The organism is Actinosynnema sp. NPDC023658 (assembly GCF_040639995.1).
Taxonomy (GTDB): Bacteria; Actinomycetota; Actinomycetes; order Mycobacteriales; family Pseudonocardiaceae; genus Actinosynnema.
The window spans coordinates 1-42,548 of the sequence record NZ_JBFAAX010000012.1 but is presented as its reverse complement, the minus strand read 5'-3'; the positions used below and the strand labels follow the sequence as shown (position 1 = coordinate 42,548).

General features: G+C 72.8%; 49 protein-coding genes. 36 read left to right on the top strand and 13 right to left on the bottom strand.

Features of this window, described 5'->3' with window-relative positions; all coding sequences use genetic code 11:
• The first annotated feature begins 240 nt into the window (after positions 1 to 240).
• The 16 genes from AB0G02_RS03270 (at position 241) to AB0G02_RS03195 (ending at position 12,996) form a co-directional block, all read left to right on the top strand.
• On the top strand, positions 241 to 978 hold the full coding sequence (locus tag AB0G02_RS03270; RefSeq protein ID WP_360788588.1) for a redox-sensing transcriptional repressor Rex: 738 nt from the start codon (positions 241 to 243) through the stop codon (positions 976 to 978).
• A 37-nt stretch (positions 979 to 1,015) separates the two neighbouring features.
• Positions 1,016 to 2,338 carry a glutamyl-tRNA reductase gene (locus tag AB0G02_RS03265; protein ID WP_360788576.1) on the top strand — a complete coding sequence of 441 codons (1,323 nt, stop codon included), beginning with the start codon at positions 1,016 to 1,018 and terminating at the stop codon, positions 2,336 to 2,338.
• A complete protein-coding gene (gene hemC / locus AB0G02_RS03260) occupies positions 2,335 to 3,288 on the top strand; it encodes a hydroxymethylbilane synthase (RefSeq protein ID WP_360788573.1) in 954 nt (317 codons plus the stop codon). Before AB0G02_RS03265 ends, hemC begins: the two co-directional genes overlap by 4 nt.
• Positions 3,289 to 3,302: 14 nt before the next feature.
• Positions 3,303 to 4,835 carry a bifunctional uroporphyrinogen-III C-methyltransferase/uroporphyrinogen-III synthase gene (locus AB0G02_RS03255; protein WP_360788571.1) on the top strand — a complete coding sequence of 511 codons (1,533 nt, stop codon included), beginning with the start codon at positions 3,303 to 3,305 and terminating at the stop codon, positions 4,833 to 4,835.
• A gap of 393 nt (positions 4,836 to 5,228) precedes the next feature.
• Positions 5,229 to 6,206 (top strand): porphobilinogen synthase, encoded by a 978-nt coding sequence (gene hemB / locus AB0G02_RS03250; RefSeq protein ID WP_360788568.1) that lies wholly within the window; start codon positions 5,229 to 5,231, stop codon positions 6,204 to 6,206.
• On the top strand, positions 6,203 to 6,754 hold the full coding sequence (locus tag AB0G02_RS03245) for a hypothetical protein (protein WP_360788565.1): 552 nt from the start codon (positions 6,203 to 6,205) through the stop codon (positions 6,752 to 6,754). Before hemB ends, AB0G02_RS03245 begins: the two co-directional genes overlap by 4 nt.
• Positions 6,755 to 6,797: 43 nt before the next feature.
• Complete coding sequence (locus tag AB0G02_RS03240; RefSeq protein ID WP_360788562.1) at positions 6,798 to 7,328, top strand: hypothetical protein; 531 nt, start codon at positions 6,798 to 6,800, stop codon at positions 7,326 to 7,328.
• A 77-nt stretch (positions 7,329 to 7,405) separates the two neighbouring features.
• A complete protein-coding gene (locus tag AB0G02_RS03235) occupies positions 7,406 to 7,945 on the top strand; it encodes a hypothetical protein (RefSeq protein WP_360788559.1) in 540 nt (179 codons plus the stop codon).
• Complete coding sequence (locus tag AB0G02_RS03230) at positions 7,942 to 8,367, top strand: hypothetical protein (protein ID WP_360788556.1); 426 nt, start codon at positions 7,942 to 7,944, stop codon at positions 8,365 to 8,367. The genes AB0G02_RS03235 and AB0G02_RS03230 overlap by 4 nt, the downstream gene beginning before the upstream one ends.
• A gap of 16 nt (positions 8,368 to 8,383) precedes the next feature.
• Positions 8,384 to 8,992, top strand: coding sequence for a hypothetical protein (locus AB0G02_RS03225; RefSeq protein WP_360788553.1), 609 nt, complete (start codon positions 8,384 to 8,386; stop codon positions 8,990 to 8,992).
• Positions 8,989 to 9,642: a hypothetical protein gene (locus AB0G02_RS03220; protein ID WP_360788551.1), complete on the top strand. Its 654-nt coding sequence runs from the start codon at positions 8,989 to 8,991 to the stop codon at positions 9,640 to 9,642. Before AB0G02_RS03225 ends, AB0G02_RS03220 begins: the two co-directional genes overlap by 4 nt.
• Positions 9,643 to 9,644: 2 nt before the next feature.
• Entirely contained in the window at positions 9,645 to 10,097 is a 453-nt protein-coding gene (locus AB0G02_RS03215) for a hypothetical protein (protein WP_360788548.1), read from the top strand.
• Complete coding sequence (locus AB0G02_RS03210; RefSeq protein ID WP_360788546.1) at positions 10,090 to 10,482, top strand: hypothetical protein; 393 nt, start codon at positions 10,090 to 10,092, stop codon at positions 10,480 to 10,482. Before AB0G02_RS03215 ends, AB0G02_RS03210 begins: the two co-directional genes overlap by 8 nt.
• Positions 10,483 to 10,493: 11 nt before the next feature.
• Complete coding sequence (hemL, locus tag AB0G02_RS03205; RefSeq protein WP_360788544.1) at positions 10,494 to 11,783, top strand: glutamate-1-semialdehyde 2,1-aminomutase; 1,290 nt, start codon at positions 10,494 to 10,496, stop codon at positions 11,781 to 11,783.
• Positions 11,784 to 11,800: 17 nt separating this feature from the next.
• Positions 11,801 to 12,409, top strand: coding sequence for a histidine phosphatase family protein (locus AB0G02_RS03200; RefSeq protein WP_360788585.1), 609 nt, complete (start codon positions 11,801 to 11,803; stop codon positions 12,407 to 12,409).
• Entirely contained in the window at positions 12,406 to 12,996 is a 591-nt protein-coding gene (locus AB0G02_RS03195; RefSeq protein WP_360788541.1) for a TlpA disulfide reductase family protein, read from the top strand. The genes AB0G02_RS03200 and AB0G02_RS03195 overlap by 4 nt, the downstream gene beginning before the upstream one ends.
• 91 nt (positions 12,997 to 13,087) lie before the next feature.
• Here the strand turns inward: AB0G02_RS03195 and AB0G02_RS03190 are convergent, their stop codons facing one another.
• Positions 13,088 to 14,098, bottom strand: a complete 1,011-nt coding sequence (locus AB0G02_RS03190) for a M64 family metallopeptidase (protein ID WP_360788538.1) — start codon at positions 14,096 to 14,098, stop codon at positions 13,088 to 13,090.
• Positions 14,099 to 14,302: 204 nt separating this feature from the next.
• Here AB0G02_RS03190 and AB0G02_RS03185 point away from each other — a divergent pair, with 204 nt between their 5' ends.
• The 4 genes from AB0G02_RS03185 to AB0G02_RS03170 all read left to right on the top strand — a co-directional run bounded on the left by AB0G02_RS03185 (position 14,303) and on the right by AB0G02_RS03170 (position 19,285).
• Positions 14,303 to 15,079 (top strand): cytochrome c biogenesis CcdA family protein, encoded by a 777-nt coding sequence (locus tag AB0G02_RS03185; RefSeq protein ID WP_360788535.1) that lies wholly within the window; start codon positions 14,303 to 14,305, stop codon positions 15,077 to 15,079.
• A 50-nt stretch (positions 15,080 to 15,129) separates the two neighbouring features.
• Positions 15,130 to 16,659 (top strand): cytochrome c biogenesis protein ResB, encoded by a 1,530-nt coding sequence (locus tag AB0G02_RS03180; RefSeq protein ID WP_360788582.1) that lies wholly within the window; start codon positions 15,130 to 15,132, stop codon positions 16,657 to 16,659.
• Positions 16,659 to 17,609 (top strand): c-type cytochrome biogenesis protein CcsB, encoded by a 951-nt coding sequence (ccsB, locus tag AB0G02_RS03175; RefSeq protein WP_360788532.1) that lies wholly within the window; start codon positions 16,659 to 16,661, stop codon positions 17,607 to 17,609. The genes AB0G02_RS03180 and ccsB overlap by 1 nt, the downstream gene beginning before the upstream one ends.
• A gap of 155 nt (positions 17,610 to 17,764) precedes the next feature.
• Positions 17,765 to 19,285: an AAA family ATPase gene (locus tag AB0G02_RS03170; protein ID WP_360788529.1), complete on the top strand. Its 1,521-nt coding sequence runs from the start codon at positions 17,765 to 17,767 to the stop codon at positions 19,283 to 19,285.
• Between the two features lie 111 nt (positions 19,286 to 19,396).
• Here AB0G02_RS03170 and AB0G02_RS03165 read toward each other — a convergent pair whose 3' ends face one another.
• Positions 19,397 to 19,576 carry a hypothetical protein gene (locus tag AB0G02_RS03165; RefSeq protein ID WP_360788526.1) on the bottom strand — a complete coding sequence of 60 codons (180 nt, stop codon included), beginning with the start codon at positions 19,574 to 19,576 and terminating at the stop codon, positions 19,397 to 19,399.
• Between the two features lie 52 nt (positions 19,577 to 19,628).
• Positions 19,629 to 19,886: a BldC family transcriptional regulator gene (locus AB0G02_RS03160; RefSeq protein WP_245950114.1), complete on the bottom strand. Its 258-nt coding sequence runs from the start codon at positions 19,884 to 19,886 to the stop codon at positions 19,629 to 19,631.
• Between the two features lie 128 nt (positions 19,887 to 20,014).
• On the opposite strand from AB0G02_RS03160, the gene AB0G02_RS03155 reads away from it, so the two are divergent.
• Both AB0G02_RS03155 and AB0G02_RS03150 read left to right on the top strand, forming a co-directional pair.
• Positions 20,015 to 20,482 (top strand): Lrp/AsnC family transcriptional regulator, encoded by a 468-nt coding sequence (locus AB0G02_RS03155; RefSeq protein WP_360788522.1) that lies wholly within the window; start codon positions 20,015 to 20,017, stop codon positions 20,480 to 20,482.
• A gap of 29 nt (positions 20,483 to 20,511) precedes the next feature.
• Entirely contained in the window at positions 20,512 to 20,751 is a 240-nt protein-coding gene (locus AB0G02_RS03150) for a DUF4229 domain-containing protein (protein ID WP_360788579.1), read from the top strand.
• Here the strand turns inward: AB0G02_RS03150 and AB0G02_RS03145 are convergent.
• From AB0G02_RS03145 to AB0G02_RS03135, 3 genes are read right to left on the bottom strand one after another with little or no spacing between them, the layout of a single operon-like run.
• Entirely contained in the window at positions 20,645 to 21,058 is a 414-nt protein-coding gene (locus AB0G02_RS03145) for a hypothetical protein (protein ID WP_360788520.1), read from the bottom strand. The two genes, AB0G02_RS03150 and AB0G02_RS03145, sit on opposite strands and share 107 nt — an antisense overlap.
• Complete coding sequence (locus AB0G02_RS03140) at positions 21,055 to 21,363, bottom strand: PadR family transcriptional regulator (protein WP_360788518.1); 309 nt, start codon at positions 21,361 to 21,363, stop codon at positions 21,055 to 21,057. Before AB0G02_RS03140 ends, AB0G02_RS03145 begins: the two co-directional genes overlap by 4 nt.
• A 54-nt stretch (positions 21,364 to 21,417) precedes the next feature.
• Complete coding sequence (locus AB0G02_RS03135) at positions 21,418 to 22,410, bottom strand: ADP-ribosylglycohydrolase family protein (protein WP_360788515.1); 993 nt, start codon at positions 22,408 to 22,410, stop codon at positions 21,418 to 21,420.
• Between the two features lie 23 nt (positions 22,411 to 22,433).
• Here AB0G02_RS03135 and AB0G02_RS03130 point away from each other — a divergent pair, with 23 nt between their 5' ends.
• Entirely contained in the window at positions 22,434 to 23,528 is a 1,095-nt protein-coding gene (locus AB0G02_RS03130; protein WP_360788512.1) for a PLP-dependent cysteine synthase family protein, read from the top strand.
• 75 nt (positions 23,529 to 23,603) lie between these two features.
• The gene (locus tag AB0G02_RS03125) at positions 23,604 to 24,002 is read left to right on the top strand and encodes a hypothetical protein (RefSeq protein WP_360788509.1); all 399 of its coding nucleotides are present in this window, start codon (positions 23,604 to 23,606) and stop codon (positions 24,000 to 24,002) included.
• Positions 24,003 to 24,050: 48 nt separating this feature from the next.
• On the opposite strand, the gene AB0G02_RS03120 is transcribed toward AB0G02_RS03125, so the two are convergent.
• Positions 24,051 to 24,506, bottom strand: a complete 456-nt coding sequence (locus AB0G02_RS03120) for a MarR family transcriptional regulator (protein WP_360788506.1) — start codon at positions 24,504 to 24,506, stop codon at positions 24,051 to 24,053.
• A 70-nt stretch (positions 24,507 to 24,576) separates the two neighbouring features.
• Here AB0G02_RS03120 and AB0G02_RS03115 point away from each other — a divergent pair, with 70 nt between their 5' ends.
• A complete protein-coding gene (locus AB0G02_RS03115; RefSeq protein WP_360788503.1) occupies positions 24,577 to 25,524 on the top strand; it encodes an NAD(P)-dependent oxidoreductase in 948 nt (315 codons plus the stop codon).
• A 15-nt stretch (positions 25,525 to 25,539) separates the two neighbouring features.
• On the opposite strand, the gene AB0G02_RS03110 is transcribed toward AB0G02_RS03115, so the two are convergent.
• The 4 genes from AB0G02_RS03110 to AB0G02_RS03095 form a co-directional block, all read right to left on the bottom strand.
• Positions 25,540 to 26,412, bottom strand: a complete 873-nt coding sequence (locus AB0G02_RS03110; protein ID WP_360788500.1) for a 1,4-dihydroxy-2-naphthoate polyprenyltransferase — start codon at positions 26,410 to 26,412, stop codon at positions 25,540 to 25,542.
• A gap of 53 nt (positions 26,413 to 26,465) precedes the next feature.
• Entirely contained in the window at positions 26,466 to 27,662 is a 1,197-nt protein-coding gene (locus AB0G02_RS03105; protein WP_360788497.1) for a hypothetical protein, read from the bottom strand.
• 128 nt (positions 27,663 to 27,790) lie between these two features.
• Complete coding sequence (gene menE, locus AB0G02_RS03100; RefSeq protein WP_360788494.1) at positions 27,791 to 28,861, bottom strand: o-succinylbenzoate--CoA ligase; 1,071 nt, start codon at positions 28,859 to 28,861, stop codon at positions 27,791 to 27,793.
• Positions 28,861 to 29,772 carry a 1,4-dihydroxy-2-naphthoyl-CoA synthase gene (locus tag AB0G02_RS03095; protein ID WP_360788492.1) on the bottom strand — a complete coding sequence of 304 codons (912 nt, stop codon included), beginning with the start codon at positions 29,770 to 29,772 and terminating at the stop codon, positions 28,861 to 28,863. The genes menE and AB0G02_RS03095 overlap by 1 nt, the downstream gene beginning before the upstream one ends.
• A 93-nt stretch (positions 29,773 to 29,865) precedes the next feature.
• Between AB0G02_RS03095 and menD the strand changes: the two genes are divergently transcribed.
• Positions 29,866 to 31,488 carry a 2-succinyl-5-enolpyruvyl-6-hydroxy-3-cyclohexene-1-carboxylic-acid synthase gene (gene menD / locus AB0G02_RS03090; RefSeq protein WP_360788489.1) on the top strand — a complete coding sequence of 541 codons (1,623 nt, stop codon included), beginning with the start codon at positions 29,866 to 29,868 and terminating at the stop codon, positions 31,486 to 31,488.
• A 56-nt stretch (positions 31,489 to 31,544) separates the two neighbouring features.
• A complete protein-coding gene (locus AB0G02_RS03085) occupies positions 31,545 to 33,041 on the top strand; it encodes a M1 family metallopeptidase (protein WP_360788486.1) in 1,497 nt (498 codons plus the stop codon).
• Positions 33,042 to 33,122: 81 nt separating this feature from the next.
• Here AB0G02_RS03085 and AB0G02_RS03080 read toward each other — a convergent pair whose 3' ends face one another.
• Positions 33,123 to 34,352 carry a chorismate-binding protein gene (locus AB0G02_RS03080; protein ID WP_360788483.1) on the bottom strand — a complete coding sequence of 410 codons (1,230 nt, stop codon included), beginning with the start codon at positions 34,350 to 34,352 and terminating at the stop codon, positions 33,123 to 33,125.
• A gap of 12 nt (positions 34,353 to 34,364) precedes the next feature.
• Here AB0G02_RS03080 and AB0G02_RS03075 point away from each other — a divergent pair, with 12 nt between their 5' ends.
• From AB0G02_RS03075 to AB0G02_RS03045, 7 genes are read left to right on the top strand one after another with little or no spacing between them, the layout of a single operon-like run.
• Positions 34,365 to 34,865, top strand: coding sequence for a DUF3592 domain-containing protein (locus tag AB0G02_RS03075; protein WP_360788480.1), 501 nt, complete (start codon positions 34,365 to 34,367; stop codon positions 34,863 to 34,865).
• Between the two features lie 42 nt (positions 34,866 to 34,907).
• On the top strand, positions 34,908 to 35,843 hold the full coding sequence (gene paaA / locus AB0G02_RS03070; protein ID WP_360788478.1) for a 1,2-phenylacetyl-CoA epoxidase subunit PaaA: 936 nt from the start codon (positions 34,908 to 34,910) through the stop codon (positions 35,841 to 35,843).
• The gene (paaB, locus tag AB0G02_RS03065; protein ID WP_360788476.1) at positions 35,840 to 36,124 is read left to right on the top strand and encodes a 1,2-phenylacetyl-CoA epoxidase subunit PaaB; all 285 of its coding nucleotides are present in this window, start codon (positions 35,840 to 35,842) and stop codon (positions 36,122 to 36,124) included. The genes paaA and paaB overlap by 4 nt, the downstream gene beginning before the upstream one ends.
• On the top strand, positions 36,121 to 37,011 hold the full coding sequence (paaC, locus tag AB0G02_RS03060; RefSeq protein WP_360788472.1) for a 1,2-phenylacetyl-CoA epoxidase subunit PaaC: 891 nt from the start codon (positions 36,121 to 36,123) through the stop codon (positions 37,009 to 37,011). The genes paaB and paaC overlap by 4 nt, the downstream gene beginning before the upstream one ends.
• 2 nt (positions 37,012 to 37,013) lie before the next feature.
• Complete coding sequence (gene paaD / locus AB0G02_RS03055) at positions 37,014 to 37,514, top strand: 1,2-phenylacetyl-CoA epoxidase subunit PaaD (protein ID WP_360788469.1); 501 nt, start codon at positions 37,014 to 37,016, stop codon at positions 37,512 to 37,514.
• Entirely contained in the window at positions 37,514 to 38,548 is a 1,035-nt protein-coding gene (gene paaE, locus AB0G02_RS03050) for a 1,2-phenylacetyl-CoA epoxidase subunit PaaE (protein ID WP_360788466.1), read from the top strand. The genes paaD and paaE overlap by 1 nt, the downstream gene beginning before the upstream one ends.
• Before the next feature lie 18 nt (positions 38,549 to 38,566).
• Positions 38,567 to 39,190: a hypothetical protein gene (locus AB0G02_RS03045; RefSeq protein ID WP_360788463.1), complete on the top strand. Its 624-nt coding sequence runs from the start codon at positions 38,567 to 38,569 to the stop codon at positions 39,188 to 39,190.
• A gap of 108 nt (positions 39,191 to 39,298) precedes the next feature.
• On the opposite strand, the gene AB0G02_RS03040 is transcribed toward AB0G02_RS03045, so the two are convergent.
• On the bottom strand, positions 39,299 to 40,123 hold the full coding sequence (locus AB0G02_RS03040) for an inositol monophosphatase (protein ID WP_360788460.1): 825 nt from the start codon (positions 40,121 to 40,123) through the stop codon (positions 39,299 to 39,301).
• A 144-nt stretch (positions 40,124 to 40,267) separates the two neighbouring features.
• On the opposite strand from AB0G02_RS03040, the gene AB0G02_RS03035 reads away from it, so the two are divergent.
• Together AB0G02_RS03035 and AB0G02_RS03030 are read left to right on the top strand one after the other, a co-directional pair.
• On the top strand, positions 40,268 to 41,371 hold the full coding sequence (locus AB0G02_RS03035; RefSeq protein ID WP_360788457.1) for a glycosyltransferase family 1 protein: 1,104 nt from the start codon (positions 40,268 to 40,270) through the stop codon (positions 41,369 to 41,371).
• A complete protein-coding gene (locus AB0G02_RS03030) occupies positions 41,368 to 42,477 on the top strand; it encodes a glycosyltransferase (RefSeq protein ID WP_360788454.1) in 1,110 nt (369 codons plus the stop codon). Before AB0G02_RS03035 ends, AB0G02_RS03030 begins: the two co-directional genes overlap by 4 nt.
• The last annotated feature ends 71 nt before the right edge of the window (positions 42,478 to 42,548 follow it).

Below are 42,548 nucleotides of genomic sequence, written 5' to 3'. Positions count from 1 at the left end.
GGGGGGCGGCGGATCGCGCACCCCCCCCCGCTTTTCCCCCGTTCGTGTGCCGCGCCCGCTTATCCACGGGTGGTCGCGGCTCACTTGTCCGGGTAGGGCCTCCGTCACCGACTTTGTGCAAGCGTTCACAAGCGGTACGGTGGGTGCATCACTCCGCTGGTGGCGATACCCGGCGGGTCAGTGCGACGGACGTCGAGGAGTTCCAGCGTGGCGGCTCAGCGGGGCGAGGGTGACGGTGTCGTGACCCGCCCGGGGGAGACCCGTGCCGACGCGCCCGCCGACGTCCGGGAGCGGGCACGCGCGATCCCCGAGGCGGCGGTGGCGCGGCTCGCGGTCTACCTCCGGGTCCTCTCGGGCATGGTCGAGCAGGGCGTGACGACCATTTCCAGCGAGGAGCTCGCGGGCGCGGCCGGGGTCAACTCGGCGAAGCTCCGCAAGGACCTGTCCTACATCGGCTCGTACGGCACCCGCGGCGTCGGCTACGACGTCGAGGTGCTCGTGAGCCACATCGAGCGGATCCTCGGGCTGACCCGCAAGCACTCCGTCGCGGTCGTCGGGATCGGTAATCTTGGTCACGCGCTGGCCAACTACGGCGGCTTCCCCAGCCGCGGCTTCCCGGTCGCCGCGCTGTTCGACATCGACCCGGACCTCACGGGAGTGCCGGTAGGTGGCATACCTGTCAACCACATCGACGACATCACGTCCGTCTGCAGCGAGCGCGAGGTCTCGATCGGGGTCATCGCGACGCCGCCGCAGGCAGCTCAGGCCGTCTGCGACCGTTTGGTATCCGCCGGAGTCCAGTGCATCCTGAACTTCGCACCCGTCGTGCTCCAAGTGCCGGACTACGTCGAAGTGCGCAAGGTCGACCTGGCGGTCGAGATGCAGATCCTGTCGTTCCACGTCGCGCGGCGGGCTGACGAGGCCGCCGGTGACGTGGTCAACGGCATCGGTGTGGACGGGGTGGTGATTCGCCCGTGATCGTGCGGGTTGTGAGCCGGTCGGTGGTGACGGCGGCATGAGCGTGCTCGTCGTCGGTCTGTCCCACCGGACCACCCCGGTCCCCGTGCTGGAGCGCGTCGCGGTGGCCGACACCGACCGCGGCAAGGTCCTCGACCAGCTGCTGCAGGCGCCGAGCGTGTCCGAGGCCGTGCTGCTGTCGACCTGCAACCGGGTCGAGGTGTACGCGGTCGTCGAGACCTTCCACGGCGGCATGAACGAGGTCGTCGAGGTGCTGGCCCGGCAGGCGGGCGCCGAACCCGCCGACCTGTTCGAGCACCTCTACGTGCACTACTCCGCCGCCGCCGTCGAACACCTGTTCTCGGTCGCGGGCGGCCTGGACTCGATGGTCGTCGGCGAGGCCCAGATCCTCGGCCAGCTGCGCACCGCCTACAACGCCGCCGACGAGCAGGGCGTGGTCGGCCGCACGCTGCACGAGCTGGTCCAGCAGGCGCTGCGGGTCGGCAAGCGCGTGCACACCGACACCGACATCGACCACGCCGGCGCGTCCGTCGTCTCCGAGGCCCTGGCCGACGCCGCGACCGCCCTCGGCGGCCTCGACGGCCGCAGGGCGCTGATCGTGGGCGCCGGCTCGATGGGCGGCCTGGCCGCCGCCCACCTGCGCCGCGCCGGCATCGGTGAGGTCGTCATCGCCAACCGCACGGCCGCCAACGGCGAACGCCTGGCCGCGGCCCTGCGCGCGGACGGCGTGCGCGCCACCTCGACCGGCCTGGCCACCCTGGCCGACGAGATCGCCCGCGCCGACGTGCTGTTCGCCTGCACCGGCTCCGTCGGCACGGTCGTCGGCGCCGAGCACATCGGGGACCGCGCCCCCGACCGGCCGCTGGTCGTCTGCGACCTCGGCCTGCCCAAGGACGTCGACCCCGCCGCGACGCTGCTCGACGGCGTCCGCGTGGTCGACCTGGAGACCCTCCAGCGCAGGCTGTCCGACGCCCCGACCGGGCAGGGCACGCTGCGCGCGGCGGAGATCGTGGCCGAGGAGGTCCGCGCCTACCTGGCCGGGCAGCGCTCGGCCGGGGTCACGCCCACCGTGACGGCACTGCGCAAGCGCGCCGCCGAGGTCGTCGACGCCGAGCTGCTGCGACTGGACTCGCGGCTGCCAGAGCTCGACGGCGCGGTGCGCGACGAGCTGGCCAAGACCGTGCGCCGGGTGGTGGACAAGCTCCTGCACACCCCCACCGTGCGGGTGAAGGAGCTGGCCGCGGCCCCCGGTGGCGCCGGCTACGCCGAGGCGCTGCGCGAGCTGTTCGGGCTCGACCCGCAGGCGCCGTCCGCCGTCAGCACCCCCCATTCGACGCAACCCAAAGGTGAGAAGCGGTGAACCGCACCCTGAGGATCGGCACCCGCGGCAGCGCCCTCGCGCTCGCGCAGACCGGCCACGTGGCCGACGCGCTGCGCGAAGCGGGCGCTGACGTGGAGATCGTCACGATCTCCACCCCCGGAGACCGCTCGTCCGCACCCATCGCCGAGATCGGCATCGGGGTGTTCACCTCGGCGCTGCGCGACGCGCTCGCGAACGGCGAGATCGACGTCGCCGTGCACTCCTACAAGGACCTGCCCACGGCGCGCGACCCGCGCCTGTCGCTGGCCGCCGTCCCGCCCCGCGAGGACCCGCGCGACGCGCTGGTCGCCCGCGACGGCCTGACCCTGGGCGAGCTGCCCGCCGGCTCGAAGGTGGGCACCGGCTCGCCGCGCCGCGCCGCGCAGCTCAACGCGCTCGGACTGGGCATCGAGGTGGTCGCCCTGCGCGGCAACGTCGACACCCGGATCCGCAAGGTCGCGGACGGCGAACTGGACGCCGTCGTGCTCGCCCGCGCCGGCATCGCCCGCCTCGGCCGAGCGGCCGAGATCACCGAGACCTTGGAGCCCATCCAGATGCTCCCCGCGCCCGCACAGGGCGCCCTCGCAGTGGAGTGCAGGGTCGACGACGTCGACACCGAGCACCTCCTCCAGTCCACTCTGGACGATTCGGCCAGCAGGGCCGCTGTGACTGCCGAGCGGGCCCTCCTGGCCGCGCTCGAAGCAGGCTGCAGCGCGCCGGTCGGCGCGCTGGCCGATGTGGTGGAAGACCTCGCCGAGGACGCGGACGGGGCGACCCGAGTCGTCCTCCGCCTGTCCTTGCGCGGGGTCATGGCGACGGAGGACGGCGACCTCCTCCGTGCGTCCGCCACCGGTGACTTGACCGCAGCAGAGGAACTCGGCCGCGCGCTGGCCGCCGAGTTGCTCGACCTCTCCGGCCACGCCACCGCGTCGCCGGCGGGGCGTAGTTGATGGGGAGTGCCCTGATGACCCGCGCACGCAAGACCCCCGGCCGAGTCGCGTTCGTCGGCTCAGGTCCGGGCGACACCGGGCTGCTCACGGTCCGGGCCCGCGACCTGCTCCACAAGGCGGAGCTCGTGGTCACGGACCCGGACGTCCCGGCCGAGGTGGTGGCGCTGGTACCCGACGGCGTCGAGGTGCGACCCGCCGTGGGCGATCCCGCCGACGTCGCGAAGGACCTGGTCGCCGAGGCGAAGAACGGCCACGCCGTCGTCCGCCTGGTAGCCGGCGACCCGCTGACCCTGGACTCCGTGGTGAAGGAGGCCCAGGCCGTCTCCAAGACCACGATCGCCTTCGACGTGGTGCCCGGCGTCCCCGCCGGCACCGCCGTGCCCGCCTACGCGGGTGTCGCGCTGGGCGCCGTCCACACCGAGGCCGACGTCCGCGGTGCGGTGGACTGGTCCGGTCTGGCCTCGGCACCCGGCACGCTGGTGCTGCACGCCACCGGCGGCCACCTGGCGGAAGCCGCCTCCTCCCTCGTGGAGAACGGCCTCGCCCCGCAGACCCCGGTGGCCGTGACCTGCGACGGCACCGGCTTCGGCCAGCGCACCGTCGACACGACCCTGGCCTCCCTCGCCGCCGACGCGGGCGACCTGGGCGGACCTCTGGTCGTCACCGTCGGCGCCGCCGTCGCCGGCCGCCCGAAGCTCTCCTGGTGGGAGTCGCGGGCCCTCTACGGCTGGCGCGTCCTCGTCCCGCGCACCAAGGAGCAGGCGGGCGCGATGAGCGACCGGCTGCACTCCCACGGCGCGATCCCGGTCGAGGTCCCGACCATCTCCGTCGAGCCGCCGCGCAGCCCGGCCCAGATGGAGCGCTCGGTGAAGGGCCTGGTCGACGGCCGCTACCAGTGGGTCGTCTTCACCTCGACCAACGCCGTCCGCGCGGTCTGGGAGAAGTTCCGCGAGTTCGGCCTGGACGCCCGCGCGTTCTCCGGCGTGAAGATCGCCTGCGTCGGTGAGTCGACCGCGGCCAAGGTCCGCAGCTTCGGCATCATCCCCGAGCTGGTCCCGTCCGGTGAGCAGTCCTCCGAGGGCCTCCTCGCGGACTTCCCGCCGTACGACGACATCCTGGACCCGGTCGACCGGGTCCTCCTGCCGCGCGCCGACATCGCCACCGAAACCCTGGCGGCCGGCCTGCGCGACCGGGGCTGGGAGATCGACGACGTGACGGCCTACCGCACCGTCCGCGCCGCCCCGCCGCCCGCGGACACCCGCGAGATGATCAAGTCGGGCGGCTTCGACGCCGTCTGCTTCACCTCGTCCTCCACGGTCCGCAACCTGGTCGGCATCGCGGGCAAGCCCCACGCCCGCACCCTGGTCGCCTGCATCGGTCCGCAGACGGCGGAAACGGCGAGGGAGTTCGGCCTGCGCGTCGACGTCCAGCCGGAGGACGCCAACGTCCCCGCGCTGGTGGACGCCCTGGCCCAGCACGCCGCCCGCCTGCGAGCGGAAGGCGCCCTCCCACCCCCGCGCAAGACCAAGCGCCTCCGTAGGTCCTGACGAACCACTCGCCGCTGCGGCCCCCGGACTTCGACGGACCCACGTCCTCGAACCCGACGGGCCCGCAACGGCCCCACCGAGGCCCGATTTGACATGGGTTCGAGTGCCATAGGCTGGTCGGAGCCGGCAGGCTTGGCGGGACGCTCTTCCCCGCCGGGCCTGCCGGCTGCGGCCTGCCTGGGGTGCTCGTACGGGCCCCATGTCAAATCGGGCCGGTCCTGACCAGGTCGCACCGGGAAGCACGTCAAACCAGGCGTACCCCGACCCGCAGCACCCCTTGCGCATACCGAACCACGGGGCACCGACAAAACAGCACCACCCACACCCCCGGCCCCCCGGACCCCACGAACCACAGGGCACCGACAAGCAGACCGACCTCAGGGAAGTGCCGCAGTGTTCCCAGCTCACCGCCCCCGCCGCCTGCGCACCACGCCGGCCATGCGCCGCCTGGTCAGCGAGACCACCGTGCGCCCGCGCCAGCTGGTGCTGCCCATGTTCGTCAAGGAAGGCGCCGACGCGCCGATCGAGATCAAGAGCATGCCCGGCGTCGTCCAGCACACCCGCGAGTCGCTGCGCAAAGCCGCCGTGGAAGCCGTGCAGGCCGGTGTCGGCGGGATCATGCTGTTCGGCGTTCCCGCCGAGCGGGACGCGGTCGGCTCCGGCGCCACCGACCCGGACGGCATCCTCAACGCCGCCCTGCGCGACCTCCGCCACGAGCTCGGCGACGCCACCGTCCTGATGTCGGACTGCTGCCTGGACGAGTTCACCGACCACGGGCACTGCGGCGTGCTCAGCCCCGACGGCACCGTCGACAACGACGCCACGCTGGAGGTCTACGGCGAGATGGCCGTGGCCCAGGCGCAGGCCGGCGCCCACGTGGTCGGGCCCAGCGGCATGATGGACGGCCAGATCGGGTTCATCCGCGCCGCCCTCGACGAGGCGGGCCTCACCGACACCGGCGTCCTCGCCTACAGCGCCAAGTACGCCTCCGCCCTCTACGGGCCGTTCCGCGAAGCGGTCGAGTCCCAGCTCCGGGGCGACCGCAAGACCTACCAGCAGGACCCGGCCAACGCCCGCGAAGCGCTCCGCGAGGTCGCGCTCGACCTCGCGGAGGGCGCCGACATGGTGATGGTCAAGCCCGCCCTGCCGTACCTGGACGTGGTCAAGGCCGTGGCCGAGGTGGCCGACGTGCCGGTGGCCGCGTACCAGATCTCCGGCGAGTACGCGATGGTCGAGGCCGCCGCCCGCAACGGCTGGATCGAGCGCGAGCGGACCGTGCTGGAGACGCTGACGTCGATCCGCCGGGCCGGCGCGGACATCGTGCTCACCTACTGGGCGGTCGAGGCCGCGGGCTGGCTGGACCGGGGATGAGCAGCCCACGGCCCGTCGCCCGCCCCAAGCCGCCCCGACCCACCCCGCCGAAGCTCGTCGACCTGGCCCGGTGGCTGTTCATCGCCAGCGCGGTGATCGGCATGGGCCGCTTCCTGTTCCAGCTGTCCGACCGCGAGATGCTGATCCGCGAGCTGCGCGCGCAGCAACCGGGCCTCGGCCAGGACGAGCTGGACGCGGCCGCCACCGGCGGCATCGTGTTCGGCCTCCTGCTGGCGGCCGGCCTGGTGCTCGTCTACACCCTCCTGGCGAACCGGATGGCGTCCGGGCGGAACTGGGCGCGGATCCTGCTGACCGTGCTCGCCGGCGCCGGGATCTTCTTCGGCGTGGTCCGGCTGATCGCGGCGGCCTCCGGCTTCGCGGCGGCGTTCGGCCTGGTGGTGAGCGGTGTCGACCTGGCGTTCGGCGTGGTCACGATGCTGGTCGACGCGGTGGCCGTGGCGCTGGTGTACCAGCCATCAGTTTCCGGGTACTTCAGATCAGTGCGCTCGGTCAGTGCGGATCAACCACCCGTAGCTAACGGGTTGTGATTTCCGGTCGACTGCGCACCCCATCACTCCTACGGTCCTCCGCATGACCACTCCGAACGACCCTTACAACCAGCAGCCCGGTTACCCGCCGCAGGCCCCGCCGCTGAGCGAGAGCGAGCTGCGCCGGCCCGAGCGCCCGAAGTCCGTCGACACCGCGTACCTGCTGTGGCTGATCTCGGCGGGCATCGGCATCGTGGCGAACCTCATCGGTTTCGCCACCGCCAGTGCCGTGGCGCGGGAGACGCTGGCGGCGATGAACGTCGACGCGTCCGCGACGTCGATCCAGCCGGGCTACGGCTCGCTGATCTTCAGCCTCGTCCTGTCCGTGCTGTGGATCCTGGTCGTCATGCAGATGCGGAAGGGCGCCAACTGGGCCCGCATCGTGCTGACCGTGCTGGGCGTCATCTCGGTCATCGGCGGACTGCTCGGCCTGCTGGCCATCGGCATCCTGTTCTCCGTCGGCTTCCTGGGCGCGATCCAGGCGCTGCTCGGCCTGGCGCAGCTCGCGATCACCATCGCCGCCATCGTGTTCATGTTCAAGTCCGACTCGAACCGCTACTTCAAGGCCAACTGACCACGAGGTCACAGGTGTGCTGTCCGCTGCCTGTCGCGGTGGACAGCACGCCTCGGGCGGCCCTAGCGTTTGCAGGCGTGACGACCCCACAGGACCCCGAGTACCGGCCTCCGCAGCAGCCCTACACCCCGGCTCCGCCGCCGCTGAGCGAGTCCGAGCTGGCGGGCTACCCCGGGCAGGCGGCTCCCTCCGTGCCCGAGCCGAAGGAAGTGCGCCTGTCGTTCTTCCTGTGGATCGCGGGCGCGGTGCTGCTCCTCGTCTCCGCGATCCTGGTGATCACCCAGCGGGACGTGGCGATCCAGGAAGCCCGCAAGACCAACACCGCCGGTGTCACGCCCGACCAGCTGGAATCCGCGGTCACCGCGGTCCTGTGGGGCCTCGTGGTCGTCGGCGTGGTGCTGGCCGCGCTGATGGCGCTGTTCGCGGTCAAGGCCCGCGCCGGCCGCAACTGGGCGCGGATCGCGCTGACCGTGCTGGGCGTGATCGTGGCCCTCTACCACCTGATCGGGTTCTCGCTGCTCGGGCTGCTCATCGTGCTGGTCGTGGTCGCCGCCGTGGTGACGATGTACCTGCCCGCCTCGAAGGCCTACTTCGACTCGGTCAAACGAGCCGGATGACCGAGCAGTCGCCCGCAGCCGCACGCGCGGCCGTGCCCCCGGTCGTGCGCGGCGCGGTCGCGGTGTGGTTCGCCCTCGGCGCGTTCCTGCTGCTGGAGAACGGCGTGCTGTGGCTGCGCCGGGCGGAGTTCGAGCAGGCCGCGAGCCGGGCCGGTGACGACCCGGGCACCATCGTCGGGTTGCTGGCGAAGCTGACCGTCGTCGCCGTGGGCTTCGCGATCGGCTACGGCCTGTTCGGGTGGTTGCTGCGGCGGGGCATGCGGTGGGCCCGCGGCGTGCTCACCGCGGTGGCCGTGCTGCACGTGCTGTGGATCGTCCTGCCGGGCGCCAGCGCGGCGAACGTGGTGACGTTGCTGCTCATCGCCGTCGGTTTGGCGTTCACCTGGCTCCCCGGTACGGCACAGTGGGTGAAGCAGCACTGAACCCCGCGGAGAGCCCATGTCCGAACCGGACCCGTTCGCCTCGCCCTACCACCGGGTAGACCTGCCGGGTCAGGCCGGCGCACCCCTGCCGCCCGGCTACGCCCTGCCCGCCCCGATGCCGGCGGTCGGCCCGCAGGAGCTCCCACCGGCCCGACCGGTCACGAGCACCGCCGCGTTCTGGTGCTGGGTCGCCGGCGCGGTGCTCACCGTGCTCGTCCTGCCCGGCCTGGTCTACTCCGGTGTCGACGTGCTGACCGACGAGCTGCTGCGCGACCCGTCGACCGGCAACGACCCGATGGGCAGGGGCGAGGCGGAGCTGGTCGCGCGGCTGACCCCGGTCTTCGTCGGGTTCGGGCTCGGGGTGCTGTCCGTGCCCTACCTGATCGCCGCGTTCAAGCTCCGCTCCGGTCGCCGGTGGGCGCGCGTCGTGCTCACCGCGCTCGCCCCGATCAGCCTGCTGTTCGGGTTCCTCATGCTGCTGGCGTTCGCGTCCGGGCGGGTGCGCTACGTGCACTGGAGCCTCGGCGTGGCGTGGTCGGTGGTCTTCCTCGGGGTCTGCGCGCTCGGCGTCGTGACGATGTACCTGCCCGCGTCGAACGCCTACACGAGAGCGGTGACGAGATGACGCAGCCGCCGTTCGACCCGTACCGGCCGAACCCGGACCAGCCCCACCCCGGCCGGCCCTACCCAGCTCAGCCCTACCCGGCTCAGCCCTATACCGCGCAGCCGTACCCGGCCCAGCCCTACACCGCGCAGCCGTACCCGGCCCAGCCCTACGGCCCTTCCACCCCTGGTCAGCCCTACGCCGCCCAGCCGTACCCCGGCCACCCCCACGGCAACGGGATGCGCGGCATCGACCAGTTCACCACCGCCCGCCACCGCCCCACCGCCGTCGTCGCGGCCTTCGCGCTGTGGCTGCTCACCGCCCTGTCCTGGCCGGTCGGCTCCCTCGTCCGGACCCTGGCCGAGGACGAACCGCTCGGCGCGTTCGGGTCGGTCATGGGCCTGTTCGCCTCCTCGTGCCTGGGCATCGCCGCCGTGTGGGGCGCGGTGCTGCTGCTGCGCGGCAGCTACCAGGCTCGGCTCGGCCTGTGCGGCGGCGCGCTGGTGATCGGCATCCTCGCGCTCGCCGCCGCGATCATCGCGGCCCGCGACGGTGACGTCGAACCGCTGTCGTGGGTGGTGATCGTGCTGCGGCTGGTGCTCCCCGCGGCGGCCGCGGTGTGCGGCTTCCTGCCGGGCACCCGGCAGTACTTCTCGGGCAGCGCCGGGTAGCGGTGGACCAGCCCACGCTGTACGCCGAGCCCGGCGCGTCCTGGTGGCCGCTGCTGTGGGGACCGGTGTTCGCCCTCCTCGGCCTCGGCGTCGAGGCGCTGACCGGCCCGACCCGGCCGCTGTTGTGGCTGGTCGTGGCGTTGCTGCTGCTCCTGCCCACGATGCTCTGGGTGCAGGGCAGGCGGCGCGTCTACGAGGTCCGCCTCACGCCCGTCGCGCTGCACCAGGGCCGGGAGGAGCTGCCGATCCGGGACGTCGCGGCGGTCGAGGACGTCGAACCGCGGGCCGGCGCGAAGGTGCTCGGCGGCGGCTGGACCCTGCCCAGGGGCACCGAGGCGGTGCCGATCGCGCTCTCCGACGGCACGGTCGTGACGGGCTGGGCGCGGGACGCCGACGCGTTGCGCGCCGGGATGGCGAAACTGCTGGCCGCACGAGGCGGGAGCGCCGATGCGTGAGAAGCTGACCGGCGTGACAGCGGCCACGACCGACACCGAGTCCGCGCCCGACCCGGAGCCCGACCACGAGCCGGGCGGCGCCACGCCCGCGCTGCACCAGCCCAAGCGCGCGCTCATCGCGGTGGGCGAGGTGGTGCTCATCGCGCTGCTCGTGCCGGCTGCCGCCTGGTGCTGGAACCGGGGTGTCCTGCACTACAGCTACCCCCTGCCCGACCACGCGCCGCTGGAGTCCACCCGGCTGCACGGCAACTGGATCGGCGCGTCCGTCGGCCTGGTCACCGTGGCCGGCGTGCTGCTGCTCGACGCCGTGCGCCAAACCGTGCTCGCCGTGCGCACCCGCGGCCGGGACCGTGGTCGGGAGCAGGTCGAAGAACCCGACGTGTGAGACTGGACCCCGTGACAGCGACGCGATCCCAGGCACTGTTCGAGCGCGCGGCGGCGGTGATCCCCGGTGGCGTGAACTCCCCGGTCCGGGCCTTCCACTCGGTCGGCGGCACGCCCAGGTTCATGGTCCGCGGCGAGGGTCCGCACCTGTGGGACGCCGACGGCAACCGGTACGTCGACCTGGTGTCCTCGTGGGGTCCGATGATCCTCGGGCACGCCCACCCGGACGTCGTGCGCGCCGTCCGCGACGCCGCCGTGCACGGCCTGTCCTTCGGCACGCCCACCGAGGGCGAGATCGAGCTGGCCGAGGAGATCATCGACCGGGTCGCCCCCGTGCACCAGGTCCGGCTGGTCAACTCCGGCACCGAGGCCACCATGAGCGCGATCCGGCTGGCCCGCGGCTTCACCGGCCGCCGCAAGGTCGTGAAGTTCGCCGGCTGCTACCACGGCCACGTCGACGCGCTGCTCGCCCAGGCCGGCTCCGGGGTGGCCACGCTGGGCCTGCCCACGTCGCCGGGCGTCACCGGCGCGCAGGCCGCGGACACCCTCGTGCTGCCGTACAACGACGTCGAAGCGGTCCGGCGGGCCTTCGCCGAGAACCCCGACGAGATCGCCTGCGTGATCACCGAGGCCGCGGCGGGCAACATGGGCGCGATCGCGCCCCGGCACAACGCCGAGCTCAAGGAGCTCTGCCGCGCCAACGGCGCACTGCTGATCATGGACGAGGTCATGACCGGCTTCCGCGTGTCCCGCGCCGGCTGGTACGGCCTGGAGAACGTCGAGGGCGACCTCTACACGTTCGGCAAGGTCATGTCCGGCGGACTGCCCGCGGCGGCGTTCGGCGGCCGCACCGACGTGATGTCGAAGCTCGCCCCCGCCGGCCCCGTCTACCAGGCGGGCACGCTGTCCGGTAACCCCGTCGCCGTGGCGGCGGGCCTGGCCACGCTGCGCGCCGCCACCGACGACGTCTACCGCGCCCTGGACGCCAACGCCACGCGCCTGGGCGCGCTGTTCGACGCCGCCCTCACCGAAGCCGGCGTGGAGCACCGCGTCCAGTTCGCCGGCAACCTGGTCAGCGTGTTCTTCACCGACAGCGAGGTCACCGACTACGCGGGCGCGCAGGCCGCCGAGACGTGGCGCTTCCCGCCGTTCTTCCACGCCCTGCTCGAACGCGGCGTCTACCCGCCGCCGAGCGCCTACGAGGCGTGGTTCGTCAACGCGGCCATGACCGACGAGGACTTCGACGTCATCGCGGCCGCCCTGCCGCACGCCGCCCGTGCCGCCGCGGAGGCCACCAAGTGACCAGGACCGTCATCCACATGCTCCGGCACGGCGAGGTGCACAACCCGACGGGCATCCTCTACGGCCGCCTGCCGGGCTTCAAGCTGTCCGAGCGCGGTCAGAGGCAGGCGCTGACCGTGGCCGAGCACCTGGCCGACCACGACATCGTGCACGTCGTGGCCTCCCCGCTGGACCGGGCGCAGCAGACCGCGGCCCCGATCGCGGACTCCCACCGGCTCGAACTGGCCACCGACGAGCGGCTGATCGAGGCCGACAACCGGTTCGAGGGGCTGAAGGTCGCGGTGGGCGACGGCGCGCTGCGCTCGCCCAAGCACTGGCCGAAGCTGGTCAACCCGTTCGTGCCGTCGTGGGGCGAGCCGTACCTGGCGATCGCGCACCGCATGCTCGGCGCCGTGCAGCGGGCCCGCGCGGCGGCCGAGGGCCACGAGGCCGTGTGCGTGTCGCACCAGCTCCCGATCTGGACGCTGCGGCGGTTCCTGGAGGGCAAGCGGATGTGGCACGACCCGCGTCGCCGCGAGTGCTCGCTGGCGTCGCTGACCAGTCTGGTGTTCGAGGGCGAGCAGCTGGTGCGGGTGACCTACACCGAACCGGCCGGTGCGACGAACCCGAGGGTGACCGGAGCATGACGACCCGCTGGGCCCTCACCGCGCTGACGGTGTTGTCGCTGGTCGCGGGCCTCACCGCCTGCTCGACCGGTGACGACGCGGTGGTCGCGGGCGCCGAGTTCCAGCTCGTCGCGCCCAACGGCGAGACGAAGCTGCGCTACGACGGCGACGAGCGCAAGGGCATCAAGGGCCTCACCGGGCCCAGCCTGATGGAGGACGGCAAGACCGTCTCGCTGGACGACTACGCGGGCAAGGTCGTGGTCGTCAACATCTGGGGCGCCTGGTGCCCGCCGTGCCGGACCGAGGCGCCCGAGCTGCAGAAGGTCCAGGACGAGACCGGGCCGCTGGGCGTGCAGGTGCTGGGCGTCGACGTCAAGGAGACCTCGACCGAGTCGCCGCGCGACTTCATCCGCAACCGCGCGCTGAGCTACCCGTCGATCTACGACGAGTCCGGGCGCGCGATGCTGTCGTTCCGCGGGCTGCCGCCGAACACCGTGCCGTCCACGTTCGTGCTGGACAAGCAGCACCGGGTGGCCGCGGCGTTCCTCGGCGGCGTGATCGCGACCGACCTGGTGCCGCTGGTCAAGGACCTCGCCGCCGAGTCCTGAGGACCGCCGCACCCCCGAGACCGCCGCATCTGACGATCACCGTGGTCCTGAGGGCCGTCCCCGGCCCCCAGGACCACCGCGGCTGTGAGGACTACCGCAGGCCCAACGCCCGCCGCAGGTCGGGCGCCTGCTGGAGCTCGGGCACCTTCGCCTTGAACGCGGCGATCATCGCGTCCCGGCCGATGAGGTTGAACTCGCGGCCCAGCGTGCGCATGATCGAGTTGTCCGTCGGCCGGTACAGGCCGTACCGGTAGTACTGGGCGCCCTCGAACGCGCCGACCACGCCGCCGTCCGGCGACGCCTGGCCCAGGTAGGCCGACCACTTCGCGCCGCTCGGGTTCGCCGTCACGTTCGCCTCGGCCGGCTCCGCGCCGGTGTACCGGTCGTACGGGTAGTCGTACTCGTCGGCCAGCCTGCCGATCGAGTGGCCCAGCTCGTGCACCGCGATCTGCCCGGCCTGGTCGTTGCCGCCCGCCGCGGTCGCCACGCCACCGCCCGCGCCGCCGTACTTGGCGGTGTTGCCGAGCGCGATGACCTGGTCGACCTGCGGCGCCAGGGCGGCGAACTGGGTCGCCTTGGTCTGGTTCACGCACAGCAGCCGCTCGGTCTGGGTGTCCCGGCCCTGGCACCAGAAGCCCATGTCCAGGGCCGTGTCGCGGTCCACGCCCAGGCTCGGGTCGTTGTCCACACCGGACTGGTTCGACACGACGTCGACCTGCCACACGTTGAAGTACTGGCGGTAGGAGCGGAACGGCTCCACGGCGGACAGCTCGTTCCACTTGCTCACCACGTGGTCGTGGAAGAGGGGCAGCTCGGCCGACGTGTAGCCGTCACCGACGAAGACCAGGTCGAACCGCTGGTCGGAGGCGCCGGTCTGCTGGATGGGCACCACGTCGGCGGCCACCGCCACCGGAGCGGCCCGCGTCTCCAGGGCCACGGGGACGGGGGTCCGCGAGATGGATCCGTCAGGGGAGAAGACCTCCACCCACTCGACGCCGGACGCGGCGGGCCCGTCGGACTCCGCGGCGTCGCCGGGCAGGGGAGCGGCGACGACCGCGAAGGCGACGGCGAGCACGGGCAGGGTAAGCCGATGAACGCGCATGTTGTCACGCTATGGAGTTGCGTGCTAACCCACAAGGGTCGATGGTCGCAGGTAGGTATTCATTACTTCGGGTATTCACTCGTCGATTCCTGCTCCCCGTCGACGGGCGTGGGGGCCAACCGGGGCAATCCGGCAGTGTGACCTGGGTCGCCCATAAGGGATGCCGGTGCGAGTCGTCAAGGGCGGCTACCTACCCTGGACGGCGTGAACCCGACCGATCTGGCCACCTCCGGCCCGATCCTGCTCGCGACCGGGGTGGCCGTGCTGGCCGGGGCGATCTCGTTCGCCTCGCCGTGCGTGGTCCCGCTGGTCCCGGGTTACCTCGCGTACCTCGCGGGCCTGGTCGGCGCGGAGGCCCCGGCGGTCCAGGAGGGCGAAGCGCCCAAGACCGGCCGGTGGCGCGTGGCCGGCGCGGCGCTGCTGTTCGTGCTCGGCTTCACCGTCGTGTTCGCCCTGACCTCGTTCGTCGTGCTGGGCCTGACCGACCTGTTCTGGTTCCAAGGCGACCTGCTCCAGCGCATCGGCGGCATCGTCACGATCGCCATGGGACTGGTGTTCATCGGCCTGGTCCCCGCCCTCCAGCGCGACGTCCGCGTGCACCGCACCCCGCGCGCCGGCCTAGTCGGCGCACCGCTGCTCGGCGGGGTGTTCGCGCTCGGCTGGACGCCGTGCCTCGGCCCGACGCTGATGGGCGTGATGGCGCTGGCCCGCAGCACCGAGGTCGGCTCGGTCACCGCGCGCGGCGCGGTCCTCGTGCTCGCCTACTGCCTCGGCCTCGGCCTGCCGTTCATCCTCATCGCGCTCGGCGCGCGCTGGGCGGTCCGGACGACCGGCTGGCTGCGCGCGCACGTCCGCCAGGTGCAGGTGTTCGGCGGCGTCCTGCTGATCGCCGTCGGCGTGGCCCTGGTCACCGGGCTGTGGGGCGATTTCGTCGGCTGGCTGCGCGACTCCGTCGTCAACGACCTGAAACTGCCGTTGTAGTGCGCACCGCCCTCGCCTTCCTGCGCAACACGTGGCGCGGCCTGACCGCCATGCGCACCGCGCTGACGCTGCTGTTCCTGCTCGCCCTCGGCGCGATGCCGGGCGCACTGCTGCCGCAGCGGTCGCTCAACGCGCCGAAGGTCGACGACTACATCGCGGACCACGGCTGGTGGGGCCGGCTGCTGGACCGGATGCAGTTCTTCGACGTCTACGCCAGCTTCTGGTTCTCCGCGGTCTACGTGCTGCTGTTCGTCTCCCTGGTCGGCTGCCTGCTGCCGCGCACCTGGGAGTACTTCCGGCAGATGCGGGCCAAGCCGGTGCTCACCCCGCGCAACCTCTCCCGCATGCCGCACCACGCGTCGGCCGACACGACCGCCACACCGCAGGCCGTCGTCGAACGCGCCCGGCGGCGGCTCAGGGGCTGGCGCGCGGTCACCGCCGAGGAGCCGGGCGGCGTCCGCACGATCAGCGCCGAGCGCGGGTACCTGCGGGAGACCGGGAACCTGGTGTTCCACTTCTCCCTGCTGGGCCTGCTGGTCGCGTTCGCGCTGGGCAAGATGTTCGGCTACGAGGGCCAGGTCATCGTGCAGGCCGACGGCGGCCAGTTCTGCAACTCCGGCGTCTACAACTACGACACGTTCCGCCCCGGCCTGCGCGTGGACGGCACGCAGCTCAACCAGTTCTGCGTGCAGGTCGACGACTTCGAGGCCAACTACCTGCACAGCGGCCAGGCGGAGAGCTTCCACGCCGACCTGCGCTACCAGTCCGGCGCGGACCTGGAGACCGACACCTGGCGGCCGTACCCGTTGCAGGTCAACAGTCCCCTGCGCACGGCGGGCGACCGGGTCTACCTCCTCGGCCACGGCTACACGCCGCTGTTCACCGTCACCTTCCCCAACGGCGAGACCCGCACCGGCAGCACCCAGTGGCGCCCGGTCAACCAGGTCACGCTGGCGTCCGAGGGCGCGACGAAGTTCGACCCGCCGAACGTGCCGGACGCCGAGCAGCGCCGCCGCGCCCAGCTCGCGATCACCGGCCTGCTCGCGCCGACCGCCGTCTTCCGGGGCGAGCTGCTGGACTCGGCGTTCCCGGCGGCCAACGACCCGGCAGTGGCCATCGACGTCTACCGCGGCGACCTCGGCACCGACTCCGGTCGCGGGCAGTCCATCTTCTCCATCGACCCGAAGATGGTGCAGGACGGCAAGCTGGAGAAGGTCGCGCGGCAGAACCTCAAGCAGGGCGAGGAGCTGACCCTCGACGACGGCACCGTGATCCGCTTCGACGGCGTCCGCGACTGGGTGTCGTTGCAGGTGTCCCACGACCCCACGCAGGTGTGGGTGCTGGTGTTCGCGGTGCTGGTCATCCTGGGTCTGGGCGTCTCGCTGCGCATCAAGCGCCGCCGCGTGTGGGTGCGGGCGACACCCCAGGAGGACGGGCGTACCGTTGTCGAGGTCGGCGGCCTCGCACGCACTGACCAGGCCGGGTACGGCGAGGAGTTCACGGGGTTGGCCCGCGATCTGGGCGTGACCGGGGACCTGCTCGCCGAGCGTGACCCGCGCGCCGACAAGGAGGAGAGCTGATGCCGGTCAACGCGACCCTGGCGACCTACAGCGACTGGACCTACGGCGCGGCCGTGGCGATCTACTTCTTCGCCGCCGTGCTGTACCTGTGCGAGGCGGCGTTCGCGCGGCCCGCGAAGGCCCGGGAGCGCGAGTTCGCCACCGCGGTCACGGCGGGCGGCACGCAGGCCGACGGCACGTGGACGCCCGGTCTGGTCACCGCGCCGGAGCGCAGGCCCCGCGCCGAACGCCTCGGCCGCATGGGCGTGGCGCTCACCGTCCTCGGCGTCGTCCTCCAGGTCGCTTCACTGGTGCTGCGCGGTCTCGCGACCGAACGCGCGCCGTGGGGCAACATGTACGAGTACGGCTCGCTGCTCACGTTCGCGGCCGTCGTGACGTGGCTGGTGCTGGCCCGCACGTTCCCGATCCGCAGGCTCGGCGGGTTCGTGCTCGTGCCGATCGTGATCCTGATGTTCCTCGGCGGCACCGTCCTCTACGCCGACGCCGCGCCCGTCCAGCCCGCGTTGCAGTCGTACTGGCTCGTGGTGCACGTGTCGGTGATCTCGGTGTCCAGCGGCGTGCTGCTGGTGCCCGGTGTGGCCAGCGTGCTGTTCCTGCTGAAGTCCTCGGGCCGCGCGCGGTTCCACCGGCTGCCCGACGCCGACGTGCTGGACCGGGTCGCCTACCGCAGCACGGTGTTCGCGTTCCCGCTGTTCACCGTCGGCATCATCTGCGGCGCGATCTGGGCCGAGGCCGCGTGGGGCCGGTTCTGGGGCTGGGATCCCAAGGAGACGGTCGCGTTCGTCGCGTGGGTCGTCTACGCGGCGTACCTGCACGCGCGGGCGACGGCCGGCTGGCGCGGTCGCCCCGCCGCGTGGATCAACTCCCTCGGCTTCGCGCTGACCGTGTTCAACCTGTTCTTCATCAACCTCGTAACGACTGGGTTGCACTCGTACGCCGGGGTCGGCTGATCCCGTAGACCTCGACCCACGCGGTGTTCACCGGCCCGTCCCGCGGGTCCGGTCGAGCTCGCACCCAGTGTCGTGGAACCACTGGTAGCCGACTAACGTCGGACGCGTGGGGTCGGGGAGGTCTCGATCCGCTTCGCTCAGGGAGGACCCCAGCGGTGACCGGTCGCTACGAGAATCCTGAGCCGTCGTGGCAGCAGCCGGCCGGAGCGGAGGGGCAGCAGCCCAACCCGAACCAGTCGGGCGGCTACCAGGTGGAGCCGGGATCGGGAGCCCACCACGTCGACCCCCGCTACGTCGACCCGCAGTACACCGATCCGCAGTACGTCGACCCCCAGTACGCCGAGCCGCAGTACACCGACCCGCAGACGGTCTACCTCGACCCGTCGCAGTCCGGTGCGCCGATCGGCCCGCCGTCGGGCGGGTTCCCGGCGCAGTCCGGTCCGTACCAGGTCGCGGGTGGCCCGTCGGGCGCCCACCAGGTCCCCGGTCAGCAGTCCGGTCCGTACCAGGTGCCCGGTCAGCAGTCGGGGCCCTACCAGGTCGCCGGCCAGTCCGGCGCGTACCAGGTGCCGGGCCAGCAGTCCGGTCCGTACCAGGTCCCCGGCCAGCAGTCGGGTCCGTACCAGGTCCCGGGGGGACAGTCGGGCCCGTACCCCGGCCCCGGCCAGTCCGGACCGCACCAGTACCAGGGCGGGTTCCCCAACAACTTCCCGCAGAGCATCCAGGCGCAGCCCCAGGGCCAGCAACCGCCGCGCGCCCACGCCGGCGAGGTGACCTCGCAGCAGCTGATCAAGCGCGCGAAGCGCCCGCCGCAGTCCGGCTGGCGCAAGACCGTGCACGCGGTCACCGGCGGTCTGGTCAACCTCGGCGAGAGCCCCGCGGACGTCCGCAGGCGCGAGCTGATCGGCCGGATCAACCAGCCCCTGCGCGGCTGCTACAAGATCGCGATGCTGAGCCTGAAGGGCGGCGTCGGCAAGACCACGACGACGACCACGCTCGGCTCCACGTTCTCCTCGCTGCGCGGCGACCGCGTCATCGCGGTGGACGCCAACCCCGACCGCGGCACGCTGGCGCTGAAGGTGCCCAGGGAGACCACGGCGACCGTGCGGCACCTGCTGCGCGACGCCTCGAAGATCACCCGGTACAGCGACGTGCGGGCGTACACCTCGCAGTCGCCCAGCCGCCTGGAGGTGCTGGCCTCCGAGCAGGACCCGGCCGTGTCCGAGGCGTTCAGCGACCAGGACTACCTGCGCACGGTCGCGCTGCTGGAGCTCTTCTACAACATCGTGCTGACCGACTGCGGCACCGGCCTGATGCACTCGGCCATGAAGGGCGTGCTCGACCAGGCCGACTCGCTGGTGCTCGTCTCGTCCGGCTCGGTGGACGGCGCGCAGACCTCGGCGGCGACGCTGGACTGGCTGGACGCCCACGGCTACCGCGAGCTGGTCGCCAAGTCCGTCGTGGTGATCAACTCGGTGCGGCCGGGCTCGGGCAAGGTCGACCTGGACAAGCTGGCCGCGCACTTCGCCCAGCGCTGCCGCGCGGTCGTCCGCATCCCGTTCGACGCGCACCTGGAAGAGGGCGCGGAGATCGAGCTGGACAAGCTCGGCCCGGACACGCGGCTGGCGCTGCTGGAGCTGGCCGCCACGGTGGCCGACGACTTCCCGAACAACTGACCGACTTCGGGGCGACCCGGTCGGAGCGGTGGTCGACGCCCCCGGAACACCCCGGGGGACGTCCTGGGGACGCCATGGCGAAGGGCCTCGGTGCGAGGCCCCTCCGTGGTGCTACTCCTCGTCGTCCGCCTTCTTCCGGCGCTGCTCACCGAGCTTGCGCAGGAAGTCGGGATCGTCGTCCGGTGCCACGAAACGACGACTGGGGGCGGTATCGACCCGGTCCGTTCCGAATGCACGCCACAGCAGCACGGCGATGGTGAGCGCACCGATCACCGCGAGCAGGTAGAGCATGGTCGCCACCTCCTTTGCCACGAGATTACCCGTGTCCCGGAGGTGTACGGCTTCAGTGCCGGACCGGTTCGGTCGCCTCGGTGGTCAGCTGGGACAACAGCTGCTGGACCTCGGACTCGCGGAACCTGCGGTGGCCCCCCGGCGTGCGGATGGAGCCGATGCGGCCCGCGGTGGCCCACCGGGTGACCGTCTTCGGGTCGACCCGGAAGAGGTTCGCCACCTCGCCCGGCGTCAGCAGACGCTCCCCCTGGTGTCCCTGCGTCACGGTCACGGCATCCTCCCCGATGGTGAACAGACGTACCGGACGCATCGTGGCACCTCACCCATCGGGTACTCGAACGCTTGGGTGATGGTAAAGAGGTAGTAAGGGACGAAGGGTGCGGTTCGGACATCACCGCACCACCACCCCGCCGGGTCGGTGGGCCTACCCTGTGTCCGGTGGACGCTCTTGATCGCCAGATCATCGCCGCCCTGCGCGAGAACGGCCGGGCCACCTACGCCGACCTGGGGCGCAAGGTCGGCCTCTCCGCCTCCGCCGTGCACGAGCGGGTCGGCAAGCTGGAAGCCACCGGCGTCATCGTCGGCTACCACGCCGTCGTGGACCCGAGCGCCGTCGGCCTGGGGGTGACCGCGCTGGTCAGCATCCACCCCACCGACACCGCGGACGACGACGAGCTGGCCGTCTCGCTGGCCGAGCTGGTCGAGGTCGAGTCGTGCTACCGGGTGGCCGGCGACGAGTCGTTCATCGTCAAGGTGCGGGTGGCCACCGTGGACGACCTGGAGCGCTCGCTGGGCCGGTTGCGGCGCATCCAGGGCGTCGCGCGCACGCGCACCACGGTCGTGCTCTCCACGCGGTTCGAGGGCCGTCCGAACACCGCGGCGGCCGGCTCCCCGGACCACGCGTAACCTGGTCAACCGTGCACCTGGGTCGTGATGTGACGCTCTACATCGGCGCGCGCCTGGGCATGGTCGCCGCGGTCACCGCGCTGCTCGTGCTCGTGAACGTGCCGCTCCTGGTCGCCCTCGCCGTAGGCGTGGTCGTGGCGCTGCCGCTGTCGCTGTTCGTGTTCAGCGGGCTGCGCGCGCGGGTCGCGCGGGGCCTGGAGGAGAAGCAGGCGGTGCGCCGCGCCGAGCGCGAGAAGCTGCGTGCCCAGCTGCGCGGCGACGCCGCCTGACCGGCTCCTGCAGCAGGAGCAGGATCCCGCCGCTGAGGTTGGCCGGCACCAGCACGGCCAGCACCGCGCCGATGTTCGTGCTCCCGCGCAGCCGCAGGGCCGGCGCCGGCACGCCGACGGGCACCACCACCGGCCGGTGCTCGCGACGTGCGATGCGCAGCGCGCCGAACGCCACGCCCAGCGGGTTCAGGCCCAGCTCCCGCGCCCCGTCGACGTCCGCCCGCCACTGCTCCCGGTAGCGGTCCCGCTGCCCGCGGGGGAGCAGCGCGCCGGCCGCTCGGACCAGGGCCGGGACGAGTCGGGTCATCGGGCGACCTCCGGTCGGGCGACGGGCACGGGTCCGGCCTTCTTCGCACACACCTTGACCGCCTCCTGGGCGCCTCCTGGCGTGAGCACGTACATCCGGCGCCGAGGGCCCCGGCGCGCGCTGTCGTCGTCCCACGACGACGTGACCCACCCGGCCCGTTCGAGGCGGTCGAGCAGCGGGTAGACGCTGCCGGACGGGCGTCCGGTCAGCTTGATGATCTCCAGGCCCCAGCGCGGCTGGTCGCTGTCGAGCAGCACTCCCAGCACGTCGACGGTGGCCCGTCCGATGCGTCCGAGCGGTTCCACGCCTCAAGACTACCTATGTAGATTAAGGAGGACCAGGGCGCGTGCGGACGACCGTCACCGCGCGAAGGTGGTCGCCGCGTCCTCGGCCAGGCGTTCCACCACGTCCCGCAGCTCCAGCGTCTCCAGCCAGTGCTCCGGGATGGCCTCGACGCCGTCGCGCGCGCCGAGCAGGTTCCCGCACAGCGCGCCGGTCGAGTCGCTGTCCCCGGAGTGGTTGACCGCGAGCAGCAGCCCGTCCGCCAGGTCGCGCGCGGCCAGCGCGGTGAGCACCGCGATCGCCAGCGCCTCCTCGCCCACCCAGCCGCCGCCCAACGTCGTCTCGATCACCTCGGGCGTCGGCCGCACCCCGCCCACGCCCAGCTCCACGGCGAGGTCGAGCAGGGCGAGCTGCTCCTCGTGGCCGTCCCACCGGATCAGCTCGGCGCGGGCCGCCTCGATCGCGGGCAGCAGCCGCACGCCCGCCAGCACCTGCTGCACCAGCACCGCCAGCACGCCCGCGGACAGGTAGCCGCTGGGGTGGCCGTGGGTCAGCGCGCCGGTCGCGGCGGCCAGGTCGAACACCTCGCGCACGTCGTCCGACCACAGCGCCACCGGTGCCGCGCGCATCACCGCGCCGCAGCCCTTGGAGTCGTTGATCGGGCTGTCCACCGTGCCCAGTACGCCCGAGCGCAGCGCGGTCAGGCACGTGTTGCCGGGCGCACGCCGGTCGTGCAGCTCGGGCACGTCGAGCAGCCACCCGTCCGGGACGACCTCGGGACCGCCCTGCGTGCGCAACCACCGCGCGTACGCCACGCGCACCTCGTGCACCGGGTCGCTGCCGCGCTTGCGGGCCAGCAGCAGACCTTCCAGCGTGAACAGGGTCATCTGGGTGTCGTCGGTGATCGCGCCGAGCCTGCCGTAGGCGGGCGCGTAGTCGGTCAGGCCCGACGGGCCGAAGCGGCCCCGGATGCGGTCGATCCGGTCGAACTCGATCGAACCGCCGAGCGCGTCGCCGACGGCGCCGGCGAGGAGGCTGCCGCGGAGTGAGCCGCTCAAAGGTGAGTTCACGTCGCAGAAGTTATCGTGCCGGCGTGACTTCATCGGTAGACCGCTGCAGCTCCCGGACCCGGGAGTGGGTGTGCGAGGCCGTCCGCATCATCGAAGCGGACGCCAACCGCAGCGCGGACACGCACCTGCTGCACTTCCCCCTCCCACCGGAGTGGGGCATCGACCTGTACCTGAAGGACGAGTCGACCCACCCCACCGGCTCCCTCAAGCACCGGCTCGCCCGCTCCCTGTTCCTCTACGCCATCTGCAACGGCTGGGTCGTCGGCGGCACGCCCGTGATCGAGGCGTCGTCCGGCTCGACGGCGGTGTCGGAGGCCTACTTCGCGCGGCTGCTCGGGTTGCCGTTCATCGCGGTGATGCCCCGCTCCACCAGCCAGGAGAAGGTGGCGCTGATCGAGCGCGAGGGCGGGCAGTGCCACTTCGTCGACGAGCCCGGCGCGATCTACGACGAGTCCCGGCGGCTCGCGGCGGAGCTGGGCGGGCACTTCATGGACCAGTTCACGCACGCCGAGCGGGCGACGGACTGGCGCGGCAACAACAACATCGCCGAGTCCGTGTTCCAGCAGATGGCGATGGAGGCCGCGCCCGAGCCGGAGTGGGTCGTGGTCGGCGCGGGCACCGGCGGCACGAGCGCCACCATCGGCCGGTTCATCCACTACCGCAAGCTGCGGACCCGGCTGGCCGTGGTCGACCCGGAGCACTCGGTGTTCTTCGACTCGTGGTGCGACGGCGACGCGTCGTTGACCGGGACGCGGGGCTCGCGCATCGAGGGCATCGGCAGGCCGCGGGTCGAGCCGTCGTTCATCAGCGCCGTCATCGACCGGATGATCAAGGTGCCGGACGCGGCGTCGGTCGCGACGATCCGGCACGTCGAGGACGTCCTGGGCCGGCGCGTCGGCGGGTCGACCGGCACGAACCTGTGGGGCGCGTTCCAGCTGGTCGCGGAGATGCGGGCGTCACGGCTGCGCGGCAGCGTGGTGACCCTGCTCTGCGACGGCGGCGAGCGCTACGCGAACACCTACTACGACGACGACTGGGTGCACCGGCAGGGCATGGACCTGGAGCCGCACCTGGCGACGCTGACCCGGTTCCGCGAGACCGGTAGGTGGAGCGGGTGATTGTCGGCTGAGGGTGGAACGTGCGGCGGGTGCCGTGCGTCCCAGCGTGGATCGGCGCGTCGAGAGGGGTCTGCGGTGAGCGCGTGGCGGACGGCGGAGGTGCTCACGGCCGAGGACGTGCTGGCCAGGTCGGTCGCCGACGCCGACAAGGCCATGCGCGAGGCGGCGAAGCTGCGGTACCCGCGCACGGAGCCCTCGGCCGAGGACGTCCGGCGGGTGATGCAGTTCGCGAAGTCGAACCGCGCGTCGCCGGAGCTGCAGGCGTTGCAGCGGCGGGTCGCGGGCGGCTACCTGAGCTGGCGGCAGGTGCTCATGGGCGAGGCCGCCGAGGACCGGGGCGTGAAGGCGGCGCTGGAGGCGGACCGCGAGGCGCTGGCCGCGCTGTGCCGGGGCGAGGAACCGCGCGTCGAGCCGGCCAGGCCCAAGCCGGCCGAGGACGACGAGCCGATGAGCTTCACCGAGGACGCCTGGTAGCCGGGAGTCCTCGCGGTCGTCGGCGCCTGTCCTCGGGAACCCCGGCCGTCAGGAGTCCTGGTCGTCCGGGTGGATCACGATCGCCTGCAACGACTCCCGCAGTTCCCGGGCGGCCCGCGCGCCGAGCGGCGTGAGGAAGGCGCGCTCGGCCTCGTCGGTCACCTCGGAGGCCCGGCGGAGGGTTTCCCGCCCCGCCTCGGTCAGCTCCACCACGTTGCGCCGCCGGTCGTCCGCGTCCGGGTGACGTGACACCAGGCCCTTGCCCTCCAGCGCGTCCAGCAGCGCGACCATCGTCGTGCGGTCGATGCCGAGCCGCTGCGCGGCCTGCTGCTGCGACATCGGTGCGCGGCCGGTCAGCACCAGCATCACGCCCAGCTCGCGGCCCTCGATGCCCAGCGGCGCCAGCGCTCCCGCCGTCAGCTCGGCCATCCGCAGGTGCGCGTGCTTGAGCAGGTAGACGAGGTTCCGGCGCAACTCGGGGTTCGGTCCGTCGGTGCTTGCCACCACCCGATCCTACCGCTAACCTGATTGTCAGTAGAGCTGATAATCAGCTCAGCGACAGAAGGGTCACCCGATGATCTTGGTTACCGGGGGTCTGGGCTTCATCGGTTCGCACACCACGCGGGCGCTGCTCGACCAGGGCGAGGGTTGCGTGCTGGTGCAGCGGCGGCCGGCGGAGGTGCCCGCCGACCTGGCCGACGGGCGGGTGGTCGTGGAGCAGGCCGACATCACCGACCTGGCGGCGTTGCGCGCCGTCGGCGCGCGTCACGGGATCACCGGCATCGTGCACCTCGCCGGGTCGATGCCCTGGCCGCCCGGCTCCGGCGAGCCCGTGGACGCCACGCGCACGGCGCTCGGCGGCCTGCTCAACATCGTGCAGGCGGCGCAGGAGTGGGGCGTGGCGCGCGTCGGCGTGGCCAGCACGATCGGCGTCTACTCGGGCCTGCCCGACGAGGGTCCGCTGCGCGAGGACGCGCCGTTGCCGATGACCTCGCCGCACGTGATCCCGGCGTTCAAGAAGATCGGTGAGCTGCTCGCGGACCACCTGTCCGGCGCCACCGGCGTCGACGTCGTCAACTACCGCCTGTCCGCGATCTGGGGGCCGGGCGATCCGCACGGCGCGTTGTTCTTCGCCGCGCCCGAGCTCGTCCACGCCGCCGCCCGCGGCACCGAGCCGGACCTGTCCACCCTCCACGGCCCCGCGCACGCCGAGGACTCGGTCGACCTCTGCTACGTGAAGGACTGCGCGCGGGCCATCGCGCTCCTCCAGCTCGCGGACCGGCTCGACCACCGCACCTACAACGTCGCCTCCGGCCGTGCGACGTCCAACGCCGAGGTCATCGCCGCGATCAAGGAGGTCGTGCCGGACGCCCGGGTCGACCTGCCCACCGGCGGTACCGGCGGGCGGGCCTACCTCGACATCACCCGCCTCCGGCAGGACACCGGCTACGAACCGGCTCACGACACCGGACGCGCGGTGGCCGACTACCTCGCCTGGCTGCGCGCGGGCAACGCGCGCTGAGCGCCGCCGGAGGCGTCAGCCCAGGACCAGCGCGGCCGGCACGGCGATGCCCCACACCAGCATGGCCAGTCCGGTGTCCCGCAGCACGGGGATCAGATCGCGGCCCTTGCTGCCGTTCAGCACGCGCCGCGCGCCCAGGACCACCAGGGGCAGCGCCAGGAAGCCGATCAGCGCCAGCGGCACGCGCAGGCCGATCGCCAGCGTGATCAGGAACGGGATCGACACCAGCGCCAGGTACAGCCGCCGGGAGTCGCGGTCGCCCAGGGTGGACGCCAGGGTGCGCTTGCCCGCCTGGATGTCGGTCGGGATGTCGCGCAGGCTGTTGGCGATCATCACGCCGGTCGAGAACGCGCCCATCGCGACCGCGCCGCCGATGCCGATGCCGGTCACCTCGCCGGTCTGCACGTACAGCGTGCCGAGCACCGCGGCCGGGCCGAAGAACACGAACACGGCCAGCTCGCCCAGGCCCGCGTACCCGTAGGGCTTGCGGCCACCGGTGTAGAACCACGCCGCCGCGATGCACAGCGCGCCGAACAGCACCATCCAGTACCGGCCGGACAGCACGACCAGCGCCAGGCCGGCCAGCGCGGCGACGCCCAGCGCCGCGAAGGCCGCCGTGCGCACCGCGCCCGGCTGGGCCGCACCCGACCCGACCAGGCGGAACGGGCCCACGCGGTTCGCGTCGGTGCCACGGATGCCGTCGGAGTAGTCGTTGGCGTAGTTCACGCCCACCTGGAGCGCGACCGACACCACCAGCGCCAGCAGCGACCAGGTCGGGTTGAAGCCGTCGATGTGGTGCGCGGCGCCCGCGCCGACCAGCACGGGCGCGATCGAGTTCGGCAGCGTGCGGGGGCGGGTCCCCGATACCCACTGGGCGACTGTGGCCATGGCGGACATCCTCCGACATGGTGAACGGGGACCCGCTCCCGGGTGCTGCGTGATCAGCAGGCGGTGGCGCCCGACACCCCGGTCACGTACGCGCGGGCGACGTACTTGCCCGACGCGATCCGGAACCAGATGTTCGACGTGCCCTGCGAGCCCGTCACGGACTGGCCGGTGACCTGGCACTCGACCCGGACCTGCGCGTAGTTCGCGGCCAGGCCGACCTGGGAGGCGGTCGAGGTCGCGCCGCTGCGCACGTTCAGCGGGTCGCCCGAGGTGCGGATGAACCCGGCCGGGCCGGAACCGGTCCACTGGTAGGTGACGGTGACCCACGAGTTGTCGGTCAGCTTCAGGCCGTCCCAGAACGTGCCGTCGGCCAGGTCGACGCCCGCCGGGTTGGCGACGGCGCGGCCGAACTGGTCCTTGCCGCCGTTGTAGTCGTTCTCGTACGCGGCCTGGGCCTCGGGCTTGCCCTGGGGCAGGTCCTTCCACATCTCACGGGTGGCCGACGGGTTCCAGTAGTCGTCCTTGGTGTTCCAGGGGCCGACGTCCCAGACCGGGGCCCACTCGCAGCGGCCGCTCGACGCGCAGACCCGGACGCTGTAGGTGCCGGTGCCCTTGGCGGACAGGCCGCGCCGCGACGGCAGGGCGACGAAGTGGTCGCGGCTGGTGATCACGTGCCCGTTCGCGGTGGTGCCGCCGACGAGGCCCTCACGGGTGGCGTACACCCGGTAGGACAGGCCCGCGGCCTGGGCGGTGACGTCCTGCGCGGCGGGTGCGGTGAACGCCCGGAGGGTCACCTGGCTCACCTCGGGCGACGCCTTCTCCGCCGTCAGCGCCAGCCGGACCTGCACGGTGGTGACCGCGGTCGGCAGCACGGCAGGCGCGTCGGGTCGCGCCTCGACCCACTCGGTCCACTGCTCGTCGCCGAGCGCGCCGCGCACGTCCACGGCGACTTCCGCGCCGGCGGGGACGGCGCTCCTCACGGTCGCGGCGACGGCGTTGACCGGTGCGTCGAGCTCACGCGGGTCCAGTTGCAGGAACCCGGTGCGGATGGCCGCCCGCGCGCTGGCGGGCGTCGGTGCGGCGCGGTCGAGCCGGACCGTGCCGTTCGTCGTGGTGACGCCGTTGTCGTCGGCGTTCACCGTGGTCAGGTCGGCTCGCCACTCGGCGCCTCCCGCGGCCGCGGCGGGTGCGGCCAGTCCGGCGGTCAGAACGGTGGCGACGGCGAGCGGTAACAGGTAGCGCCTGGTCATCGCAGCACTCCTCGTCCGGACGCCCGGTGCGGAGGGGACCGCGGCAGGGCCGTGCGTCTCGGCGAGGACGAGCCAATCGCCTGTCCTGGTTACCTGTCAACCAACAGTCTTCGTATCAAGGCGGAAACCTACTCGAACGAACCGGCGACCGCCCTCCGATCCACCTTGCCGGGGCCGCGCAGGGGCAGTTCGGGCACGAAGACGACGCGCTTCGGCATGGCGAACCGGCCGACCGCGTCACCGACCGCCGCGCACAGCTCGTCCACGTCCGGCGGGTCGCCCGGGTCCTCGGGCACCACGGCGGCGGCCACGACCTGTCCCCACTCCGGGTCGGCCAGCCCCACCACGCACGCCTCGCGCACGCCCCGCTGCGAGGTGAGCACGCGTTCGACACCGGCGGGCGCGATGTTCTCGCCACCGCTGATGATCACGTCGTCGGCCCGTCCGAGCACCTGCAACGTCCCGTCGTCGCGGATGCGCCCCAGGTCACCGGTGCGGAACCACTCCCCGAACGGCTCGCCGCCCAGGTAGCCCAGCGCCAGCACCGGCCCGCCGACCTCGACCCGGCCGTCGACCAGCCGCACGTGCACGCCGTCCAGCGGCAGCCCGTCGTAGACGCAGCCGCCGGACGTCTCGCTCATGCCGTACGTGGTCACCACCCGGACCCCGAGCCGCCGCGACCGCTCCAGCAGCGCGGGAGGCGTGGCCGCACCGCCGATCAGGACGGCGTCGAACTGCCGCACGGCGGCCAGCCCCGGGCCCTCGGTGGCGACCAGGCGGGCCAGCTGGGTCGGCACGAGGGCGGTGTAGTGGCGACCGGGTTCGGCCAGCACCGGGCGTGCCGCGGTGGCGAAGTCGGTGGCGCGGAAACCGGGGGCGAGGTCCATCACCCCCGGCTCGGTGCCCGCCACGACCGACCGGACCAGCACCTGGATGCCCGCGATGTGCGTGGTCGGCAGGGCCAGCAGCCACGTGCCGGGCCCGCCGAGGCGGGCGTGGGTCAGCTCGGCGGACGTGGTGAGCGCGTCCGCGCCGAGCAGGACGGTCTTCGGCTCGCCGGTGGAACCCGAGGTCGTGACCGCGAGCACCGCCCCGGTCTCCCAGCCGCGCAACGGCGGGAGCTCCCGGCCGCCGGACCGGGCCACCAGCAGGCCGCTCCGGGCGGCCAGGCCCGCGCGCAGTTCGTCGAGGGTGATCATCAGTAGTGGTAGGGGTAGTCGGACCAGTCCGGCGGGCGCTTCTCCAGGAAGGCGTCCCGGCCCTCCACCGCCTCGTCGGTCATGTACGCCAGGCGCGTGGTCTCCCCGGCGAACAGCTGCTGGCCGACCAGGCCGTCGTCGATCAGGTTGAAGGCGTACTTCAACATCCGCTGCGCGGTGGGCGACTTGCCGTTGATCTCCTTGGCCCACTCCAGCGCCGTGGACTCCAGCTCGGCGTGCGGCACGACCGCGTTCACCGCGCCCATCTTCTGCATGTCCTCGGCGCTGTAGGTGCGGCCGAGGAAGAAGATCTCGCGGGCGAACTTCTGGCCGACCTGCCTGGCCAGGTACGCCGAGCCGTAGCCGCCGTCGAAGCTGCCGACGTCGGCGTCGGTCTGCTTGAACCGGGCCTGCTCGGCGCTGGCCAGCGTGAGGTCGCACACCACGTGCAGGCTGTGGCCACCGCCGGCGGCCCAGCCGGGGACGACCGCGATGACGACCTTCGGCATGAACCGGATCAGCCGCTGGCACTCCAGGATGTGCAGCCGGCCCGCCCGCGCCGGGTCGACCGTGTCGGCCGTCTCCCCCGACGCGTACTGGTAGCCGCTGCGGCCCCGGATGCGCTGGTCGCCGCCCGAGCAGAACGCCCAGCCGCCGTCCCGCGGCGACGGGCCGTTGCCGGTGAGCAGGACGCACCCGACGTCGGAGCTCATCCGGGCGTGGTCCAGCGCCCGGTACAGCTCGTCGACCGTGTGGGGCCGGAATGCGTTGCGCACCTCGGGCCGGTCGAACGCGATGCGCACCGTGCCCTGGTCCACGGCGCGGTGGTAGGTGATGTCGGTGAAGTCGAAGCCCTCGACCCGCTTCCAGCGGGCGGCGTCGAACAGCTCGGATACGTCCTGATCTGCCACGGCACGGACAATATGCCCGCGCGGCGCTGAGAGCGGCCCGGGTCGGCCTCAGCGCCGGAATCGGCAGGTCGCGGGCTGAGCGACAATGTCGGGGTGAACCCGTCCACCGCGCAGGCCACGGTGCTCGTCGACGAGCTGATCCGCAACGACGTCAGGCACGTCGTGCTGAGCCCCGGATCGCGCAACGCACCGCTGTCGTTCGCCCTGCAGGAGGCCGCCGCGGCCGGACGCATCACCCTGCACGTGCGCGTCGACGAGCGCAGCGCGGGCTTCCTCGCCCTGGGCCTGGCCAGGGGCAGCGGCGAGGTGACGGTCGTGACCTGCACCTCCGGCACCGCCGTGGCGAACCTGCACCCCGCGGTGCTGGAGGCCAGGCACTCGGGCGTCCCGGTCATCGCCCTCACCGCGGACCGCCCGGTCGAGCTCTACCGCACGGGCGCCAGCCAGACCGTCGACCAGCAGCGCATCTTCGGCACCGACACGCTCCAGTTCCCCATCGCGGAGCACCGCGACGACCAGAACGCGCTGTGGCGCTCCCTGGTGTGCCGCGCCGTCGCCACCGCGCGCGAGCAGGGCCCGGTGCACGTCAACGTCCCGTTCCGCGAGCCCCTGGTGCCGGACGGCACGCGGGACTGGCCGGAGAGCCTGGACGGCCGCCCGTTCGACGTGCCGTGGACGCGCACGACGCGGCGCACCACCACCGCGCCGCACGCGGCCGACCACCTCGGCCCGCGCACCCTGGTGATCGTCGGTGACACCGACCACGACCTCTCCGAGCTGGCCGAACGCGCCGGGTGGCCGGTGGTCGCGGAACCGACCGGGCACGGCCTGCGGCACGGCTCCCTGCTGCTCAACGCGGGCGAGCTGCCCGAGCACCTGACCCCGCAGGCGCTGGTGGTCGTCGGCCGCGCGACCCTCTCCCGGGGTGTGCTCAAGCTCATCGGCCGCACGCCGGTCGTGCACGTGCTGTCCGACGAGCTGGACTGGCCGGACCCGAGGTTCGCCGCCACGCACACGTCCACCGACCTGGTCCTCGGTGAGCACGAGGTGGACCACGACTGGCTCACCGCCTGGCAGCACGCGGACAAGGCGGTGGCCGACGTGGTGGACGACCTGCTCGCCAAGGAGCCCTGGCCGACCGGCCTGCACGTGGCCCGCGACCTGGTCGCCGCGCTGCCCGCGCACGCGAACCTGTTCCTCGGCTCGTCCAACCCGGTCCGCGACGTCGACCTGGTCGCCGCGCCGCGCCGGGACGTGCGCACCTTCGCGAACCGGGGCGTGGCGGGCATCGACGGCAGCGTCTCCACCGCCGCGGGCATCGCGCTCACCGCGGGCCCCACCTACGCCCTGATCGGGGACCTGACGTTCCTGCACGACGCGAACGGCCTGCTCATCGGCCCCGGCGAGCCGCGGCCCGACCTGACCGTCGTGGTCCTCAACGACGACGGCGGCGGCATCTTCGCGTTGCTGGAGCAGGGCGCGAAGGAGCACGAGCGGACCTTCGAGCGGGTCTTCGGCACGCCCCACGGCGTCGACCTCGCCGCCCTGTGCGCGGCGCACCACGTGCCGCACACCGAGGTCCGCGACCCGGACGCGTTGGCACGCGCGCTCACCCGGCCCACCGGAATCCGGGTGGTGGAAATCCGGGCGGAACGCCATGAATTGCGCGATCTGCACGCCCGGTTGAGAACCGCCGTGTCAACCGCGTTCCATTAGTCGAAATCCTACCGACGGGGGTACAGCCGGTCGTGGGCCGCGACTAGCTTCGCCGCATGTCCCTGAGAGCGAAGCTGACCGTCGGTACCGCCACCGCGGCGTCCCTGCTGCTGCTCGCCGGCACGGCGGCGGCGGCCCAACCGGGCGCACCGGGCATCGGAGACCCCTATTACCCGAATGCGGGCAACGGCGGGTACGACGTCTCCCATTACGACATCAGGCTCACCTACCAGCCGGCGAGCGACACCCTTTCCGGCACCACGACGATCCTCGCCAAAACCACGCAGGACCTGAGCCGGTTCGACCTCGACTTCCTGCTGAAGGTCAGCTCGGTCCGGGTGAACAACAAGGCCGCCGACTTCTCGCAGGCCGGCGGCGAGCTCGTGGTCGACCCGCGCGGCACCCTGCGCAAGGGCTCGGACGTGACGGTCGTGGTCACCTACTCCGACGTGCCCTCCACCCACGCCGTCGACGGCTACACGTCGTGGAAGCGCACCCCGGACGGCGCGCTGGCGATCGACCAGCCCGACATCGCGCCGTGGTGGTTCCCGAGCAACAACCACCCGACCGACAAGGCGAAGTTCGACGTGTCGGTGGCCGTGCCGGCCGGCGTCGAGGTGATCTCCGGCGGCCTGTTCGGCGGCACCACGCAGCAGGTCAACGGCTACACCCGCTGGCGCTACCGCAGCCTCCAGCCGCAGGCCACCTACCTGGCGTTCATCGCCATCGGCCAGTTCGAGATCCGCCAGTCGACCGCCCCGAACGGCCAGCCGGTGCTCAACGCCTACTCGGAGCGGCTGGGCGACGACTACGGCGCCTCGGTGGCGAGCGTCGAGCGCACGCCCGAGGTGAACGAGTTCCTGGAGTCGTACTTCGGGCCGTACCCCTTCGAGGCGCAGGGCGGCGTGGTGACGCCGGGCCTCGGCTTCGCGCTGGAGAACCAGACCCGCCCGACCTACGACACCGCGTTCTTCCGGCGCGGCTCGAACACCTACGTCGTGGCGCACGAGCTCGGGCACCAGTGGTTCGGCGACTCCGTGTCGGTGCACGGCTGGAAGGACATCTGGCTGAACGAGGGCTTCGCCAGCTACGCCGAGTGGCTGTGGTCGGAGCACGTCGGTGAGGGCACGGCCCAGGAGAACTCCGACTACGTCTACGCGTCCTACCCGGCCGACGACCCGTTCTGGCAGGTCCTGCCCGCCGACCCGGGCCCGGAGGACCAGTTCCACAACGCCGTGTACGACCGGGGTGCGCTGACCCTGCACGCGCTGCGCGCCGAGATCGGTGACGAGGCGTTCTTCCGGCTGCTCAAGGAGTGGCCGCGGGTCAAGCGCAACAGCGACGCGTCGACCGAGGAGTTCATCGCGTTCGCGGAGCGCCTGTCCGGCAAGCAGCTCGACGAGCTGTTCCGGACGTGGCTGTACACGCCGGAGAAGCCGGCCGCCGCGCCGGGCGCGGCCGGTCCGTCGGCGCGGGCCGCCTCGGTGACCGAGCCGAAGTCGCGGCAGAAGATCAAGGAGACGCACGAGATCCTCGCGGCTCACCAGCGCTGACGCACCGCGCCACGGCGGGGCCGTCCTCATCCGGGGGCGGCCCCGCCGTCGTGCGGCCGGTCCGTTCCCGCGGGACCGGCGTCAGCGGCCTTCGAGGGCTTCGCGGAAGGGGCGCATCTTGGCGTGCGCCTCGTGCACCTCGGAGTCCGGGTCGGACTCCGCCACCAGGCCGCAGCCGGCGAACAGGCGGGCCGTGCGGCCGTCCACCTGGGCGCAGCGCAGCGCGATGCCCAGCTCGCCGTCGCCGTTGCCGTCGATCCAGCCGACCGGACCGGAGTAGCGGCCCCGGTCCATGCCCTCCAGCTCGTCGATCACCGCGATGGCGTCCGCGCGGGGCGTGCCGCCGACGGCCGCCGTGGGGTGCAGGGCCGCGCCCAGGGTGAGCAACGACGGCGTGCCGCCGAGGGTGCCGATCACGTCGCTGGACAGGTGCGAGACGTTCGGCAGGCGCAGCACCGACGGCCCGTCCACCGACATGGTCGAGCAGAACGGCTTGAGCGTCTCCACCAGCGACCGCACCGCGTACTCGTGCTCGTCGCGGTTCTTGCCGGAGGACAGCAGCGCGGCGGCCAGCTCGTCGTCGGACATCCCGTCGTGCGGCCACGTCGTGCCCGCGAGGACCCGGGAGTCGACCACGGACCCGCTGCGCCGCAGCAGCAGCTCGGGCGTGGCGCCGATCAGGCCGTCGACCGCGTACACCCAGCACTCCGGGTACCGGCGGGCCAGGCCTTCGAGGACGAACCGGTGGTCGATCGGGGCGTCCGCGACGGCCAGCAGGTCGTGCGCCAGCACCACCTTGTCCAGCTCACCCGCCCGCATCCGCTCGACCGCCGCGCGCACGGCCTCGCGGTAGGCGGTGACCGAGAGCTGCCCGTCGCTGTACCGCACCCCCGTCGGTCTGCGCACCGGTTCGACCGACCGCTTGCCGCCGTCCCCGATCGTGGTCAGCCAGGTGTGCCCGTTGCGGCGGCCCACCACGACCTCGGGCACCACCAGCACCGAGCGGCCCGGCCGGTCGGAGAACGCCATGCTGACGAACGCCACCGGTCCCGTGCCCGGCACGCCGAGCCCGTCGTCGACCTGGAGGTCGTCGGTGAACTCGCGCCACCACCGGTCGGCGGCCGCGAACCGGTCCGGTCCGGACACCTCGAACCGGGCCGCCTCGCCCCACCCGACCAGGCCCGTCCCGTCCCGCACCCAGCTCAGCGCGCCGGTGGGGGAGGGCAACCTGCCCAGCAGTTCGTCGCCCGCGACGCGCCTGGTGTGCGCGCGCAGCCGTTGTCGGGTCCGCGAGGCCGGAGCTGAGGTCACGGCGTCGAGGGTATGGAGTCGCCGCTGAGATCCGGAGGCCAGACCGCCCTAGACTCCTCAGTTGTGGTGGACAACGCAGTGCGGACCCGGGCCCGCCGAAAGGCTCGGCTGCTGGTCAGCAGGTCGTTGCTGGTCCTGGCCGCGGTGGTGACGTTCATCGGCGTGATCCTCGTCGCGGCGTGCTGGCGCGACGACCTGATGATCGGGGAACGGTTGGGCAAGGCGACCGCCGAGGTGGTGTCCGTCTCGTTCCAGCGCACCGTGGTGCGCTTCGCCACCCCCGACGGTGCGGTGCACAGCCCGTCACAGGGGGTGCTGTACCCGGACGGGCTGGAGCCCGGCCAGCTCGTGCGCATCGAGTACGACACGGCCGACCCCGAGGTGGCGCGGGTCGCCGGGCGCACCGCCGTGCTCGCGCTGCTGCCGGTCGGCACGTTCCTGCTCGCCGTGTGGGCGGTGCTGCTGCCGCTGTCGTGGTGGCTCGCCCGGAAGGACGGCCGCAGGGCTTTGTGACAGTTCTGCCGAAAATCGACCTCCAGGTGTAACATCGTCCTCATGGACCTGGAGGACCTGTTCGAGCGCACCGTCGCGGCCGAGCAGCGCGTCGAGCCGCGTGACTGGATGCCCGACGGCTACCGCCGGACGCTGATCCGGCAGATCGCCCAGCACGCGCACTCCGAGATCATCGGCATGCAGCCGGAGGGCAACTGGATCAGCCGCGCGCCGTCGCTGCGCCGCAAGGCGATCCTGCTGGCCAAGGTCCAGGACGAGGCCGGGCACGGCCTGTACCTGTACGCCGCGACCGAGACGCTGGGCGCGGACCGCGGTGAGCTGACGGAGAAGCTGATCACCGGCAAGCAGAAGTACTCCTCGATCTTCAACTACCCCACGCTCTCCTACGCCGACGTCGGCGTGATCGGCTGGCTCGTCGACGGGGCCGCGATCTGCAACCAGGTGCCGCTGTGCCGCACGTCCTACGGGCCGTACGCGCGGGCGATGATCCGCATCTGCAAGGAGGAGTCCTTCCACCAGCGGCAGGGCTACGAGCTGCTGATGACGATGATGGGCGGCACCGACGCCCAGCGCGCCATGGTGCAGGAGTCGGTGGACCGCTGGTGGTGGCCGTCGCTGATGATGTTCGGCCCGCCGGACGCCGAGTCGTCCAACACCGAGCAGTCGATGAAGTGGCGCATCAAGCGCAACACCAACGACGAGCTGCGGCAGAAGTTCGTCGACATGACCGTGCCGCAGGCGCGGAAGCTCGGCGTGACGCTGCCCGACCCCGAGCTGAAGTGGAACGCCGAACGCGGCCACCACGACTTCGGCCAGCCCGACTGGGCCGAGTTCTGGCAGGTCGTCGGCGGCAACGGACCGACGAACGCGCAGCGCGTCGCCCACCGGCGCAAGGCGCACGAGGACGGCGAGTGGGTGCGTGCCGCCGCCGAGGCGCACGCCGCCAAGCACGCGGCACGGGAAGAGGGTGTGGCATGAGCGCGTCGTGGCCGCTGTGGGAGGTGTTCGTGCGCGGCAAGCGCGGGTTGAACCACGTGCACGTCGGGTCGCTGCACGCGCCGGACGCCGGGATGGCGCTGCGCAACGCGCGGGACGTCTACACCCGGCGCAACGAGGGCGTGTCCATCTGGGTCGTGCCCGCCGCCGCGATCACCGCGTCGTCGCCGGACGAGAAGGACCCGTTCTTCGAGCCCAGCGGCGACAAGGTGTACCGGCACCCCACGTTCTACGACATCCCCGAGGACGTGCCGCACCTATGAGCTTCGACAACGCGTACGAGTCGCTGGTCGACGGGCACGAGGACGCGCACTGGGCGTTCGGCACCGGCTTCTCCGAGGCGCTGGCCGGCGTCGACCGCGAGGTGCCCGACGTCGACCGCGCCGACCTGACCGCGTACTGCCTGATGCTGGGCGACGACGCGTTGGTGCTGTCGCAGCGGCTGGCCGAGTGGTGCTCCCGCGCGCCGGAGCTGGAGGAGGACGTCGCGCTGGCCAACATCGCGCTCGACCTGCTCGGCCAGGCCCGGCTGCTGCTGACCCGCGCCGGCGAGGTCGAGGGCGCGGGGCGGGACGAGGACGCGTTGGCGTACCTGCGCGACGAGCGCGACTTCCGCAACGTGCACCTGGCCGAGATCGAGTGCGGGCCGTTCGCGGGCGGCGACTTCGCCACGACGGTGGCGCGGCTGCTGGTGTTCTCGTCGTGGAAGCTCGCGCAGTACTCGCGGCTGCGCGCCAGTGCCGACCCGGTGCTCGCGGCGGTGGCCGCGAAGGGCCTCAAGGAGCTGGCCTACCACCGCGACCACGCCGCCCAGTGGGTCGTGCGGCTCGGTGACGGCACCGACGAGTCGCACCGGCGGATGCGCGCCGCGCTGGACCGGGTGTGGCCGTTCCTGGACGAGCTGTTCACCGCGCACCCCGTGGAGCTGCGGTTGGCCGGGATCGCGGTCGACCCTGCCGAGCTGCGGTCCGAGGTGGACGGCGTGCTGGACGAGGTGCTGGCCGCGGCCACGCTGGCGCGGCCGGCGGACGTGCCCGCGGCGCGGGTCAACGGCAAGGCCGGGCGCGACGGCGTGCACACCGAGGCCTTCGGCTACCTGCTGGCCGAGATGCAGCACCTGCACCGGTCGTTGCCGGGGGCGAGGTGGTAGCCGTGGCCGGGACGAGGACCGCGGTCGAGGTGGCGGCGCAGGTCCGCGACCCGGAGCTGCCGGTGCTGACGCTGGCCGACCTCGGCGTGCTGCGCGACGTGACGGAGCGGGACGGCCGGGTGTCGGTGACCATCACGCCCACCTACTCGGGGTGCCCCGCGCTGGACGAGATGGCCGCCGACCTGCGGCGGTCGTTGCTCGCGGCCGGGTACTCGGCGGTGGACGTGCGGCTGTCCCTGTCGCCCGCGTGGACGACGGACTGGATCAGCGAGGACGGCCTGCGCAAGCTGCGGGAGGCGGGCATCGCGCCGCCGTCCCGCCTCGGACCCCGGGCGGTCGGCCCGGTGCCGCTGAACCTGACGCCGCCGTCGCAGCGGGTCGCGTGCCCCCGGTGCGGGTCGCCGCGGACCTCGGAGCTGTCGCGGTTCGGGTCGACGGCGTGCAAGGCGCTGCGCCGGTGCGCGGACTGCGCCGAGCCGTTCGAGCACGTGAAGGAGATCTGATGGCGCGGCCGGTGTTCCACAAGCTGACCGTCGCGTCGGTCGAGCAGCTGTGCTCGGACGCCGTCGCGGTGACCTTCGACGTGCCCCCCGACCTGGCCGACGTGTTCGCGTTCGCGCCGGGGCAGTACCTGACCCTGCGCAACGGCGAGGAGCGGCGGTCGTACTCGATCTGCGCGCCCGCCGGCGGTCCGCTGCGGATCGGCGTGCGGCGGGTGGACGGCGGGCTGTTCTCCACGCTGCTGGTGGACCGGCTGCAACGCGGTGACGTGCTGGAGGTGCTGCCACCGCTGGGCAGCTTCACGCCGTCCGGCGGCGCGCACCACGGGCTGGTGGTCGCCGGGTCCGGCATCACGCCCGCCCTGTCGATCGCCGCGTCGGTCCTGGCCGGGGGCGCGCGCGTGACGATGCTGTACGGGAACCGGCGGGCGGACACGGTCATGTTCGCCGAGGAGCTGGCCGACCTGAAGGACCGGTACCCGGCGCGGTTGCAGCTGGTGCACGTGCTGTCCCGGGAGCCGCGGGACGTCGAGCTGTTCAGCGGCCGGTTGGACGCGGCGAAGCTGCGGGCGTTGTTCGACACCGTCGTGCCGTGGGCCGATGTGGACCAGTGGTGGTTGTGCGGGCCCTACGGGTTGGTGCGGGACGCGGAGGGCGTGCTGTCGTCCCTGGGCGTGCCCGCGTCCTCCGTGCACCACGAGCTGTTCTACGTGGACGAGCCGCCGCCCCCGCCGCGCCGCGAGGAGACCGCTTCGGTCGCCGCCTCGGTCGCGACCGTGGTCCTGGACGGGCGGAGCACCGAGGTGGCGCTGCCGGCGGACGTGCCGATCCTCGACGCGGCCCAGCGGGTGCGCGCCGACCTGCCGTTCGCGTGCAAGGGCGGTGTGTGCGGGACGTGCCGTGCGCTGGTCGTGTCCGGCGAGGTCGAGATGCGGCGGAACTACGCGCTGGAGCCGCACGAGGTGGCCGCCGGGTTCGTGCTGACGTGCCAGTCGGTCGCGGTGACGCCCGCGATCACCGTGGATTACGACGCCTGATCTGGCACATTGGTGCGCATGGGACGTGCGGCGCTGTGGGGACTGATCATCGGCACGGCGCTGATGACCGCGCTGTTCATGTTCGGCCTCGCCCTGCCGTCGTCGCCGGGCAACGAGACCGGTGTGTCGCTGGCGGCGTCGTTCATCGCGTCGGGGATGCTCGGCGTGGTCATGGGAGGCGTGCCCGGCACTCTCGTCGGCCTGGTGGTGGGAGCGGTCCGCCGCCGCCCGCGCCCGGTCCTCCTCCCTCCGCCGCCCGTGTTCGTCCCACCCCCGCCGCACCCGGTGAACGACCGCTGGTCCGCGATGGTGGGCCGGTGCGAGCTGGCCGTGCGACGGGTGCACGGAGCCGTCGGGACCGTGCCGCCGTCACCGTCGCGGGAGTGGCTGGAGCGCATCGCCGGCCAGTTCGCCGGTGAGCTGTCGAACGTGCGGCGCACGGCCGACCTGGGCCGCGCCCTGGGCGCCGAGCAGAACCACCCGGTGACCGAACGACTGGCCGCCGCCGTCCGCGACTTCACCTCGTTCGAGGACGAAGTGGGCCGCGTGGCGCTGCAACTGCTGAACCAAGCCTCCCTCGACACGGTCCGCGCCCACCTGGAAGTGCTGGAACAACAACTGCCACACCTGGGCAATGGTTAGACCGCCCTGCGCGGCAAGGTAAAGCCTGGTCAGCGCCGTTTCACTTCAAGGGGAGCGACTCCCGGCGCGTCGAGATCGTCGCGTTGCCTCTCGAACTCCGCAACCGGTCTAACGGGACGTCGAGGACTGCCACCACGACAGGACCTCCTCCGCCACCTCCGGCACGGCCACGAGCAGGCCGTCCACCGGCAGCGGGTCGCCGTCGCCCCTCCGGTCCAGCACCGCGGCGCCCGACTCGACGGCCAGGGCGACCGCGCCGGCCACGTCCCACTCGTGGTAGCTGTCCAGGACGGCCGCCGCCGCGTGACCCAGCGCGACCTGGGCCACGGCCAGCGCCTTGGAACCCAGGACGCGCACGCCCGTGCCGGCCACCGCCGCCCGCGAGATGAACTCGCCCATCCCCGGCCACGGACCGGTCCGCGTCATCTCCGTGCACACGATCGAGCTGACCGCCTGCCCTCCCAGCCGCACCGGCGTGCCGTTCGCCCTCATGCCCCGCCCGCGCGCGGCGGCGTAGATCTGGGCCCGGTACGGGTCCGCGACCACCCCGACCACCGGCCCCCACCGGTCGACCAGCGCGAGGCTGTACGCGCACCACGGCAGGCCGGCCACGTAGTTCGCCGTCCCGTCGACCGGGTCCACGACCCAGCGGAACGCCGCGCCGCCCGCCACGTCGGCGTCCACGCCCTCGCAGAACACCGGGATGTCGGGGAACTCCGCCGTCAGCACCCGCCGCGTGTGCCGCTCCAACGTCCGGTCCGTGTCGGTCACCCAGTCGAACGGCGACGCTTCGTCGTCCGGCCGCGCGCCCCGGCCCGCGGTGGCCATGATGACGTCGGACGCGTCGTTGGCGAGTCGGCCCGCTATCTCCAGCGCGATCGACACCAGGCCGGGATCGACGGGCTGCGCGGGTCGGGACGACAAGACGGTCATGCCGACCTAGTGTGACCGCAGACCGTGACCGGGTCGCGTACTCCAGGTGAACCCGGGGCCAACGTCGACCGCGACGCGCGGTGTTCGGCGGGCGTTCGTCGAGGCGTCACGCCGCCGTGTCCTGCGCACCGCAAGGTGATCGGCGTGCGCGTAGCGATCGTCACCGAGAGCTTCCTCCCGCAGGTCAACGGCGTGACCAACTCCGTGCTGCGGGTCCTGGAGCACCTGAGAGCGCACGGTCACCGGGCGTTGGTCGTGGCGCCGGGCGCTGGGGCGGACCACCACCTCGGCACGCCCGTCGTCCGCGTGCCGTCGGTGGACCTGCCGAGGTTCAGCTCACTGCCCGTCGGCGTGCCCACGCGCCGGGTGCTGACCGCGCTGGCCGACTTCCGGCCGGACGTCGTGCACCTGGCCAGCCCGTTCGTGATTGGCGCGCGCGGGCTGTCGGCGGCGCGCAGGCTGGGCGTGCCGACGGTCGCGGTCTACCAGACCGACGTCGCCGGGTTCGCCGGACACTTCGGCCTCGGGCTGACCGCACGCGCCGCCTGGCGGTGGACGCGTCGGCTGCACGTCCAGGCCGACCGCACGCTCGCGCCGTCGACGTGGGCCGTCGAAGCGCTCCGGGCGCACGGCGTGCCGCGCGTGCACCGGTGGGGGAGGGGTGTGGACGTCGAGCTGTTCCACCCGGGACGGCGGGACGACGCGTTGCGGGCCTCGCTCGCGCCGGGCGGCGAGCTGCTCGTCGGGTACGTCGGCCGGCTGTCGCCGGAGAAGCGGGTGGACCGGCTCGCCGCGCTGGCCGACCTGCCCGGCGTGCGGCTGGTCGTGGTCGGTGGGGGGCCGGAGGAGGCGCGGTTGCGGCGCGACCTGCCCGGCGCCGCGTTCCTCGGGTTCAGGAGCGGCACGGACCTGGCCGCCGCCTACGCGAGCCTGGACGTGTTCGTGCACACCGGTCCGCACGAGACGTTCTGCCAGGCCGTGCAGGAGGCGATGGCCAGCGGTGTGCCGGTGGTCGCGCCGGACGCCGGCGGGCCGCGTGACCTGGTGCAACCTGGCACCGGGTACCTGTTCTCCGACGACGCGCAGCTCAGGCGGGCCGTGGTGGGGTTGGGTGACCCGCAGCGCCGACGCCGGTTCGGTCGGGCGGCCCGGCGGTGGGTCGGCGGGCGCACGTGGTCCGTCGTGTGCGACGAGCTGCTCGGCCACTACGAGGCCGTGCTGGACGTGCCCGAGCGCCACGCCGCATGAGGATCGTGCAGCTGGCCAACTTCTACGGTCCGCGGTCCGGTGGCCTGCGCACGGCGCTGCACCACCTCGGCAGCGGTTACGCGGCGCGCGGTCACCGGGTCACGCTCGTCGTGCCGGGTGCCGCGCACGCCGACGAGGAGCTGTCGCCGGGCGTCCGGCGCATCACGTTGCCCGCGCCGCGGCTGCCCGGGACCGGCGGGTACCGGGCGGTGGACCCGTGGCGCGTGCGGGCGCTGCTGGACCGGCTGTCGCCCGACCGGCTGGAGGTGTCGGACCGGCTCACGTTGCGCGGGATGGGTCGGTGGGCAGCGGCGCGCGGCGTGCCCAGCGTGGTGATCTCGCACGAGCGGCTGGACCGGCTGCTGGAGCAGTTCCTGCTGCCGGCGGCGTTGGCGCGGTGGTGCGCGGACCGGGCGAACGCGCGGATGGCCGCGTCCTACGACACGGTGGTGTGCACGACGGCGTTCGCGCGGGAGGAGTTCGACCGGATCGGCGCGCGCAACGTCGCCCGCGTGCCGCTGGGGGTGGACCTGCGCACGTTCACGCCCGCGCGGCACGACCGGTCGTTGAGGGCGGACCTGGCGCGCGGCGCCGACGTGCTGCTGGTGCACTGCGGGCGGTTGTCGGCGGAGAAGCACGTCGAGCGCAGCGTGGACGCGGTGGCCGAACTGCGTGCGGCGGGGCGCGAGGTGCGGCTGGTGGTCGCCGGTGACGGGCCGCGCCGTGAGGCGTTGGAACGCCGTGCCGCGGGTCTGCCGGTGACGTTCCTGGGGTTCGTGGGGCGGCGGACGGAGGTCGCGGACCTCCTGGCCGCGGCGGACGTGTCCCTGGCGCCCGGTCCGCACGAGACGTTCGGCCTGGCGGCCCTCGAATCACTGGCCTCGGGCACCCCGGTGGTCGTCTCCGCGTCCTCGGCGCTGCGCGAGATCGTCCACCCGACGTGCGGCGCGGCCGTGCCCGACCACGCCCCGGCGTTCGCGGACGCCGTGCACGCCCTCCTGGACCACCCGGAGCCGACCCGCCGTTCGGCGGCGCGCGCCCGTGCCGAGGAGTACCCGTGGCACACCGCCGTGACCGGGATGCTGACCGCCCTGCGCGCCACCTGACCAACCGCGAGAGTCCTACGTCCACGCCGCGAGAGTCCAACGGTCAGGTGCGGTGTGTTAAACTCTCAGCG

Coding starts and splice junctions, on each gene's coding strand:
- AB0G02_RS03265 (WP_360788576.1), top strand. CDS start 1,016: ATGAGCGTGCTCGTCGTCGGTCTGTCCCACCGGACCACCCCGGTCCCC.
- AB0G02_RS03255 (WP_360788571.1), top strand. CDS start 3,303: ATGACCCGCGCACGCAAGACCCCCGGCCGAGTCGCGTTCGTCGGCTCA.
- AB0G02_RS03245 (WP_360788565.1), top strand. CDS start 6,203: ATGAGCAGCCCACGGCCCGTCGCCCGCCCCAAGCCGCCCCGACCCACC.
- AB0G02_RS03240 (WP_360788562.1), top strand. CDS start 6,798: ATGACCACTCCGAACGACCCTTACAACCAGCAGCCCGGTTACCCGCCG.
- AB0G02_RS03230 (WP_360788556.1), top strand. CDS start 7,942: ATGACCGAGCAGTCGCCCGCAGCCGCACGCGCGGCCGTGCCCCCGGTC.
- AB0G02_RS03225 (WP_360788553.1), top strand. CDS start 8,384: ATGTCCGAACCGGACCCGTTCGCCTCGCCCTACCACCGGGTAGACCTG.
- AB0G02_RS03220 (WP_360788551.1), top strand. CDS start 8,989: ATGACGCAGCCGCCGTTCGACCCGTACCGGCCGAACCCGGACCAGCCC.
- AB0G02_RS03210 (WP_360788546.1), top strand. CDS start 10,090: ATGCGTGAGAAGCTGACCGGCGTGACAGCGGCCACGACCGACACCGAG.
- AB0G02_RS03200 (WP_360788585.1), top strand. CDS start 11,801: ATGCTCCGGCACGGCGAGGTGCACAACCCGACGGGCATCCTCTACGGC.
- AB0G02_RS03195 (WP_360788541.1), top strand. CDS start 12,406: ATGACGACCCGCTGGGCCCTCACCGCGCTGACGGTGTTGTCGCTGGTC.
- AB0G02_RS03190 (WP_360788538.1), bottom strand. CDS start 14,098: ATGCGCGTTCATCGGCTTACCCTGCCCGTGCTCGCCGTCGCCTTCGCG.
- AB0G02_RS03180 (WP_360788582.1), top strand. CDS start 15,130: ATGCGCACCGCGCTGACGCTGCTGTTCCTGCTCGCCCTCGGCGCGATG.
- ccsB (WP_360788532.1), top strand. CDS start 16,659: ATGCCGGTCAACGCGACCCTGGCGACCTACAGCGACTGGACCTACGGC.
- AB0G02_RS03165 (WP_360788526.1), bottom strand. CDS start 19,576: ATGCTCTACCTGCTCGCGGTGATCGGTGCGCTCACCATCGCCGTGCTG.
- AB0G02_RS03160 (WP_245950114.1), bottom strand. CDS start 19,886: ATGCGTCCGGTACGTCTGTTCACCATCGGGGAGGATGCCGTGACCGTG.
- AB0G02_RS03145 (WP_360788520.1), bottom strand. CDS start 21,058: ATGACCCGACTCGTCCCGGCCCTGGTCCGAGCGGCCGGCGCGCTGCTC.
- AB0G02_RS03115 (WP_360788503.1), top strand. CDS start 24,577: ATGATCTTGGTTACCGGGGGTCTGGGCTTCATCGGTTCGCACACCACG.
- AB0G02_RS03110 (WP_360788500.1), bottom strand. CDS start 26,412: ATGGCCACAGTCGCCCAGTGGGTATCGGGGACCCGCCCCCGCACGCTG.
- AB0G02_RS03105 (WP_360788497.1), bottom strand. CDS start 27,662: ATGACCAGGCGCTACCTGTTACCGCTCGCCGTCGCCACCGTTCTGACC.
- menE (WP_360788494.1), bottom strand. CDS start 28,861: ATGATCACCCTCGACGAACTGCGCGCGGGCCTGGCCGCCCGGAGCGGC.
- AB0G02_RS03085 (WP_360788486.1), top strand. CDS start 31,545: ATGTCCCTGAGAGCGAAGCTGACCGTCGGTACCGCCACCGCGGCGTCC.
- AB0G02_RS03075 (WP_360788480.1), top strand. CDS start 34,365: ATGGAGTCGCCGCTGAGATCCGGAGGCCAGACCGCCCTAGACTCCTCA.
- paaA (WP_360788478.1), top strand. CDS start 34,908: ATGGACCTGGAGGACCTGTTCGAGCGCACCGTCGCGGCCGAGCAGCGC.
- paaB (WP_360788476.1), top strand. CDS start 35,840: ATGAGCGCGTCGTGGCCGCTGTGGGAGGTGTTCGTGCGCGGCAAGCGC.
- paaC (WP_360788472.1), top strand. CDS start 36,121: ATGAGCTTCGACAACGCGTACGAGTCGCTGGTCGACGGGCACGAGGAC.
- paaE (WP_360788466.1), top strand. CDS start 37,514: ATGGCGCGGCCGGTGTTCCACAAGCTGACCGTCGCGTCGGTCGAGCAG.
- AB0G02_RS03045 (WP_360788463.1), top strand. CDS start 38,567: ATGGGACGTGCGGCGCTGTGGGGACTGATCATCGGCACGGCGCTGATG.
- AB0G02_RS03040 (WP_360788460.1), bottom strand. CDS start 40,123: ATGACCGTCTTGTCGTCCCGACCCGCGCAGCCCGTCGATCCCGGCCTG.
- AB0G02_RS03030 (WP_360788454.1), top strand. CDS start 41,368: ATGAGGATCGTGCAGCTGGCCAACTTCTACGGTCCGCGGTCCGGTGGC.